Genomic DNA, 56,866 nt, shown 5'->3' with positions numbered 1-56,866 from the left:
GCCGAAGCCGTCGTCGCCGGTCGCGCAGAACAGGTCTTGGTCGCGCAGCGCCAGTCCAAGCCGGTCGCACAGCGTATCCATCAGCGCGGCGTATTGGGTGCGGCCCAGCTGGTCGCCCAGCTGCTTGGCGCTGTCCAGACGCAGGGTCAGGGCGGCAGCCGTCGCGCCGTCATCGGCCCCAAGCCCCTGATCGGCCAGTTGAGAGACGAGTTCTTCACGCGGGCGAAGCTGGGCGTGGCCCGAGGCCTCCAGCCGGGCGCCCAGTTGCAGGACGTCGCGCAAGACCAGCCAGACAAGCACGGCCTGCACGGTCAACAGCAGGCCAAGGCCCCAGAACGGCACCCCTTCCGCCATCGCCACGAGGGTCAGAACAGGGATCAGCGCCAGCTTCCAGAACCGCCGCTGCGATGCCATCAGCTTTGCCCGTCTGAGCGCTTTCTTCGCCATTCACACCACTCCGCACGTCTTTGCAGCCCGGTCTTTTGCCGGTCTGCCCAACTTTGCGGGGGGTGGTATGGGAAGGATTAACGCAGCTGCGGAATATTGTTAGAATTGTCCCGATCCGCTTTCTCGCTCGGTGCCATTTCCGGCCAAAGCTCTGCAAACGGGAACAATTTCGGATCCACAAGGTGTGACGGCCGTACGTTCATCAATGCCTTGAACATCACGTTCCGGCGGCCGGGCGAGCGCTTTTCCCACTCGTCGAGAATCGCTTTCACCTGCATCCGCTGTAGCCCGTCCTGCGAGCCACAAAGGTCACAGGGAATGACCGGATAGTTCATCGCGCGGGCGAATTTCTCGCAATCGGCCTCGGCCACCAGCGCCAGAGGGCGCAGCACGGTCAGGTCGCCATCCTCGTTCACCAGCTTCGGCGGCATCGTCGCCAGACGCCCGCCGTGGAAGAGGTTCATGAAGAACGTCTCGAGCATGTCGTCGCGGTGATGGCCCAGCACGACCGAGGTGCAGCCCTCCTCGCGCGCGATCCGGTACAGGTTCCCGCGGCGCAGGCGCGAGCACAGCGCGCAATAGGTGCGCCCCTGCGGGACCTTGTCGACGACGATGGAATAGGTGTCCTGATATTCGATCCGGTGGGGCACGCCCATCTTGGTCAGGAACTCGGGCAGCACGGTCGCGGGGAAGCCCGGCTGGCCTTGGTCGAGGTTGCAGGCCAGCAGTTCGACCGGCAAAAGGCCGCGCCATTGCAGCTCGTGCAGGATTGCCAGCAGCGTGTAGCTGTCCTTGCCGCCTGAGAGGCAGACCAGCCATTTGTCGCCCGGACGGATCATGCCGAAGGTCTCGGTCGCCTCGCGCACCTGCTGCACCAGCCGTTTGCGCAGCTTGCGGAACTCGGTCGATTTCGGCGCGCCGTGGAACAGCGCGTGGATGTCGTCGCCGGAGTTCAGATCGGCCTCGGTGTCGTCACTGTCGAGCGTGGGATCGTCGCGCATGGGCTGGGCCCTCCTGTTGCGGCTGCCATAGGGGGTTTGGCCCCGGCAGGTCAAGCAGCACTGGGGAAATCCGCTTGACGGGACCACGAAGTCCCGGCATGTAAATGATATTAACATGCAGCCAGCCGGCGCCCGCCATGACCGATCTCGCCCTCTACCTGTTGCACCTCGTGGCGGGTGTCGTCTGGACCGGGGGTACGCTGTACAACGGGCTGATCCTGTATCCCTCGCTGGCGCGGATGCCTGCGGCCGAGGCGAAGGCGGCGTTGAAGGCGGTGTCGGTCCGGGCCTCGGGGAGCGTCGGGGCGGCGGGGCTGCTGGTGCTAATCTCGGGGCCGTGGCGGGCATGGCAGAGCGGGGCGATCGGCTCTGTCAGCGACATGTTCCACGGCTACGGGTTGGTGGTGCTGATCGCCTTCCTCTTGGCCTTCTTCATCCCCGGCATCGAGGGCAGCCTGCGCGCCCGGTTGCGCAAGTTGATGGACCGGCCCGAGGATTGGGCCCGCGAAGCCCCGGCCATCGCACGCCGGATCGGGATCGTCGTCACGCTGGGTTTCGGCGCGATCCTCGTGCTGATGGCGATGTTGGGGACGGGGGTCTACTGACCGTCAGTGGTGGTCGTGGCCGCAGCGGTGTTGCGCTTCCCAGTCCGGATCGGCGCCCGGCACCGGGTCATAGCCTGAGCGGCCCCAAGGGTGGCAGACGGCCAGCCGCCGCAGCGTCAGCCAGCTGCCCCTGATCGCGCCGTGGCGGGCCAACGCCTCCATCGCATAGGCGGAGCAGGTCGGCTGGAACCGGCAGCCATGGCCGACCATCGGGCTGAAGATCAGCCGGTAGGCGCGGATCGGCAATGAGACGACCCAGGCGGCGGGGTTCATGCGGGGGGTATCGGACATGGCTGGCCTCGGCTTGTGGCGCTCAGATGGGCCCGCAGGGCGCGGCGTGCAAGGGCCTGCGTCACTCCAGCGCGTTGGCGAGCAGGGCGATGTCGCGCGGGGCGAAGACGCGGATGCCGTGGCGCTCCAGCAATTCCGTGACCACGCCACGCCCCTGACGCCGGGTTCCGTCATGGTGTCCGGCATAGATGTTGAGGCTACCGCAGGACGGGCTGCCATCGGTCAGCAGGGCAAAGCGGCAGTCCTTCTCGCGCGCCACGCTGAGGGCGATCTGCGCCCCGCGCCGGAAGAAATCGGTGACGTCCTCGCCCTCGTCGGTCAGCACCTTGCCGCTGGCATCCAGCACATCGGTCGCCTCGTGGCCCGGGGCGATCTCGGCGGGCGGGCGCGGGGTGGGCAGGCCCGCTTCGACCTCGGGGCACAGCGGCACCAGACGGTCCTCGGCCTGCCAACGCTCCAGAAGCTCGCCGGTCAGGGTCTTCGCGCGACCGTCGTAGCGGACGGGCGATCCCATGAGGCAGGCGCTGATCAGAATGCGAGACATGATCCGAGGCTAGGCCCGGCCGCTGTCATGGTAAAGATGCTTGTTGGTCGTAGACGCGGCGGATTAGCCTTGCGGCACCACAGGAGGGACCGATGCGTAGGACCATGTTGATAACCGGGGGCGTGCGGGGGATCGGCCGGGCGACCGCGCTGCTGGCGGCCGAGCGTGGCTGGGATCTGGCGCTGGGCTATCGTGGCGACGATGCCGCCGCGGCAGCGACCAAGGCCGAGGTCGAGGCGAAGGGCGCGCGCTGCGTGACTCTGCCGGGCGACATGGCCGATCCGGTGGCCGTGGCGCAGGTGTTCGACGCGGCCGAGGCGGCGCTGGGCCCCCTGACCGCCGTGGTGCTGAACGCGGGCGCGGTGGCGCCGTCCTCGACACTGGCCGAGGCCGAGGCCGAGCGCATCCGGCGCATGGTCGAGGTGAACCTCTTGGGCAAGCTCTACGGCGCGCGCGAGGCGGCGCGGCGGCTGCCGGGGCGCGAGGGGGCCTCGCTGGTGCTGGTCTCCTCGACCTCGGCCCGGCGGGGATCGGCGGGGGAATATGTCGATTACGCTGCGGCGAAGGCGGGGGTCGAGACCTTGGGGCTGGGCCTTGCGCATGAGCTCGCGCCGAAGGGCGTGCGGGTCAACACGGTTCGGCCGGGGCTGGTGGACACCGAGATCCATGCAAGCGGCGGCAAGCCCACGCGGGCCTTCGATCTTGCGCCTTTGGTCCCTTTGGGCCGACCGGGGCGGCCAGAGGAAGTCGCCGAGATGATCCTGTTCCTGTGCTCGGAGGCGGCGAGCTACATCACCGCCTCGGTGCATGAGGTGGGGGGCGGGCGTTAGGCCAGCGTGACCCCGGCCTCGCGCATCTGCGCCACGGCGGCGTCGAGCGAGCCCTCAAGGTCGATGGCCCGACAGGCCTCCATCCGCACGGTGACGGCATAGCCCAGCTTTGCCGCGTCGATGGCCGAATAGGCGACGCAGAAATCGGTAGCGAGCCCGACCAGCGTCACCGCCGTCACACCGCGCGCCTTCAGATAGCCATCAAGGCCGGTGGGCGTGCTGTGGTCGTTCTCGAAGAACGCGGAATAGCTGTCGATCGCGGCGCGGAACCCCTTGCGGATCACCAGATCGGCGGGATCGGTGCGCAGGGCGGGATGGAAGGCGGCGCCGTCTGTGCCCTGCACGCAATGGGTGGGCCAGAGCACCTGCGGGCCATAGGGCATCTCGGTCATGGAAAAGGGCGCGGCGCCGGGATGATTGGCGGCGAAGCTGGCATGGTCGGCGGGGTGCCAGTCCTGCGTCAGCACCTTCACGGCGAAATCATCCATCATCGCGTTGATCGGTGCGACGACGGCATCGCCCTCCGCCACGGCCAGCGCGCCGCCGGGGCAGAAATCATTCTGGACGTCGATGATGATAAGCGCGTGATCGGCGGGCTGCATGGCATTCTCCACGACATTCTGAACAGGCAGGACGTGGCGAATAGAAAGCTCTCTGCGGCGCGGCGTCAAGCGAGGGACCGGTCGGGCCGAGCCTTGGAATGTCCCTTGCGGCCCCGCGCATGATCCCACAAAATGGCACCAAGTTGTGAGGACATGCACAGAAGAGCCCCGCATGAGCATTGAATCCTGGGATGAAATCCGCACCGCCTGGCAGGTTGCGCGCGCTGGAACGGTCTCTGGCGCGGCCGATGCGCTGGGGGTGCACCATGCCACCGTCATCCGCCATATCGACGCGCTGGAGCACCGGCTGGGCGTGAAGCTGTTCCAGCGCCACGCCCGTGGCTATACCCCGACCGAGGCTGGCAAGGCGCTGGCGCAGGTCGGTCGTGTCACCGACGAGCAATTCGCCCAGCTGGGCACCCGTCTGACCGGCGCGGGCAGCGGGATCGAGGGCGATCTGGTCATCACCACGCTGCCGGGTCTGGTGCCGCTGCTGCGTCCGGCGCTGGGCCAGTTGGCGCGGGATTATCCGAACCTGTCGTTGCGCGTGCAGACCGAACGGCGGGTGTTCCGGCTGGAATATGGCGAGGCGCATCTTGCGGTTCGCGCCGGGTCGCGTCCGACCGAACCGGACAACGTGGTGCAGCCGCTGATGCGCTGTCCCGTAGGCCTCTATGCCAGCCGGGGCTATCTGGAGGAACACGGCACGCCCGAGACGCTGGAAGACCTCGTCCACCACCGCTTCGTCACCGAGGAGCTCGACGACAGCCGTGCCCCCTTCGCGCAATGGCTGGCCGGTTTGAAGCCGGTGCCGCGCGTGGTCTTCCGCTCGAACGAGGCCGCCGCGCGGCGCTGGGCGATTGCCGACGGGCTGGGCATGGGCTTCCATTATGGCGAGGATGACGCGACCGATCTGGTGCGCGTGATGCCGTCGCGGCCGGAATGGGAATTCACCGTCTGGCTGGTGACGCATGTGGATCTGCACCGCACCGCCAAGGTGCAGGCCGCCGTACAGGTCATCAAGGAAAGCTTCCGCGAATGACGGACAACGCCGCCGACCGCCCGGCACGGGGCCTGCCCCTGCGCGGACGCCAACAGGCCCTGCGCGGGCATGCCGCGATGCTGGGGTTCTCGGCGGCGGTGTCGGGCTCGTTTAGCCTTGGCGCGCTGGTCGCCAATGACATCGGCCCGGTGCCGCTGACCACCGCGCGGTTCCTGCTGGCGGCGATCCTGCTGGCGCTCCTCGTTACGTTGATGCCCGCTGCCGGACGGGGCGGGCGCCGGGGCTACAGCCGCGCCGATGGGGCCGCGTCCTGGCGATACGTCGTGCTGGCGGTGCTGTACGGCGGCTATTTCGTGCTGATGTTCGAGGGGTTGAAGACCGCAAACCCGGTGGCCGCCGGCGCGGTCTTTACCCTGACGCCGCTGATGACGGCGCTGGTCGCCTGGCCGCTTCTGGGCCAGCATCCGCGCGGTTCGGTGATGGCGGTGCTGGGGCTGGGCGCCTTGGGGGCAGTCTGGGTGATCTTTCGCGGCGATATTTCGGCCCTGTTGGGGTTCGAACTGGGGCGGGGCGAGGCGATCTATTTCCTCGGCTGCGTCCTGCATGTGTTCTACACCCCCTCGCTGCGGCTGTTGAACCGCGGCGAGAGCGCGCTGGTCACGGCGTCGCTGGTGACGCTGACCGGTTTCGTGCTGTTCCTCGCCTGGGGCTGGGCCGAGATCGTGGCAACGGATTGGGCCGCCCTGCCGCCGCTGGTCTGGGTCGTGATGGTTTATCTTGCAGTCTTCGCGACGGCCTTCGCGGCCTCGGCGATGCAGTTCGCGGCGCAGCGCCTGCCGGCCTCGAAGGTGATGGCTTATACCTATGCCACGCCGGCCTGGATCATCCTGTGGGAGCTGGCGCTGGGCCATGGCGTGGCACTGGTCGCGGTGCTGCCCGGCATCGCGGTGATCGCCCTCGCGCTGGCCCTGCTGCTGCGGGCGGATTAACCCTCGCGCACTGTTCACGCGCATATTTCTTGATTTTGTGACCTTGGCGTCGCAGCATTCCCGCGTTTCGATCACGTCATTTTCCGGCTTTCGCGGGGATTTCCCTCCGTCCGGCCGGGCAAGTCACATCAAGGGAGGCCGCCATGTCCCGCTCTCGCGGACCGAGGTTCCACACCCATTGGCTACGCGCTTTGGCGCTGGCCCTGCTGCCGCTCGGCGCTTTCAGCGTGCCCGCCGCCGCGCAAGTCTGTCCCAACGTGAATGCCAATGGCCAGCAAACGCTGAGCTATTCGGCACAGGCCCTGCGCACGGCGCAGCGCCATAACACCGATGCGGGCGGGAATGCGCAGCTGGTCAATTGCGCCGGTGTGCCGGGGCATGGCTATGTCACCCGCCGTCCGGACTTCACGCTGACGCTGACGCAGAACGCGCCGGGCAATGCGCTGAACCTGCAGGTGGACGGGCAATGCGACACCGTGCTGCTGGTGCGGGGCCCGAACGGGCAGTTCCATTTCAACGATGACACCAACGGCTTCGATCCGCAGGTGGTTATCGGCAATGCTCCGACCGGCGATTACCGGATCTGGGTGGGCACCTTCGGCTCGACCAATTGCGGCTCGACGCTGATCGCACAGACCACGGGCGGGCCGCAGCTGACACCGCAGCCGCCGATCTCGCCGCAGCCACCACTTCAGCCGACGACGCCGCCGATCGTGCCGCCGGTGCTGGCCTTGTGCCCGAATGCCAATGCGAACGGCACCATGCTGACCTATTCCGCCGCGCAATTGCGGCAGGGCCAGACGCGCGCCGTTACCGCCGGGGGCGGTGTGGCGCTGACCAATTGCCAGAATGTGCCGGGGCATGGTCATGTCGCGCGCAATCCCGATTTCACGCTGAACCTGACGGCCACCGGGCCCGCCACCGCGCTGACCTTCGGCGTGGACGGTCAATGCGACGCCGTGCTGCTGGTGCGCGGACCGGACGGGCAATGGCGCTTCAATGATGACACCAACGGTCTGGACCCCGAGGTCCGCGTCAACGGGGCCTCGGCCGGCGAGTATGACATCTGGGTCGGAACCTTCGGCTCGAACACCTGTGCGGCGAGCCTGCGGGTGCAAAGCTCGGGCGGGTTGCAGATCCCGCCGATCAGCCCACAGCCGCCCATCGTGCCGCAGCCGCCGATCGTGGCCCTGTGCCCCAATTCCAACGCCAATGGTCAGGCCCTGACCTATTCGACGCAGCAACTGCTGCAGGGCCGCAACCATCCTGTCACCGCCGGAGGGCCGCTGGACCTCGGGGCATGCCAGAGCGTGCCGGGGCATGGCCATATCGTGCGCAACCCGGATTTCACACTCAACCTGACGCATAACAACCCGGGCGCGACGCTGCGACTGGCGGTGGACGGGCAGTGCGACACGGTCCTGCTGGCGCGCGGGCCGAATGGGCAATGGCACTACAACGATGACAGCAACGGCCTCGATCCGGCACTGAGCGTCGCCAATGCCCCGACCGGCGAGTATGACATCTGGGTCGGGACCTTCGGCTCCAACACCTGCGCGGCGACGCTGCAGGCGCGGACGCTGCTGGCCACGGCCCCGCAGCCGCCGCAACCGCCTGTCACCGCGCTTTGCCCTGATCCCAATCGGACGGGGACGGTGCTGAACTACACCGGCCAGCAGCTCTGGTCGCCGCAGCGCAACAGCGTGACGGCGGGCGGGACGGTCGATCTGGGCGCCTGCAACACCGTGCCCGGCCTCGGCTGGATCATCGAGCGGCCCGATTTCTCGGTCAACCTGACGCGAAACATCCCCAATTACGATCTGGAATTCCGGGTCGAGGGGCAATGTGACACCGTCCTTCTGGTGCATGGCCCGGACGGCCGCTGGCATTTCAACGACGATTCCAACGGCACTGATCCGCGTCTGCGCATCGGGCAGGCGGGGACCGGGCGCTACGGCGTCTGGGTCGGGACCTACAGCCCCGGCACCTGTCAGGCCACGCTGGTGACCGAGACCTTCAGCGGTCAGGTCGCGCCCCAGCCGCCGCAACCGCCCCAACCCCCGCAGCCGCCTCTGCCGGCCGCCTGCCCGGATCCCGCGCAGAACGGCCAGCCCAGCAGCTTTACCGCGGCGGGTCTGCTGGCGGGGCAAAGCACCTCGGTCACGGCGGGCGGTCCGCTGGATCTTGGCGCCTGTGGCAGCGTGCCGGGGCATGGCCACATCATCCAGCGGCCCGATTTCACCATGACGCTGCTGGACAACCCGCTGGGCTATGGCATGGATATTGCCGTGGACGGCACCTGCGATCCGGTGCTGCTGGTCTACGGGCCCAATGGGCAATGGTCCTATAACGACGACCGCGACGGGCTGAACTCGCGCCTGAGTTTCGCCAATGCGCAGCCGGGCGCCTATGACATCTGGGTCGGGACCTTCGGCTCGAACACCTGCGCGGCGACGTTGTCGGCCACGACCTACAGCTCGGCGCCGCCGCAGCCGCCGGTCCCGCCGCAACCGCCTGTGCCGGAACCCCCGGCGCCGGTGATCCCTGAGAAGGCAGGCACCTGCCCGCTGGGCGATGTCGGCGGTCTGGCTCTGAGCTATACGGGGCAGGCCCTCTGGCAGGCCCAGAGCCACCCGGTCATCGCCGGGGGCAACGTGGCGCTGGACGAATGCGGCGATCCTGAGATCCCCGGTTACGGGCAGATCGTCGCCCAGCCGGACTTCACGCTGACCCTGACGGAGAACCCGCAGGATTACGCGCTGGACCTCCGGGTCGAGGCGCAATGTGACCCTGTCCTGCTGGTGCAGGCGCCCAATGGCGAGTGGCGCTTCAACGACGACAGCACCGAGGGCCTGAACTCGCGCCTGCGGATCGAGAACGCGGATCGCGGGGCCTATGACGTCTGGATCGGCACCTATGGCGAGGACAATTGCAACGCCGAGGTGATCTTCGAGACCTTCCCCTCGATCTCGCCGCGCCAGCAGCCGCAGATGCCGGACGGTGTGCTGCCTGATCCGGGCAACATGACCGCCTATCGCGGGCAGAACGGCCAGAGCTTCCGCTTCCAGGTGACGGGCGCGGCGACGGGCTCGGTCTGGGGATCGGATGTCTATACCGACGATTCCTCGGTCGCGCGGGCGGCGGTGCATGCCGGCCTCGTCCAGCCCGGCCAGACCGGCGTGGTGACGGTGCAGGTGATGCCCGGCCAGCAGCATTACGCCGGCACCGAGCGCAACGGCGTCGTCAGCCGCACCTATGGCCAATGGAGCGGCAGCTTCTCCTTTGTCCGGAGCAGCGGCAAGTAATCGACCCGGAGGGGGCTGGCCTTGGTCCGGCCCCCTCCGCCCTTTGATCCCTGACCTCGTCCCCGCGCCGGGAGGCCGCGCCACCGGGGACGATCACGACCTGACCGGCGCCTGTCTCACCTTCCGGAAAACAGTGAGGTTTCCATGACGTTCCCCTCCCTTTCCCGTCTCTTCTCCCCCTCCGGTGCTTTGGCGTCGCTGGCGCTTGGCGTGGCGGTCCTCGGTTCCGGTTCGGCTCAGGCGCAGGCCTGCCCGGACTGGAGCCTCCAAGGCACGCCCATCGCCTTTACCTCCGAGCAACTGTGGGTGCCGCAGGGCGTCAACGTGATCGCCGGCGGCAATGTCGACCTGTCGGCCTGCCCGATGCCGGGGCATGGCTATGTCATCACGCAGCCGGATTTCGACCTGTCCTTCACCGGCAATGAATCGGCGAACCGCGATCTGGAACTGCGCGTGCAGGCCAGCTGCGACACGGTGCTGTTGGTCAACGATGCCTCGGGGACCTGGCATTTCTCGGATGACGATACCGACCTCAACCCGCGGATCCGCATCACCGGCGCGCCGTCGGGGGCCTATGACGTCTGGGTCGGCACCTTCGGCCAGCAGACCTGTCAGGCGCAGCTGATCCTCGAGACCTTCGGCACCCCGCCGGGCGGCAGCGCGCCCGCACAACAGACCGCCCCGGCCACGACGGGCGGCGGCGCGATGCCGGCCCCGGCCAACCTGACCAGCTACCGCGATCGTGTGGGCCAGACCTTCACCTTCACCGTGACCGGCACCGACCGAGGGTCGGTCTGGGGCACCGGGGTCTATACCGATGACAGCGCCGTCGCCGCCGCCGCCGTGCATGCAGGCGCGATCGGTTCGGGGCAGACCGGCGACGTGCAGGTCACGATCCTTCCGGGCCAGCAAAGCTATGCCGGGTCCGCCGCGAACGGTGTGACCTCGTCGAATTATGGCACCTGGTCGGGCAGCTATCAGTTCATCCTGCCCCAAGCCGCTGCCGCCGAGGCCGCCCCGGCCAACCTGACCGGCTACCGGGACCGCGTGGGCCAGACCGTGACCTTCTCGGTCACCGGGTCGGATCGCGGGTCGGTCTGGGGTTCGGGCATCTATACCGACGACAGCGCGCTGGCCGTGGCCGCCGTGCATGCCGGTCTGGTCGGCGTGGGGGAAACCACCGAGGTGCAGGTGCAGATCCTGCCGGGTCAGCAGAGCTACAGCGGGTCGAATGCCAATGGCATCAACACCTCGAACTACGGCGTCTGGTCGGGCAGCTTCAGCTTCGTGATGCCCCACGCTGCCGCCGCTCCGGCAGCTCCGGCCCCGGCTCCGGCAGCGCCTGCTGCACCTTCAGCCGGCAAGTAAGGCCCCCTCAGACAGCGAAAGGCCCGGCATCGCGCCGGGCCTTTTTGTTGTGCAGGACGCGGGTGTCAGACCGGGCGGCCCAGCCGGGTCAGCGCTTGGGTGAAGGGCGCGAGCACCTGTTCATAGGCTTTCCAGCCCCCCAACGAGTTGGCCGAGATCGGCGCCCGCACCTGCGCGGCCGAGGCCGTGGTCACCGTGCGTTCGGTCCGCTCCGGCGTCAGCATGGCTGCGTCCCAGTCCAGCCCCAGATGCGCCGCCAATTCACGGGTGACCGCCTCGGGCTGGGTCACCAATTGCGCATAGTCGCAGGTCAGGATCGCGCCCGGGAATTGCGCCTGCCAATGGTCCATCAGGTCCATGTGCTGAACGTAATAGCTGGCAATATCCTCCAGATCGAAGGTCCAGTTCAGGCTGGGATCCGGGAAATGCGTGCGCCAGATCGACAGCGCGATTTCACGCGGGTCGCGCAGGGTGCGGATGATCTTGGCGTTCGGGAACAGCGTCAGGATCAGGCCGACCCAATCGGCATTGGCGGGCATCTTGTCGGTGATACGCCCAGCCGTCGGGGCAAGGACCGAGAGGCGGGCCAGATGGTCGGTCGCCGCACGTTGCACGAAGGACGCGTCCAGCTTGCGCGGGCTGGCCAGCAGGGATTGGCCCAACTGCAGGATATCCGGGCGCTCGCCCGCGCCATGGACCGCCGGGTGGCTGGCGAGGATCTGTTCGATCAGCGTCGTGCCCGAGCGCGGCATGCCAAGGATGAACACCGGCTGGTCGCTGTCCGCGCCCGAGGCCGCCAGCGCCGAGACCGTTGCTGCCGGGAACAGCGCCTTGATCCGGGCGACTTCCTTGCGGCGCTGGGCGTGGCTGTAGGGCTGCGCAAGGCTGCGCGCGGCGGCATTGGCGCGCGTCAGATGCGTGGCAGCGGCGCCGGCATCGCCGAGGTCGGCGCAGGCCTTGGCCATGGCGAAGTGCAAGGATGCGGTCAGCGCCGGGGCGCCCTTTTGCGGCAGGGCCTCGATCTGCGCGGCAAGGCGGGGGATCATCGCGTCGTCGGCTGTCAAGCGGGTCACATCGGCCAGCCCTTCCCAGGCGCTGCCCAATGCGGGATTGGCGTCGATGGTGGCGGCATAGGCGTCGCGGGCCGCGTCCAGCTTGCCCTGCGTGGCGAGGATCTCGGCGGTCAGGCGCAGCGCCTCGGCTTCGTCCTTCAGCGGGGCCAGAACGGCCAGCGCCTCGTCCAGTCGGTCGAGGTGGCGCAGGGCGGTGGCCTTGGTCATCAGCGCGGGCGCGTGGCCGGGCTCCAGCGCCAAGGCGGTGTCGATCTCTGCCAGCGCGCCGGTCCAGTCCTGTTGCGTGATCAGAAGGGCCGCGAGGTTGCGGCGCATCGAGGCATTGCCCGGCGTGTTGACCAGCGCGGCACGGATCGGCGCCTCGGCCTCGCCCAGCCGGTCGGCCGAGATCAGCGCCGAGACGAGGTTCTCGGTCGCCTCGGCATAGTCCGGCGCCATGTCGAAGGCCTTGCGGAAGGCGCGGATCGCCTCGTCCGGCTTGCCCGATTGCGCCAGCGCCACGCCCAGCACGTTATGCAGAAGCGGCACGCGCGGTTCCTTGCGGATCAGCGCGCGCGACATCACCGCGGCGGCGGCCAGCTGACCCTTCTGCATCAGCTCCTGCAGGTCGCGCATCTCGGCTTGGCTGGGCATCGGGTTCTCCTATTGCGATCGGCGAATGTGTTGCCCTCGCAAAGCGCGCAGGTCAATGGAAATCCCGGCTGGGGAAGAGCAGACGGGCCTGATCGCGCGGATGCACGCGCCCCGCGCCCCCGGTCTTCGAGCGCAGCGGGCTCTTTTCCGACAGATCGCGCCCGACCACCGGGCGGCGGACCTCGTCGCCGCGGCCTTCGGTCGGGTCGATGGCCTCGGTGCCCAATTCGCCCAAGAGGTTCAGCGCCGGCGAGTAATCCTCGACCGTCTCGGCGATCAGGTGGATGACGTTGTTCTCGCGCTGCAGCCGCCCGGTGATCTTCAACAGCCGCCCGCCGATGACGATGCGCCGGAAGCGTTCGTAGACCTTGGGCCAGACCACGACATTGCACACGCCGGTCTCGTCCTCGAGCGTGATGAAGATGACGCCCGAGGCCGTGCCGGGCCGCTGCCGGGTGATCACCAGCCCGCAGACCGCGACGTTGAGGGGCGAGCGGCCCAGTTCCGAGGCCGCCGTGAGGCCGGGGACTTGCGGGCGCACGATCTCCATCGGATGGGCGCGCAGGCTGAGGCGGAGCGAGAGGTAATCGTCGATCACCTGCTCGCCCAAGGTCATCTGTGGCAGGTCAGCGAGGGGTTCGGCGATGCCCTCACCCTCCTCGCCAAACAGCGGCAAGGGTTTGGGCGCGCGGATCGCCTTCACCGCCCAGAGCGCGTCGCGCCGGTTGATCCGCATGCCCGCAAAGGCATCGGCGCCCGCCAGCTTCTCCAAGGCCGCCGGGGGCACGCCCGCCCGCCGCCACAGGCTTTCGACATCGGGATAGCCATTGGCCCGGCAGGCGACGATCCATTGCGCATCCTCCTCGCGCAGGCCCTTCACCTGCCGGAAGCCCAACCGCAGGGCCAACCGCCCGTCGGGCCGCATCTCCAAGGTGTTGTCCCAATCGGAATGGTTGACGCTCACGGGCCGGATTTCGTGGCCGTGGTCACGCAGGTCGCGGACGATCTGGGCGGGGGCGTAGAAGCCCATCGGCTGCGAGTTCAGCAGCGCGCAGGCGAAGGCCGCCGGGTGGTGCCGTTTCAGCCAGGCCGAGGCATAAACCAGCAGCGCGAAGGAGGCCGCGTGGCTTTCCGGGAAGCCGTATTCGCCGAAGCCCTCGATCTGGGCGAAGCATTGCTCGGCGAAGGGCAGGTCATAGCCGCGCTCCAGCATGCCGTTGATGAAGCGGTCCTTGAAAGTGCCGATCGTACCCATCCGCTTGAAGGTCGCCAGAGACCGGCGCAGGCGGTCGGCTTCCTCGGGCGTGAAGCCCGCCGCGACGACGGCGATCTGCATCGCCTGTTCTTGGAACAACGGCACGCCAAGCGTCCGTTCCAACACCGGGCGCAGGTCGGTCGAGGGCAGGTTCACAGGCTCCTTCCCCTGACGGCGGTTGATGTAGGGATGGACCATGCCGCCCTGAATCGGCCCCGGCCGGATGATCGCGACCTCGATCACCAGATCGTAGAATTCGCGCGGCCGCATGCGGGGCAGGAAGGCCATCTGCGCCCGGCTTTCCACCTGAAACACGCCGATCGCATCCGCCTTGCACAGCATGTCATAGGTCTGCGGATCCTCGCGCGGCAGGTTCTCCAGATCCCAATGCTGGCGGTTGTGCAGCCCGATCAGGTCGAAGGCCTTGCGGATGCAGGTCAGCATCCCGAGGCTGAGCACATCCACCTTCAGGATGCCGAGCGCGTCGATATCGTCCTTGTCCCATTCGATCACCGTGCGCCCGTCCATCGCCGCGTTCTCGATGGGACAAAGCTCATCCAGCCGCCCCTTGGTGATGACGAAACCACCGACATGCTGGGACAGGTGACGCGGGAAGCCGATGATCTCGGCGATCAGCTCCAGCGTCTGCGCGAGCCGGCGGTCATCCGGGTTGAGGCCCAGCTCCAGCAGCGCCTCCCGCCCCGGCGCACGCGAGGACCAGCCCCAGCTGCCCGAGGCGATGGCCGCCAGCAGATCCTCGGACAGGCCCATGATCTTGCCCACCTCGCGGATCGCCGCGCGGGATCGGAAATGGATCACCGTCGCCGTCAGCCCGGCGCGGTGGCGGCCATAGGTCTCGTAGATATGCTGGATCACCTCCTCGCGGCGCTCATGCTCGAAGTCGACGTCGATGTCCGGGGGGTCGCCGCGGGCCTCGGACATGAAGCGCTCGAAGACCATGGAGATCGTGTCGGGCGCGACCTCGGTGATGCCAAGCGCGTAGCAGATCACCGAATTGGCGGCGGATCCGCGCCCCTGACACAGGATGCCCTTCGAACGCGCGAAATCGACGATGTCGTTCACGGTGAGGAAATAGGCGGCGAAGCCCAGCTTGCCGATGATGCGCAGCTCCTTCTCCACCTTGCCCAGCGTGTCCTGCGGCACCCCGCGCGGGAAGCGGCGGCGCAGCCCTTCCGAGGTCAGGCGCTCCAGCCGCTTCTGCGGCGGCTCGCCGTTGGTCACCTCGTCGGGATATTCGTAGCTGAGTTCATCGAGCGAGAAGGCGCAGCGCCCGGCGATCTCCAGCGTGCGCCTTATCGCCGCCGGATGGGCGCGGAACATGCGGGCCATGTCGGCGGGCGCCTTCAGCCGCCGCTCGGCATTGGGCAGGGCGCGGCGGCCGATACGGTCGATGGTGCATTTCTCGCGGAGGCAGGTCAGCACATCCGCCAGCCGCCGCCGCCGCGCATGGTGCATGAGCACATCCCCCAGCGCGACCATCGGCACGCCCGAGCGTTGCGCCAACCGCGCCCGCCCCGCCAGCCGCGCCTGATCGCGCCCGTCATAGCGCGGGGCGGCGCCGAGGAAGACATGGCCGGGGAAGCGCCGCATCATCTCGCGCAGGGCGTCTTCGGGCTGGTCTCCCTCGGGCGGCAGCGCGATGAGGATCAACCCCTCGCCGCCCGCCTGCAGATCGCTGAGATGCAGCGCGCAGCGCCCCTTCTCGGCCCGCCTCTTGCCGGTTGACAACATCCGCGACAGCCGCGCATAGGCGGCGCGGTCGGTGGGCAGGGCCAGCCATTCGACCGCCGTGTCGGTGAAGGCAAGCCGCGCGCCGACGATCAGCTTCGGCAGCCGCGGCGGGACGGGCAAGCCCGGCCCGGCCTCGTCCTGACGGCTGGACGGGTCGTGCACGATCTGCCCCCGGATCGCCACCGTGCCCCCCTCGGCCAGCGCCCGCTTGATCTCGCGCAGGGCCGAATGCGCGCGCACCACGCCGGCCAGCGAGTTGCGGTCGGTGATCGCCACCGCCGCGAGCCCCAGTTCCGCCGCCCGCGCCACCAGTTCCTCGGGATGCGAGGCCCCGGTTAGGAAGGTGAAATTCGAGGCCACGCAGAGCTCCGCATAGCCCTCATCCGGCGTCAGATCCCCCCGCCGCGCCTCCTGCTCCTCACCTTGTTCCAAATACTCCGGGGGGCCGCTATCGGGTGCGCCATCGGTCCAAGCCCCGATGGCGGCGGGGCAAGCGCCCCCCTCCGCCCCCTCCACCGGCACGCCCTCGGGGCTCATGCGAATTCCCCCTGCACGGCCCAGCCCGGCTCCTGCGGCGTGTGGAAGGCCCAGAGGCGCGGCCCTTCGCCCGTCTCCAGCCGCCAGTAATCCCGCACCCCGCTGCGCCAGAGCGGATCGTCGAGCCACCATTCCGGCGTCAGCCGCTCGGGCCCCGTCGCCCGCACCAGGCTGAAGGACCGCCGCCGCCAGCGGAAGCGCTGGGGCGGGACCGGGGCGGCAGGACCGCGCAGGGGCTCGGGCGGGAACAGGATCAGCGGGCGTTCGGGGCCCAGAGGCCAGGGGCCGGGCGCGTCGGTGAAGGCCGCGGCGGCGGTGAGGAAGGCGCGTTCGGGGATATGGCTGTCGGCGGGCAGGAAGCGGATCAGCGCCTCCAGCCCGACCCGGTTGCCGAGCCGCGTCATCAGATCGGCGAAGTCATCCGCGCCGCTGGCCTTGCCGCCCTGCAATTGCGCCGGCGGCAGGGGCTCGACCAGCGGCGCCGAGAGCCGCAGCCGGTCGAAGCCGAAGCCTGCATCCAGCGCCTCGACAGCGCGTTCGAACAGCGCGGCCATGGCGGCGGGGTCGCGCATCGGCCGGGCGAGGGTGATCTCGGCCTCGGCCCGCGTGCCATCGGTGCGCTGCAGGTCCAGATGCAGATGGCGCGCGCCGGCCTCTTCCTCGGTCAGCCGCTTGCACAGCCGCTCCAGCAGCCGCACCAGCCCGGCCATCACGTCCGAGGTCAGCCCGATGGGTTCCGGCAGCGAGAGGCGCACGGCATGCGGCGGCACTTCGGGCGGGGCGGCGACGGGTTCGCGCAGCGCGCCCGTCGCCTGATCGAGCCGCAGCATCAGCGCCGGGCCGAAGCGGCGGGTCAGCGTGGCACGAGGGGCGCGCGACAGGTCGCCCACGCGCGACAGGCCCAGCCGGGCGAGGCTGGCCACCGTCTCGGCATCAAGCCGCAACGCCGCCATCGGCAGGGGGGCGAGGGCTGCGCGGGCATCCTCGGCCAGCACCAACGGCGCCGGGCCGAAACGCGCCAGCGCCCGCGCCGCGCCGGGGGTGGGGGCCACGGCGAGGCGGGCCTCGAAGCCCATCGCCTCCAGTCGCTGCGCCATGTCCTCGGCCAAGGCCGCCTCGCCGCCCATCAGATGGGCCGAGCCGGTCAGGTCCAGAACCAGCCCGTCGGGTGCCTCGACGAAGCTGTCGACCGCGACCCAGGGCGCATAGCGCAGGGCCCAGCGGCGCAGGCCCCCCAGCGCGTGGGCCAGCAGTGCCGGGGCGTAGGGCAGGGTTGTCAGATCGGGCACCAGCGCGCGGGCCTCGGACAGGGCCTGTCCGCGGCGTAGTCCCAGCGCCGAGGCGCGGGCCGAGAGGCAGGCCAAGACCTCGCCCCGCCCCTGCCGCGCGATCAGCGCGAGGGGGTCAGGCAGGTCGCTCTGCCGCCGGCGGGCCAGATCGCTGGCCAGTCGGGGCAGGAACAGGGAGAGGATGCGCGTGTCCATGCGCGGGCTCGTGCTGCTGATTCCAGTTGTTCACTTTATGTTCTCATTTAGCGCGCAGCATGAACCGAGTCGAGTCGGACCAGAAGGTCCAAGCTCGGAGACCGGGCAGAAGGCCGGTTGCCGATGGGGAGGTCCCGCCGCCGGGGCCTCCCCTTAGACAGGAGGGATCGGGTGTCTGAGCAGGTAGTTTTGCTCAGGCGGCGTCGCGGCGGGCGACCTCGGTCATCGAGGGGCGGGCGGCCACGGCCTCGACCCATTGGCGCAGCACCGGGCTGTTCTCCAGCAGCGTGGGTAGCCACAGGAACGGCCCGCTGATCAAGAGATCGGCGGCACTGAAACGGTCACCCAGCAGCCAGGGGCCTTGCGACAGGGTCTCTTCCAGCCGGGCGATCATCGTCGCGAAATCGCGAATCGCGGCGGTGAAGAAAGGATGGTCGAGGCCCGACATCTTCAGCAGCACCACCGGCTCGACGACGGAATGGTAGTAGAAGAGCCAAGACAGGTAATCGCCGCGCCCGGCCTCGCCCTCGCGCGGGCCGAGACCCGCCTCGGGGAAGAGGTCGGTGAGATAGAGCATGATCGCGCCCCGCTCGCGCAGCGATTCGGCGCCATGGGTCAGGAAGGGGACCTTGCCCTCGGGATGCGGGTTGACCGGGTCCGGCCCGCCGGTGCCATCGGCGCGGGTCACGCTGACGGTGCGGATGTCGATATCCTTGCCCGGCGTCAGGCCCAGCTCGGCGATCAGCGCGACGACGCAGGACGAGCGGGTGTTGGGCGAATGGAACAGGGTGGGGATCGTGCTGGCCATGAAAGCCTCCTTCAGGGTTTGACCCCCTTCGTATAGGCTGGCCCTGCTGACAGATTACGGCAGGAGGGGTCATGGCCCGGATGGATCGGCTGATGCGGCTGATGGATGCGCTGCGGCGGCTGCCGGCGCCGGTGACGGCGCTGCGGCTGGCCGAGGAAACCGGTGTGAGCCCGCGCCAGCTCTATCGTGACATTGCCACCCTGCGCGCGGGCGGGGCGCTGATCGATGGCGCGGCGGGGCTGGGCTACACGCTGACCGAGGACCCGGCGCTGCCGCCGCAGAGCTTCTCGCGGCTGGAGATCGAGGCCTTGATGCTGGCGATGGGGGCGCTGAAGCAGGTGGGCGACAGCACCCTGACCCGCGCCGGCGCCGAGGCCATGGCCCGCATCGTCGCCACCCTGCCCGATGCGCAGGCGCGCGCGGCGATGCACCATGTGATGAATGTCTGGCGCCCGCCTGTCGCCCGGCCCGAGGTAGTGATCGACCTCGATCTTCTGCGCCAATGCTGCTGGGAGGAAGTCTCGCTGCACATCACCTATCGCGACATGGCCGAGCGTGAGAGCCAGCGCGAGATCTGGCCGCTGGCGCTGTCCTATGGTGAGCAGACGCTGATGCTGCTGGCGCATTGCTGCCTGCGCGCGGATTACCGCTATTTCCACGTCTCGCGCATCACGGCGATGACGCGCGGCGACAGCTTCCGCCCCCGCCGCGTGCCCCTTCTGCGCGCCTATTCGGCGGCGCGCCCCCAAGGGCCGGTCAGCGCCGGGCCGCGTTCATGAAGTCCATCTTGCCCAAGGCGACGCCTTTCTGGCGCAGCAGGTCATAGGCCGTGGTCAGGTGGAAGAAGAACTGCGGCTTGGAATAGGTCTCCAGAAACTGCGCGCCATTCATGGGGATCGGCCCCTGACGCGTCTGGATGGTGATCTCGCGCGTCTCGGCCCCATCGAATTCCGCCGCGGCAAAGCCCTGCAGGTAGTCCCGCGCCGCGGCCACCCGCGCGCGCAGCTCGGGCAGGCTGGTCTCGGTGTCGGGGAAGGCGCGGATCTCGCGTCCGGACAGCCGGTCGGCGGCGCGGGTGGCGAAATCGGTGGTCAGCTGGATCTGCTTGGCAAAGGGGAACATGTCCTCGGCCAGACGGCAGTCCAGAAGGCTGGCGGCGTCATGGCCGGCTTCGGCACAGAAGGCCTCGGCCTTCTCCAGAAGCAGGTCGGCGGTGCCGAGGAAATGCAGGTAGACGGGAATGGACTGGGCGTACACGCGGGGCTCCTCCTATGCGGTCACGCGGCAGAGATCACCCGCCGCGCGACCAAATCAAGGGGGCTCAGGCGGCGATCAGCCCGCGGCCCTTCAACAACGCCTCGACGCCCGGCATGGCGCCGCGGAACTTGAGGTACAGATCCTCGGCCTCCTCGGAGCCGCCGGTGGAGAGGATGAACTGCTCCAGCTTCTTCGCCGTTTCGGGGTCGAAGGCGCTGCCCGCTTCCTCGAAGGCGGCGAAGGCGTCCGCGTCCATCACCTCGGACCACATGTAGCTGTAATAGCCCGAGGAATAGCCGTCGCCCGCGAAGACATGGGCGAAATGCGGGGTCGCGTGGCGCATCCGGATCGCATGCGGCAGGCCGATGCCCTCCAGCACCTCGGCCTGTTTCTGCATCGGATCGGCGGGCGGCGCGCCGTCGTGGAATTCGAGGTCCACAATCGCCGAGGCAAGGAATTCCACCGTGGCAAAGCCCTGATCCCAGGTCGCCGCGCCCTTCAGCTTCTCGCGCAATTCCAACGGCATCGGCTCGCCGGTCTGCCAATGCTTGGCATGGGTTTCGATCACTTCCGGCACTTCCAGCCAGTGTTCGTACAGCTGGCTCGGCAGTTCCACGAAGTCCCGCGCGACCGAGGTGCCCGAGATGAATTTGTACTCCACATCGGTCAGCATCCCGTGCAGGGCATGGCCGAATTCGTGGAACAGGGTGCGCGCGTCGTCCCAGGACAGCAGCGCCGGATCGCCCTTGGCGAAGTTGCAGACATTGACGACCACCGGGCGGACCTCGCCACCCAGCGTCGTCTGGTCGCGGAAGGTCGACATCCAGGCACCCGAGCGTTTCGAGGCCCGCGCGAAATAATCGCCGATGAAGACGGCCATGTGGCGGCCGTTGCGGGTCACGTCCCAGGCGCGGGCGTCGGGGTGGTAGAGCGGCACGTCGAGCGGGGTAAATTCCAGCCCGAACAGGCGGTTGGCCACATCGAAGGCGGCCTCGATCATCGCCTCCAGCGACAGATAGGGCTTCAGCGCCGCCTCGTCGAAATCATGCAGCGCCTTGCGCCGCTTCTCGGCATAGAAGCGCCAGTCCCAGGGCTCCAGCGGACCCGTGAAGCCGTCGGCATGGAGCAGGGCCTCCATCGCCGCCGCGTCTTCCTCGGCCTTCTCCTTGGCCGGCTCCCAGACGCGCATCAGGAGGTCGCGCACCGCTTCCGGTTTGCGCGCCATCTCGGGCTCCAGCTTGAAGCGCGCGAAATTCTCGTAGCCCAGCAGGGTCGCGCGTTCATGGCGCAGCGCCAGCGTCTCGGCCGCGATGCCGCGGTTGTCGGTCTCGCCGCCATTCTCGCCGCGCTTGCCCCAGGCCTCATAGGCCTTCTCGCGCAGGTCGCGGCGGGTGGAATATTGCAGGAAGGGCACGATGAGCGAACGGTTCAGGGTCACGACATGCCCCTCGAGCCCGCGCTCCTTCGCCGCCGCGGCGGCACTGGCGACGACGAAATCGGGCAGACCGGCGAGGTCATCAAGCACCATGTACCACGCGGATTCGTCCGCCAGCAGGTTCTGCGTGAACTGCGTCCCGAGGCTCGCAAGGCGCGATTTCACCTCGGCCATGCGTTTCGAGCCCGCCTCATCCAGCGCGGCGCCGGCGCGGACGAACATGCGGTGATAGAGCATGAGCACGCGCTCCTGCTCGGCCGTCAGGCCCAGCTGCTCCTTGCGGTCCCACAGATCGGAGATCCGGCCCCAGAGCGCGGCATTCGAGGTGATCTCCGAGGAATAGGCCGACAGCTTCGGTGCAAGGTCGCGCTGCAGCGCCTGCCGGGCCGGGTTGCTGTCCGAGCCCGCGAGGTTGAAGAACACGCCCGCCACCTTGTCGAGCGTCGCATCCGCCTGCTCCATCGCTTCGATCGTGTTGGCGAAGGACGGTGCCTCGGGGTTCGCGGCGATGGCGGCGATATTCGCGCGCCCTTCGGCCAAGGCGGCCTCGAAGGCTGGGGCGAAATCCTCGTCACGGATCGCGTCGAAGGGCGGCAGGTTGAACGGGCCGGTCCAGTCGGAAAGCAGCGGGTTGGTCATCGGGAAGGGGCCTTCTGCGGCAAATCTGTCCCGGCTAACATGGGCCGGATCGCCGCCGGGTTCAAACCCCCTTCACAAGGCGTCGATCACCTCGGCGGCATCCATGACCCGGGCAAAGTCCCCGTCGAGCAGCGCCATGGTCGCGTCGAACAGGGGGCGGGCAGGCATCGAGGGCAGGTCGAAGCCGATCACCGCATCGCGCACGACAAGGCAGTCGAAGCCCAGATCCTTCGCCGCGCGAGTGGTTGAGTTCACGCAGAACCCCGCCACCGCCCCGGTGATCACCAGCCGGGTGATCCCTTCCGCGCGCAGATGCGTCTCCAGATCGGTCGAGGCAAAGGCCGAAGACGTGGTCTTCACGAAGATCGCCTCGCCCGGCGCGGCTTCGGCGCAGGCCATGGCCGGGAAGCCGGGGCTCGTCGGATGAAACGCTTCGCTCTCCGTCCGGTGGCGCACATGCAGGACTGGCAGCGCCCGCTCCCGACACACCGCCACCAACCCCGCCAAAACCTCACCCGCACCCGGATTGACGCAATCCCGCCCGGCATCCAGCCGGTGCTGCATCTCCGCCTGCATATCGATGATCAAAAGCGCGGTCCTGTTCATCTTCGTTCCTCAAATATCCTGCAGGGGATTTTCAAGGGGACGCAAAGTCCCCTTGAAGCGGGGTGCGGGGCGGCAGCCCCGCTATCCCCAACGGGAGACAAAGGACCGTCAGGTCCGAAGGCGACGGGCGGGAGCCCCGCCCGACACAGGGCTCACACCCCGAGGCACCAGCGCATCACCGCCTTCTGCGCGTGCAGGCGGTTCTCGGCCTCATCCCAGATCACCGATTGCGCGCCGTCCATCACCGCCGAGGTCACTTCCTCCTCGCGATGCGCGGGCAGGCAATGCATGAACAGCGCGTCGGGCTTCGCCGCTTCCATCAGGCGCTCGTTCACCTGATAGGGGCGCAGCTGGTTGTGGCGGCGCTCCTTGGTGGACTGGCTGTCATGCATCGACACCCAAGTGTCGGTGACCACCAGATCCGCTCCCTCGACGGCCTTCATCGCGTCGCGCTCGATGGTCACCGCGCGACCCTTCTCGCGCGCGTAGCGGACCCATTCATTCTCGGGATCCAGCGTCTGCGGGCCGGTGAAGGTGAAGTCGAAGCCGAACTGCCCGGCCGCGTGCAGCAGCGAGGCGCAGACATTGTTGCCGTCGCCCGCCCAGACCACCTTCTTGCCGGCGATCGGACCGCGATGTTCCTCGTAGGTGAGGATATCGGCCATGATCTGGCAGGGATGAGTGCGGTTCGTCAGGCCGTTGATCACCGGCACCGAGGCATATTCCGCCATCTCCTGGATCACCGTTTCCTCGAAGGTCCGCAGCATGATCAGGTCGACATAGCGCGACAGCACGCGGGCGGTGTCGGCAATCGTCTCGCCATGGCCGAGCTGCATCTCGCTGCCCGACAGGACCATCGTCTGCCCGCCCATCTGGCGCGCGCCGACGTCGAAGGAGACGCGGGTCCGGGTCGAGGGCTTCTCGAAGATCAGCGCGACCATGCGGCCTTTCAGGGGCTGCTCGTCATCAGGCTCGCCCTTGAAGCGGCCCTTGCGCGCAGTCTTCATGGCGGCGGCGTTATCGATGATTGCCCGCAGATCGGCGGCGTCGGTGGTGTGGATATCGAGGAAATGGTTCATCTGACTGGTCTTTCTGGGGGGCGGAGGAGGGGGCGCTGCCCCCTCGGCCTTTGGCCTCACCCCCGGAGTATTTGTCACAAGGTGAGGATCACTTGGCCTCAAAGGCGGTGGCGGTGGCGGCGGCGTCGAGGCGATTGACGGCCTCGGCAATGTCTTCGTCGGGGATGTTCAGCGCGGGCAGCAGGCGCAGCACGTTGTCCGCGGCCGGCACGACCAGCACGCCCGCGTCGCGCCCGGCGACGGCGAGATCACCGGCCGGCGCCTTGCATTTGATCCCCAGCATCAGCCCCGAGCCGCGCACGGCCTCGAAGCTGTCGGGATGCGCGGCGACGAGGCCTTCGAGCTTCTGGCGCAAGAGCCCCGCCTTGCGGCTGACCTCGGCGAGGAAGGCGGGATCCGAGATGATCTGCATGACCTTGAGGCCCACGGCACAGGCGAGCGGGTTGCCGCCATAGGTCGAGCCATGGGTGCCTGCGACCATGCCCGAGGCCGCGTTTTCCGTGGCCAGCACGGCGCCCAACGGGAAGCCACCGCCGATGCCTTTGGCGACCATCATGATGTCCGGCGTGACGCCCGCCCATTCATGCGCGAAGAGCTTGCCGGTCCGGCCGACGCCGCATTGCACCTCGTCGAAAATCAAGAGCGCGCCGACCCGGTCGCAGGCCGCGCGCAGTTCTTTCAGTTGCTCCTCGGGCATCGGGCGGATGCCGCCCTCGCCCTGCACGGGCTCGACGATGACGGCGCAGATGCTCTCGTCCATCGCGGCCTCGAACGCCGCCATGTCGCCCCAGGGCAGTTGCTTGAAGCCCGGCATCAGCGGACCGAAGCCCTTGACCATCTTCTCGGACCCGGCGGCAGCGATCGCGGCGGTCGAACGGCCGTGGAAGGCGCCCTCGAAGGTCAGGAAGGTCTCGCGCGGGGCGCCCTTCTCGTAATGGTATTTCCGCGCCATCTTGATCGCCAGCTCGGCGGTCTCGGTGCCCGAATTGGTGAAGAACACCGTGTCCGCGAAAGTGGTCTCGACGAGGATGTCGGCCAGCGCCTGCTGCTGAGGGATCTTGTAGAGGTTCGACACATGCCAGAGGTTCTGCGCCTGCTCGGTCAGCGTCGCCACCAGCTCGGGCGCGGCATGGCCCAGCGCATTCACGGCGATGCCCGCGCCCATGTCGAGGAATCGGCGCCCGTCCGCCTCGATCAGCCACGAGCCTTCGCCCTTCACGAAGGAGAGCGGGGAGCGGTTATAGGTGGGCAGAACGGTCGAGATCATGGGAAAAGCCCTTTGAAAGCGAAGGCCCATTGGTGCCAACGGCGCGATGCCGAGTCAATGCGGGCCAAGACAGAAGAGGGGGAGGGGATGCTGCCAAGACTTGTCCTCCGGGCAGCCGGGATCGATCACGCGTTAAGGCGTCGGCGTCGCAGCTGAGCAAGGGTGCGTTGGTCGATCATGGCGCCAGCGATAGCGCGGGGCAGGGCTCTTGTCGAGCCTTCAGTTGCGCCGCAGCGCCATGCGGGCGAGTTTCAGCGCCAGCAAAAGCCAAGGTGTGCCGTGCAGTGCAAGGTCGAACAGGTCGATCGGCCGGGTCAGCGTGCCCGACGCCAGCATCGTCAGCTTCTCCCAGACATGCGGCTGGGGCGCGAAGGGCGCAAGGCCCAGTGTCAGCGCCGCGATCAGCAACAGGCCAAGCGGCAGGCGGTCGATCAGGGACATGGCACCTCCGGGAACGATCGCGCCAGCCTGCGACGCCACGGGGGATCCCTGCAAGGGGCCGGGCCTGCGACAGGTTGCAGCGGCCAAACGCCCGCCCGGCCCTTGCCTGCTTGATCACGTTCCCGCCGACGGCCCCCCTTGGCGGCGGTGCGGGGGCAGACTGCCCTTGCCGGACCGGGACGCATTCTTTAACCCTCATATATCCCTCGCGGTCATGTTCAGGACGTCATGTTTTCAGCCCCTCTCCCTGCCGCATCGCGGTCCGCCCCTGCCGGGCCGCGTGGCATGGTGACATGGAGGGCGCTGGTGATGGCCTTGGTCCTGCCCCTGTCCGCCTGCTTTGAGACTGCACCGCTGACCGAGGCGGCGCAACGCGTCCTGCTTCCCGCCGCCGGTCCGACCGAGGTGCAGGTCCTGCGCGACGATGTCTCGGTGGCCGGGCCCGCGGGCTATTGCGTCGATGTCGAGGCCACGCGCGAGAGCGACCTCGAAGCCTTCGTTCTGCTGGTGCGCTGCCGCATGACCATGCGGCCCGCGCCGGTCCTCAGCGCCACGGTCACGGCGCTGGAGACGGACGGCAGCCCCGACACTTTCCGCCGCCTCACCGGTTTCCTCGGCACCGCGCCGGGGCGCGCGCAGCTCAGCCGGTCGGGCGATCCCGGCGATGTCGAGGTGCTGGAATCGACCTATGCCGAGGGGGCGATCTGGCTGTTGATCCGCGACAGCGGCAACCCGCGCGCCTTTGACGAGACCTATTGGCGGGCGATCCTGCCGGTGGCGGGACGGATCGTCACGCTCTCGGTCCTCGCCGCGGCCGATCATCCGTTCGAGCGCGAGAGCGGCCTGTCCATTCTGCGCGGTTTCGTCATGCGCATGCGGGCGGCGAACGCGGCGGGCTGAGGCGTTACGCCAACCAGACCAGCGCGACGATCGACAGGGCCAGCAGCGCCATGCCGGCGATCTCCCAGCGGCCCGGCTTCTCGCGGAACACCAAAGCCGAGGCGAGGATCGAGAAGATCAGCTCGACCTGCCCGAGGCTACGCACATAGGCCGCGTTCTGCAGGGCGAAGGCGGTGAACCAGCCCAAGCTGCCCAGCACGCCCGTCACCCCCACCGGCGCGGTCGCCTGCCATTTGCGCGCGACCCGCGTGACCTCGCCCGGCTCGCGCAGCCGGAGCCAGAGGCCCATGGCGAGGGCCTGGAACAGGGTGACCATGGCCAGCGCTGCCGTGGCACGCAGCAGCGGGTCCGGGTGGGCGATTTCCAGCGTCGCGCCGCGGTAGCCGATGGCCGAGACGCCGAACAGCGCGCCCGCGGCGATGCCCAGAAGCGTCGCGCGGTTCAGGATTTTGCCTTGCCGCCAGCCCTGCGGCGGGCGGGACAGCAGCAGCACGCCCAAGGTTCCGGTCAGGATTGCCGCCAGACCGGGGGCCGAGACGGCCTCGCCCAAGACCAACGCCGAGAAGACGGCGACCTGCACGGTCTCGGTCTTGGTGAAGGCGATGCCGACGGCGAAGCTGCGCTCAGAGAACAGCGCGACGGTGCAGAAGGTCGCGACGATCTGCGCGAGGCCACCCGCCACGGCGAAGGCCCAGAACCGAACCGAGAGGGCGGGGAAGGGCGCGTCATGCCAGAGGAGCAGCGCGGCGAGGCCTATGGAGGCCAAGGGCGCCGCAAAGAGGAAGCGCGAGAAGGTCGCGCCGCCCGTCGACAGCCCCAGCCCCTTCAGCCGCTTTTGCAGCATGAAGCGCAGGGTCTGCACGGCGGCGGCGGCGAGGGTGACGAGGACCCAGAGTTCCATCGGGTTGATCCGGCAAGTGTTCGCGCCTTGCTACGCCCGCCCCCGCAGCGGTGCAAGCCTCAGGGCCGGGCGACCACCGCCGCACCATCCGCAAGGGTCGAGGCCGGGTACAGAACCACAGTGTCGCCGGCCTGAAGGCCGCCCAGAAGCTCGACCTGCCCCCCGGCGCGGCGGCCGGTCTCGACGGGGGTGATCACGGCGCGGCCCTCGGTCACGCGGAACACGGCCCAGCCCGCGCCCTGCCGGAACAGCGCGGCCTCGGGCGCCAGCAGGCGGTCGGCACCTTCCCATGTCACCACCCGGACGAAGACGCGGTAACGGTCGCCGAGACCTTCGCGCCCCTCGGGCGGGGTGAGGAAATCGAGCCGCAGGCGCACGCGTTGCTCCTCGATCCCCAGCGCCGAGATGCGGGTAAAGGCGGCGGGGTCGATGCGACGCACCACGGCCTCAAGCACGCCCTCGCCGCCCCAGCGTTCGACCTGCGCGCGGGCACCCTCGGCCACCTGCACGGCATCGGCGGAGAGGAGGTCGATCTCGATCTCCAGATCCTGCAGATCGCCCAAGGACAGCAGCGGCGCGCCGGCCTGCACCAGCCGCGCGGAGGGGTCTTCGACCGAGAGCACGGTGCCCGAGATGGGCGCGGTCAGCCGCACGGCATTGGTCACGCCCTCAGCCCCGTCGGGCGCGATCAGCTGCGCCTGCGCGCGGCCCAAGGTCGCCTCTTGCAGCGAACGTTCCGAGCGCGCGCCGGCCAAGGCCTGCGAGGCTTCGGTGAAGGCGCTCTCGGCATCCTCCAGACTGCGTTGCGAGATTGTTCCGGCGGCGGCCAAGGCACGGGCGCGGGTCAGTTCGCTTTGTGCATGGGTGAGCGTGGTCAGGGCGCGGCGCAGGTTCGTGTCGGCCAGCGCCAAGGCGGCTTCGGCCTCGCGCACGGCGGCCTCGGCCTGCGCGCGGGACCGGGCGTCCATCAGCGCAGGCTCGGCCGGACGAATGACCGCGATCGTGGTCTCGCCGCGCGTCACGCTGTCGCCGACCGCGACGGGCGCGCGCTCGACGATGCCGGTGATGGGCGCGGTGACGGCATAGGGCTCGCGCACGCGGGTCACGCCCTCGGCCGCGACCGAGACCTGCAGATCCCCGCGCGCGATCACCGCCATGTCCACCGCCGTGGGCTGCGGCCAGAGCGCCCAGACCAGCGCCCCCGCCAGCCCCAATCCCACCGCGCCGATGCCGATCCTTCGGGTCCAGCCCATGCCCAACTCCTATTCCCGTGCCTTCAGCGCCGTCGCCAGCTCGACCCGGTCGAGCCGCCGGCGCACCAACAGAACCGCCCCCAGCGAGGCCGCGAAAACCGCCAGCGCCGCCAGCGCATAGGTGCGGCGCGTGATGGTGAAGGGGATTGCCACGAGGTCCGTCGCCATCGCCTGCACCAGCCCCGCCGCCAGCCCGTAGCCCGCGAGCCACCCCATCGGGATGGCGATCAGCGTCAGCAGCATGATCTCGCCGACCAGCACATAGCCCACCTCCCAGCGCGAGAAGCCGAGGACGCGCAGGCTTGCCAACTCGTGGCTGCGCTCGCTGACCTGAATGCGGGCGGCGTTGTAGACCACGCCCAAGGCCGTCATCAGCCCGACGAGGGTCTGGATCGTCAGCATCACCGACATGTTCTCGCGCAGGGTCGCGTCGAATTGCGCGCGGGTCTCGGACCAGTCGGTGAGGCCGGCGATGGCCGGGGTCTCCTTGATCGCGGCATCCAGATCGGCGCGCCGGGCGGGATCGGCCAAGAGGTGGATGCGGTTGACCTGCGGCACGATCCGCATCGCGGCGAACAGGGCCTCGGCGCGCAGATGCGCCTCCTGTCCCATGCCCTGCGCGATCACCGCGGCGACGGGCAGCTCCAGCACCTCCCGCGGCGGGGCCAGCATCTCGATCCGCAGAAGGTCGCCGATCCGGGCGCCTAGGGCCTCGGCCAGCCGTTCGGGCAGCACGAGCCCTTCCGAGGGCAGCGCGACCGCATCGCCATTGTCGTCAAGGAGCCGCGAGAGCGTCTCGCCCTCGACATGCGCGGTCACGGCGCTGAGGCGCGACCGGTGGCCCAGCACCAGCCGGACGGGCAGGGAATAGGCGCCCTCGGCCTGCCGCACGCCGGGCAGGCTGAGCGCATCCTGCACCGCGCTTTCGGGTTGCGAGGACGCAAGGACCAGCGTGACCGTCTGGCGATTGCCGCGCGTGAACAGCGTGTCGGCCATCAGGTCCACGGCGTCGAACATGAAATAGCTCGCAACCAGCAGCGCGACCGAGGCCGTGACGCCGAACAGCGTGATCGCCGCCCGCCCCGGCCAGCGCAGGATCGAGCGCAGGATCATCATCGTCGTCTGGCGCAGGTGGAAGGCGCCGACGGCCCAGTCCAGCCACCCGCGTGAGAAGGCGGGCGGGGCGGGCGGCGACATGGCCTCGGCCGGAGGCAGCAGGACCGAGGCGCGCACCGCTCCCGCGCCGCCGATGAGCGCCGTCGCCATGCCCAGCGCCGCCGCCAGCACCATCACCCCGGTCGCCGGGTCGCGCAGATAGACCGGGAAGCGGAAATAGTCGCGGTAGCTGGCGATCATCCCGCTGCCCATCCATTGCCCCAAGGCCACGCCCAGCCCGGCGCCGATCAGCCCGATGAGCATCGCGAGTTTCAGGTAATGCGCGGCGATGGTCTGCGTCGAATAGCCTATGGCCTTCAGAAGGCCGATCTGCGTGCGCTCCAGCTTGATCAGCCGCCCCAGCACCATGTTCACGAGGAACATCGCGACCAGCAGGAAGACCGGCGGCAGGAAGCGTGCCAGCACGCCCAGCTGCTGCATCTCGCCATCGAGGAAGGCATGCGATTGCTGCCGGTCGCGGCCATAGGCCCCGGTGCCGCCATAGGGATCGAGGAGGTCGTCCAAGGCCTCGATCACCGCGCGCTCATCGGCCTCGCGGGTCAGGCGCAGGGCGATCTCGTTGATGGCGCCGCCCATGTCCATCGCCGCCTCGGCCGCGGGTTCGGGCAGCCAGAGCACGCCATAGCGCCGGTCGTCGGGCATCATCGCGCCGGGGGCGATGGTGTAGACGAATTCGGGCGAGAGGACCCAGCCGGTGACCGTCAATTCCTGCAGCCGCCCGTTCAGAAGCGCGCGGAAACGGCTCCCGGGCAGCAGGCCATTCGCCTCGCCGAAGGGCTCGTTCACCGCCACCTCGCCTGTGCGTTCCGGCATCCGGCCGCGCCGCAGCAGGGGCAGGTTCAGCTGCGCCCCGCCCTCGGGCAGCGAGACCACCCGCCCGGTCGCCGGCTGGGTCAGCCCCTCGATGTCGAGCACCGCCTGAAAGCCGATCCGCCCCTCGGCCAGCGCGACGCCCTCGATCCGCGCGGCCTCGGCCACCACGCTGCGCGGCGCGCGGGTCATCGCGGCGAAGACATCGGCAAAGCGGTAGCGGTCGTAATAGGCGGCCTGCGTGCCGGACAGGGTGGCCTGCGTCATCTGCATGCCGACCAGCATCATGATCCCGCAGGCCAGCACCGCCGCGATGGCAAAGGCCTGCGCCCAGAGCCTGCGCAGATCGCGCATGAGCTTGCGGTTCAGGGCCCTCACCACGTCACCTCATGCGGTGCGAGGCGGGTGGCGTTGCGCTCATCAGCCTTGATCTGCCCGTCGCCCATCCGCACAACGCGATGCGCGATCTGCCTTATCGCGGCGTTGTGGGTCACCATCACCGTCGCCGTCCCCAGATCCGCGTTCACCGCGGTCAGGGCCTCCAACACCTGCACCCCGGTCGCGCTGTCCAGGGCCCCCGTGGGTTCGTCACAGAGCAGCACATCCGGCCGCTTGGCGATGGCGCGGGCGATGGCGACGCGCTGCTGCTCGCCGCCCGAGAGTTCGGCCGGGAAATGGTCCATCCGCGCCGAGAGGCCGACCCGCTCCAGCGCCTCCTCGGGGCGCATCGGGTGGCGGGCGATCTCGGTCACCAGCGCGACATTCTCGCGCGCGGTCAGGCTGGGGACGAGGTTGTAGAACTGGAAGACGAAGCCGACATGATCGCGCCGAAAGGCGGTCAGCGCCCGGTCCGAGACCCGGGTGAGTTCCGTGTCGCGAAAGAACACCCGCCCCGCCGTCGGTTGATCCAGACCGCCGAGGATGTTCAAGAGCGTCGACTTGCCCGAGCCCGAGGCCCCCAGCAGCACGACCAGCTCCCCCTCGGTCAGCGAGAGGTCCACGCCGCGCAGCGCCTGCACCTCGACCGCGCCGGTGCGGTAGAGCCGTGTGATGCCTTCGGTGCGGAAAACGGGCCGGTCCATGCAACCCAGACTGGCACAAAGACGCAAGGCCCGTGTTGATTTATCTCAAGCGCCGAGTAAGCGATCCGCGATCATGTCGCCGATCGGCAGGGCCGAGGTCGCGGCGGGCGAGGGCGCGTTGCAGACATGCAGCATCCGGTCGGTATCGAGGAACAGGAAGTCGTGCAGCATGGTGCCGTCCGCGCCCACCGCCTGCGCGCGAATGCCGGGCTCCATCGGCAGCATGTCGCTAAGTTCCAGTTCCGGGCAATAGCGCTGGCAGGCGGCCAGATAGCGGCGCTTGAACAGCGAATTGCCGATCTCGTCGAGGCCGGGGCGGATGTTCTTCGCCAAGGCGCCCCAGAAGCCGGGAAAGCTGGCCATGTCGACCATGTCGCGCAGGTTCATCGAGAGTTTCGGATAACCCTCGCGCGCGAGGCCCAGCATGGCATTCGGACCCACGGTCATCGAGCCGTCGATCATCGGCGTCAGATGCACGCCAAGGAACGGCAGACCGGGCTCCGGCACCGGGTAGATCATCGCATGGGCGACGCGGGATTTCTCGGGCCGCAGCCGCCAGTATTCGCCCCGGAACGGCACGATCCGGTGCCGGATCGGCAGCCCCGCCATGCGCGCCACCCGGTCGGATTGCAGCCCGGCGCAGGCCACCAGCTTGCGCGCTTGGATTGACCCGCCGGGCAGGTCCAGCTCCACCGCCTCGCCCCCTTCGCGGATGGCCGTGGGCTGGGCATTGTAGCGGATCTCGGCGCCCTTGCCCTCGATCTCGGCGGCCAAGGCGCGCAGGACGGCCTTGTAATCGACGATGGCGGCTTCGGGCACCAAGATCCCCTTCAGCCCCGCAATCGTCGGTTCGCGCTCGGCGATTTCGGCCTGCGAGACCAGCGAAGCCTTGATCCCGTTCTCGCCCGCGCGCTCGTACAGCGCATCGAGCCGCGAGATTTCCTCCTCCCGTGTCGCGACGATCAGCTTGCCGCGATCCTCATAGGGAATGCCATGTTCCGCGCAGAATTCCTTCGTCTGCGCGGCGCCTTCCCGGCACAGGCGCGCCTTCAGACTGCCCGGCGCGTAGTAGATGCCCGAATGGATCACGCCGGAATTATGCCCGGTCTGGTGCCGCCCGAGACCCGGCTCCTTCTCCAGCAGGACAAGGCTCGCGCCGGGTTGCCGCGCCAGCAGCGCCCGCGCTGTGGCGAGGCCGACGATACCGCCGCCGAGAATGCAGAAATCGTAGATCATGCGCGGATCATGCCTCCGCCCGAGAAGGCGCGCAACCGGCCCTCTCACCTTGTCTCAAATACTCACCTTGTGACGCCCGCCCCTCAGCGCCAACGGCTGGAGAAGACGCGCCCCACCGACCCCAGCCCCTTCCGCGCCCGGGTCAGGTTGCCGCGCCAGCCCTCACCCTCGGCGGCGCGACGGCGCAGGCGGTTGCGGCGGGTCATGCGGGCCTCGGGCAGCACCGCGTCAATGGCGCCGCGCAGGGTGTCGAGGTTCCAGTCGGGGGCCTCGGCGCGGATGGGCAGGACCTCCGCGACGCCCATCGCCTGCGCGATGGAGGCGGTGGCGGCGTCGAGGCGCGCGCGGTCCTCGGACGTCAGCGTGTTCTCGGGGCGCGGCCAGCCTGGCAGCAGCAGGTCCGCGGCATTGGCGACATGAATCACCGGCGGCTGGCGGCTGGCCGGGTCGCGCGCCATGGCCGTGGCGAATTCGTCGCGCAGGGCAATATCGGCGGCGCGGCCGGGGCGGTTCGCGCGGTGCACCCAAATCACCAGATCGGCGGTGACCATCTGCGCGGCGACGGCGCGAGCCATGCGTTCGCTGCCATCGATGCCCGGCGTGTCGACAAGCCTCACGCCCTCTTCCATCGCATGCGCGACGGCGGTGTCGGTCGTCGGCGCGGCGTCGGTTTCGGCGGCGTCTTCCTCCAGCAAAGCGTTGAGCAGGGTCGATTTCCCGGCCGCGGTCTGACCGACGATGACGATCTGCACCGCGCCTTCGGGTCGCGCCTCGGGCACCGTGATCCGCGCGGCATGGCGCGAGATATCGGCGTCGGTGACTTTCAGCCGCCCGGAATAGAGGTCGATCGCGGCCTGCGCGGCCTCTTCCAGCAGGATCGCCTGCGCGTCGCGGCGGAATTTCTCGGTCAGCCGGTCCTGCAGGCCGGTCGCCATGACCCGCTCGGCCTCACGCAGGAGACCCACCGCGGGGTTCAGCACCAGCCGCACCCCGCGCCACGCCAGAAACCCGGTCTCCCAGGCGGTCAGGGCCGCGTCCTGCTTGCGCCAGAGCCAGTGCATCGTGCGTACGGACAGCCGGTCGGAATAGGGCACGTTCTCCAGCAGGAAGGCGCGGTAGCGAAGGGCGACCTGATCGACCAGCATCAGCGCCTCGGGCAGGGTGAAATCCAGGGCCGAGCGTTGGCCGTTCGACAGGTCCGCCGCGACTTCCTCGACCACGCTGAGCGCTTCCTCGGGCAGCTTCGCCCAGGGGAGCTGTTCGCGCAGGCGGCGGTCGATGCGGCTGCGGGCGCGGCTGAAGGCGGCCTTCTCGGCGTCGGACCATTCGGGCGAGGGTTTGGGACCCTCCAGCTCACGCGGCTCGCGCTCGCCCAGCGATCTTGTGCGCCATCGGGCTATGGCAACGGCGCCCCGAAAGCCCGCATAGAACAGCGCCGAGCCGAGGGCGAACCAGAGCAGGTAGCCGTGCTCGTGCAGATACATGAAACCGAGGATCGAGGAGATCGTCAGCGGCAGCGCCAGCACGGCGGCGAGGCCGAGCCGGTCCCAACGCAGAAGCGTGTGCCGCAGCCGTTCAACCAGCGTCATGCCGCGCGCCCCTCAGCGCCTTGTCATAGAGCGCGCGCAGGCTGGCGCTGTCGGGCTCGGCGCCCTTCGAGACCCCGTAGAACCACGCCGAGGCTGCCCGGCCCAAGGCATAAGTTGTGGCGAAACTGGTCGTCGCCGCGGCGGCTGCGCCGATGGTCTGGCCGGCAACCGGCACCAGCTTGACGCCCTGCCGGACCAGCAGCCCCGCGCCCATCCGCAACAGCGACCCCACCCCGAGGGCCGAGGCCAGAAGGCCCAGCCGCGAGGGCGTCAGCTCCACCCCGTGTTTCTTCGCCAGCGCCTTCAGCATCGCACTTTGCGTGGCCGGCACGGTCGCCAGCCCGGCCAGCGGCACCACATCCGTCGCCCCCGCCATCGCTGCATAGCGCAGGACGGTGCCGCGCAGGGTCTGGAACATCCGGGCCTCATCGGCGCGGCGCAGGGCGGCTGCGGCACGGGGCAGGAAGCTGTCGAGGGCATCAAGCAGCGCCTCGACGCCGGTCATCAGGCCCTCGGACGGCAAAGACAGCGTGACGGAGGGGAATTCGCGCCCGATGAGTTCGGTGACATGCGCCTTCGCGCGGATCTGCGCGCCGGGGTCGGCCACCAGATCGGCGCCGGTATGCACCAGAAGGACGGGCAGCTTCGTCTTGCGCAGGATCTCTGCCACCGGGCTCTGCACGGGGTCATCCAGACGCATCACCGCAAGGATCGCCTGCGCCGAGCCTTGGGCGGCGGCGATGTCGGCGCTGGCGTCGTGCCCGGCCTCGCCCAGCCCCCGCGTGTCGAGGAAGCGGATCGCCGGGGCGTCAGAGGGGAAGTCATGCACCGTCGAGTGCAGGGTGCCCGGGGCGAAGCCGTTGCCGATCTCGCCCGCGCCGGTGAGGGCGCGGACCAGCGAGGTCTTGCCCGCGCCGGTCTTGCCCAAAAGCCAGATCACCGGCACGGCGGGTTCGAGGTGTCGTTGCGTCTCAGCCAAGGGGTGCCTCTCGCGTCGCTTTCATCCTTTCAGATGGGGGCCTTCGGCCCCGCTTGCAACGCTCAGCGGTTTACCACCACGTCGATCAGCTCGCTCGGGCCGCGGCCACGGTCATCGTCCGAGACCATCAGCAGGCGGATGCGCCCGCCCCAGTCACGAAACACCGCAAGCCCCTCAAGGTTCCCGAACTGGCCCACTTCCGAGCGCATGACCCATTGGCCTTCGGAGATGCCCTGCCCGTTGACCGAGAAGCGGCGGACCTGACTGCGATAGCCGCGGGCGGAATATTCACGCTCGAGGACATAGAGCCGGCCATCGGGACCGAAATCCGCACCCACCGGCAGGAATTGCCCGTCCGAGGGCAGGCGGAAGGCGCCGTCCCAGCCGGCCCCATTGCGCCAGACGTAGGAGGGGAAGCCGTAGGTCGCGCGGGCGGCGCGTTCCGGGATCGAATAGACCCGACCATCCGGGGCGACGGCGACGGATTCAAGGCCACGGCCCGCGCGCAGGCGGCTGAAGTCGCGATGCACGCCCAGATCCTGTGCCGGGCCCCCGGCGCGGGCGTAACGCAGCACGCGGTTGTGTTCCTCGAAGGCGACATAGATCGCGCCGTCCCGGCCGATCGACACGCCCTCGGCGTCGCGCATCCCGGCACCCAGCGGCTGGCCGTTCTCATCGAGCAGGGGCACGAACTGGCGCAGCTCCATCCCGTCGATCGACTGGCCGTAGCCACGTTGCAGGCGACCCCGCACCAGATAGCCGTGGTCCGAGACCATGATGATGTTGACCCCGTCGCGGGTGGCAATCCCCGAGAAGTCGTTCACGCCGCCCGACATGCGGGGCAGGGTGTAGCGCGCGACGACCTGCGTGGCCGGGATTGAGGTCGGCGGGTGCTGGACGACACCGGCGTAATAGGTGGCGGGTTGGGCCTGAGCCAGCGCCGCGGGCAGCAGGGCGGCAAGCGTCAGGACAGCGGAACGAAGAAGGCGGGCAGCAATCATCTTTGAACAACTTCCGAGCATTGGCGGGGCAGATCCGCCATGGTGAATTCCCGGGGATGGCGACGGCGCGGGGCAGGATCTTCCGGCGGCTCCTCCTCGGTACGCGCTGGCGGGGTCAGGTAATCTGTCACCCACCATTGCAGAGTTGCATCGCAGCCATTGCCGCCATTCGACAGCTCGGCCACGGTCGGGGATTGCGTTTCGCAATCGGGGGATCCGGCGGGGCAGCGAAGCCGGACGTGGAAATGGTAGTTGTGGCCCTGAATCGGGCGGATGCGCTGCAGCCACGGCGTGTCGGCGGGCGTGGCGGTGCGGCACATCTCGATCTTGACGGCGGCCGCGACGAAGATCCGGTCAACACGCGGGTCCGAGGCCGCGGCACGCAGAACCTGCGCGTGTTGGGGCGTCCAATGGTTGGTCACGCCGCGCTGATCCGCCGTGCGCACGCTGACCGAGGACAGGTTCTCACGTTCAGTCCGCGACAGGTCCAGACGGCCCGGCGGCAGCATCCAGATATCGGCATCGAGGCCCATCTGGTGGCTGGCATGGCCCGAGGTCATCGGCCCCCCGCGCGGCTGGCTGATGTCTCCGACATAGAGCCCGTTCCAGCCGATGGCCACGGCCTGCCGGCTCAGGTCCTGCAAGAAGGTGATCATCTCGGGATGACCCCAGTTGCGGTTTCGCGACAGGCGCATCGCCTGCCATGTCGGCCCTGTCTCGGGCAGCTGGACAAAGCCGTCACCGCAGCCGCGTGCATAAGAGCCATAGGTCTCGGCCGGGGCGTTGGTCCCTGTTGAAGCCGCGCCGAACAGCTGGTTTGCCAACCGGCTGGCGACCGCGGGATCGACGGCTGCGGTGGTGCCGCAGGCCGCAAGGAACAACGCACCGATCACGAGACCCAGTTTCTTCATGCCGCGCGCCCCTCCGCTTGCGATCCTTCGGGATGAACGAAGGCCAGCAGCAGCAGGCCCAGAATGAACAGCACCACGACCGGCAGGATGCCGATCTGCTGGCTGTCCGACAGGTCGGTGACGATGCCGATCGACAGCGGTGCAAGGAAGGCCGTGGCCTTGCCCGACAGCGCATAGAGGCCGAAGCCTTCGGTCATCTTCTCGGCGCCGCCCTGCCGCACCATCATCGTGCGCGAGGCCGATTGCATCGCGCCGCCCGCCGCGCCGACAATGGCGCCAAGGATGTAGAACAGGATATCAGGCAGGCCTGAATCCGCCGCGACCGGCATGCCGAACACCGAATTACGCGAGACAAAGACGATGGCCAAAGCCGTCAGGGCCAAAGCCACGACATTGAACACGATCACCGGCTTCGGGCCGAACTTGCTGTCCGCCTTGCCGCCGAGGAACGCGAACAGCGCGCCGGTGAAAGCCGCGAGGATGCCGAAGATGCCGACCTGCACCACGCTCCAGCCCAACACGCCGGCGGCATAGATGCCCCCGAAGGTGTAAACGCCATTGAGCGCGTCGCGGTAGAACATCGAGGATCCAAGGAAGGCGAAAAGGCTGCGGTTCTTGGGCAAACCCGCGAGGGTCGCTTTCAGTTCCGGCCAAGCCTCGGAAATCGCAGTGCCAATGCTGACCGCGCCGGGTTTGCGCGGCTCCCGTACCCAGACGAAGAACGGGATCATGAAGACCACATACCAGATCGCCGTCAGCGGCCCGACCGACCGGGTCCCCTCCCGCGTAGCGGCGTCGAGGCCGAGGATCGGGTCGATACCGATCAGCGTCTTCCCGTTCGAGCCCTCGGCCAGCAGCGTCAGCATCAGGATCAATGCGATCAGCCCGCCGACATAGCCCCAGGCCCAGCCCGAGCCCGAGACCTTGCCCAGTTCCTCGCGCGGGGCGAGGTCGGGGAGCATGGCATTGGTGAAGATGGTGGCGAATTCCATGCCGATGAGGCCGATGCAGAACATCGCCATCACGTACCAGATGTTGAAATCCGCAGGCGCCGAGTACCAGACCCCCCAGGCGCCGATCACGTACAGCGCCGAGAAGAACCAGATGAAGCCCATCCGCTTGCCCGAGCGGTCCGCCACCGCGCCCAGAAGGGGGGCGAGGATGGCCAACAGGATGCCGGCGAAGCCGATGCCGTAGCCCCAGATCGCCTGCGCGCGCGAGCCATCGCCCACCACGCCGACCACATAGGGGCCGAAGATGAAGGTGATCAGCAGCGTGTTATAGGGCTGGCTGGCCCAATCGAACCACCACCAGCCCCAGATACGTTTCTTGGCCGCCGCGGTGGCTTTTGCCAATGCGACAGGGTCGGCCACCGGCGTGGCCGCGGAATCAGTCATGGTTTGCCCCCCCAGGCTATGGGTCGATCAAAGACCCATGGCACAGATTCGGGCAAGCTGCGAATCCACAACGATTTTCACCTGTTGCGGATTCGCCCTCACGTTCCGGTACGGCTCAGCGTTTCTTCAGCGCATCCAGCAACGCGGCACCGAAGGCCCCGGTCTCGTCCTTCTTCGCCGGTCCCGCCGAGGCCGAGCGCGGCGGCGGGGCCCCGCGGCCACCTTTCTGCGGGCCGCTCTTCTGGTCGCGCAGGCCCTGTTGCGGGCGCGTGTCTGCGTTGTCCTTGCGCATGGTCAGGCCGATGCGCTTGCGGGCCACATCCACCTCGACCACCCGGACCGAGACCACGTCGCCCGCCTTCACCACCTCATGCGGATCCTTGACGAAGCGGTCGGCCAGCTGGCTCACATGCACGAGACCGTCCTGATGCACGCCGATGTCGACGAAGGCCCCGAAGGCCGCAACGTTGGTCACCGTGCCTTCCAGCCGCATCCCCGGCTTCAGGTCGCGGATCTCGTTCACGCCTTCGGCGAAGGTGGCGGTCTTGAACTCGGGACGCGGGTCGCGGCCGGGTTTCTCTAGTTCCGACAGGATGTCCTTCACCGTCGGCAGGCCGAAGGTCTCATCGGTGAAATCACGCGGCTCCAGCCGTTTCAGCGCGGTCGGATCTTTCATCAGCGCCGACACGTCCTTGCCCGCCGCCTTCACGATCTTCCGCGCGAGGTCATAGGCTTCCGGGTGCACCGCCGAGGCATCGAGCGGCTCGTCGCCGCCCTGGATGCGCAGGAAGCCCGCGGCCTGCTCGAACGCCTTCGGCCCCAGCCGCGCGACCTTCAACAGATCCCGGCGCTTGGCGAAGGGGCCGTTCGCATCCCGATGCGCCACCACGGATTCCGCCAGCCCCGCGCTGAGGCCCGAGACCCGGGCCAGCAGCGGCGCCGAGGCGGTGTTCAGCTCCACGCCCACCGCGTTCACCGCGTCTTCGACCACGCCGTCCAGCGCCTTGCCCAGTGCCGATTGGTTCACGTCATGCTGGTACTGGCCGACGCCGATGGCCTTGGGTTCGATCTTCACCAGTTCCGCCAGCGGGTCCTGCAGGCGCCGCGCGATCGACACCGCGCCCCTCAGCGACACGTCCAGCTCCGGGAATTCCCGCGCCGCCAGTTCGGAGGCCGAATAGACCGAGGCCCCGGCTTCCGACACTACCACCTTCACCGGGCGCGGCGAGGGCAGCTTCGACAGCAACTCCGCCACCAGCGCATCCGTCTCGCGGCTGGCGGTGCCGTTGCCAATGGCAATCAGCGCGACGCCATGCTTGCGCACCAGAGCGCCTAGCACGGCCAGCGAGCCCTGCACATCCATGCGCGGCTGGAACGGATAGACGGTCGAGGTCTCGACCACCTTGCCGGTCGCATCCACCACCGCGACCTTCACCCCGGTGCGGATACCGGGATCGAGGCCCATCGTCGCCTTCGACCCGGCGGGCGCGGCCAGCAGCAAGTCCTTGAGGTTGCGGGCGAAGACGCGGATCGCCTCGGCCTCGGCCTTCTCGCGCAGATCGGTCATCAGGTCGATGGTCAGGCTGAGTTTCAGCTTGATGCGCCAGACCCAGCCCGCGACGGTCCCGAGCCACAGATCCGCCTTGCCCGCACGCCCCACGTTGAGCGCGGTCTTCACCATGCGCTCGGCGGTGGATTCGCCCGGTGCGGCCTCGGGCTCGACGGCCAGATCCAGCGCAAGGAACCCCTCATTGCGGCCCCGGAACATCGCCAGCGCGCGGTGCGACGGCGTGCTGCCCAGCGCCTCGGAATGCTCGAAATAATCCGAGAACTTCGCGCCCTCGGATTCCTTGCCCGCGATCACCTGCGAGGTCAGCCGTGCGACGGCCAGCATATGCGCCCGCAGCTGTGCCTTCAGCGCGGCATCCTCGGTCAGGCGCTCTGCGATGATCTCGCGCGCGCCTTCCAGCGCGGCTTTCACATCCGCGACGGCCTCGGAGAGATAGCCCGCCGCCAAGGCCTCGGGATCGCCCGCGCGGTCGGCGAGGATCGCATCGGCCAGAGGCTCCAGCCCGTTCTCCCGCGCGATCATCGCCTTGGTGCGGCGCTTGGGCTTGTAGGGCAGATACAGGTCTTCCAGCACCGACTTCGTCTCGGCCGCGTTGATCGCCTTGGCCAGATCGTCGGTCAGCTTGCCCTGCTGCGCGATGGTGTCGAGGATCGTCGCCCGCCGCGCCTCCATCTCGCGCAGGTAGGACAGACGCTCGGAGAGGGTGCGCAACTGCGAATCATCGAGGCCCCCGGTCGCCTCCTTGCGGTAGCGCGCGACGAAGGGAACGGTCGCGCCCTCATCCAGCAGGGACACGGCGGCGGCCACCTGTTCGGGGCGCGCACCGATCTCGGCGGCGATCTGACGGGGAATGCGCAGCTCGGCGGGAAGGGTCACGGGAAGGCCTCTCTTCGGTTCGGGGCCGCGACCCTATCCCCGAGGCCAGCCGGGGGAAAGACCCTAGGGCCGGGCTTCGGCGCGGTTGCGCGGAGACTTGTAATCCTCGGCCACGACGGTCAGCACGCGGGTCTCCAGAACCTGTGCGCCGCCATCGCCCTGCGTGACATAGCGCAGCTCCCAGGCGCCGGTGGCAACGGGCGCGCGCAGGGCGGCGGGCCCCTCCACGGGCACCAAGGCCTCGCCGCCAGAGATGTCATCGGGGCCAGAGCCGGGGAGGGCGATCCGGATCCGGTCCGCCGGATCGCGCGGCGCATTGGCCGAGATCGCGACTGACAGTTCCGCCCCGACCGGCGCCACCATATCCAGCAATCCCAGCCCCGGCGGGACCTCCGCGACGGGCGGCGTGGGCGGGGTGCGTTCGGCCGTGTCGCTTGGCTGGGCCGAGGCCTGCGGGACGACGATGCGATGCGCCCCCTCCGAGGCGGCTTCCGGGGCGTCCTGGTTCTGGGCAAAGGCTGCGCCCGCAAGGCCAAGCGCCAGGACCCCGGTCAGGGCAAGGATCGGACGGAGAGAAGAAGATCGGATCACGAAAGGCGCCTCACGCTGGGGTTGTGCCCAGTCTAGCGGCCTGCCTGCGCTTGGCCAAGAGGGCGCGGTCCAAGCCTTCCCGCCCTCCATGCCACGGTGTAGAAGACGGCATGATCACCCGCACCCATACCAAGGGCGACGCGCCCTCGACCGCCGTCTACTCCCCCTGCGAAGCTTTCCGCTACACGCTGACCCGGACGTGGGATCCGGCTGGCCGCAAGGTGCTGTTCGTGATGCTCAACCCCTCCACCGCGACAGAGGTGCAGAACGACCCCACCGTCGAACGCTGCGAACGTCGCGCGCGTGCGCTCGGCTATGGCTCGTTCCGGGTCTGCAACATCTTCGCCTATCGGGCGACGGACCCGAAGGTCATGCGCGCCCAAACCGATCCCGTCGGCCCCGCCAACGACGCCGCCATCCTCGCCGGTGCCGATTGGGCGGATACCGTGGTCTGCGCCTGGGGCACCCACGGCGCCCACAAGGGCCGCGGCGCCGAGGTCGAGTCGCTGCTGCGAGCGACGGGCAAGCCGCTCTACCACCTTGGGATCAGCAAGGAAGGCCACCCCAAACACCCGCTCTACATTGCCTATGCTCACCAACCGGAAGCGTGGTGATCCGGAAAAGAGCGTATTTTCGGCAGAATGAAAGCCTGTTTGCATTTCCTCTGCCCAATGCCGCGTGAGTATTTGCAACAAGGTGAGAGAGGGCGCCGCGCCTCTGCCCATCTTCGTTCCGAAAATATCCCGGGGGTGAGCCCGCAGGGCGAGGGGGCAGAGCCCCCTGTGCCGAGCGAAGCGAGGCCCGGTCGCCCGAGACCTGCGTGGCGGAGCCATGCCGGGTGAGGGCGAAACCCCTCCCGACTTAGAAGAACTGCTCGCGGATCAGGCGCTCTTCCAGCCCGTGACCGGGGTCGAACAACAGCCGATGGCGCACCTTGCGGTCGGATTGCACCTCGACCGAGACGACATCACGCACCGATTGCCCGTCGCCCTCGGCCATCACCGGGCGTTTGGCCGCGTCCAGGACATCGAAACGCACCGAGGCACGTTTGGGCAACAGCGCGCCGCGCCAGCGGCGGGGGCGGAAGGCGGCGATCGGGGTCAGGGCCAGCACATCCGCGCCGATCGGCAGGATTGGGCCATGCGCCGAGTAGTTATAGGCGGTGGAACCGGCAGGCGTCGCGACCAGCGCGCCGTCGCAGACCAGCTCTTCCATCCGCACCCGTCCGTCGATGGAGATCCGCAGCCGCGCCGCCTGAGGCCCGGCGCGCAGGAGCGAGACCTCGTTGATCGCCAACGCCTCGTGCACCCGGCCCTGCGTATCCGTGGCCCTCATCGCCAGCGGGTTCAGCACATTCTCCTGTGCCGCTGCCAGCCGGGCGGGCAGGTCCACGGTGTCATAAGTGTTCATCAGGAAGCCGACGGTGCCGCGATTCATGCCGTAGACCGGCACGTCGCGGTGCTGCGTCGCGTGCAGCGTCTCCAGCATGAAGCCGTCGCCGCCGAGTGCCACGATCACCCCCGCCTGCGCCAAGGGCGCGTCGCCATAAAGCGCGACCAGCTCCTCGCGCGCCAGCTGCGCGGCCTCGGTCTGGCTGGCAAGGAAGACGATGGGCCCTCGCCGTTCGGGTTGTGCCCCCGCAACTTCTTCCGGCACGTCGCTCTCCGTTTCAGCCCTGCGCCACAGGTTTCGCAAATGCGCGCCGGGCTCGCAATCGGAAAGGCCATTTCGCATAAGGCCGCCAATGCGGCGTTTTCATCCCTATCCCGCCGCGCGCCCCTGCGATAAAGAGCGCGCAACCCGCCTAGACCCGCCACCGACCCATGCCGGAGACGCCCATGACTGCCCCTGAAGGTTTCTTCACCGAAGAGCTCGCCACCCGTGATCCCGAGATCGCCCGCGCCATTGGCCTCGAACTGGGTCGCCAGCGCGACGAGATCGAGCTGATCGCCTCGGAAAACATCGTCTCGAAGGCGGTGATGGAGGCTCAGGGCTCGGTGATGACCAACAAATACGCCGAGGGTTATCCGGGCAAGCGCTACTATGGCGGCTGCCAATACGTCGACATCGCCGAGGAACTGGCGATCGAGCGCGCGAAGCAGCTCTTCGGCTGCAACTTCGCCAACGTTCAGCCGAACTCGGGCAGCCAGATGAACCAGGCCGTGTTCCTGGCGCTGCTGCAGCCGGGCGACACCTTCATGGGCCTCGACCTGAACTCGGGTGGCCACCTGACCCACGGCTCGCCCGTGAACATGTCGGGCAAATGGTTCAACGTCGTGTCCTACGGCGTGCGCCAGCAGGACCAGATGCTGGACATGGATGAAGTCCGCGCCAAGGCGCGCGAGCACAAGCCGAAGCTGATCCTCGCCGGCGGCACCGCCTATTCGCGCACCTGGGATTGGGCTGCTTTCCGCGAGATCGCCGACGAGATCGGCGCGATCCTGCATGTCGACATGGCGCATATCGCCGGTCTCGTGGCCGGTGGTCAGCACCCCTCGCCGCTGCCGCATGCGCATGTCGTGACCACCACCACGCACAAGTCGCTTCGCGGCCCGCGCGGCGGCATGATCCTGTGCAACGACGAGGCGATCGCCAAGAAGATCAACTCGGCCGTGTTCCCCGGTCTGCAGGGCGGCCCGCTGATGCATGTCATCGCCGCCAAGGCCGTGGCCTTCGGTGAAGCGCTGCGCCCCGAGTTCCAGGACTATGCCGCGCAGATCGTGAAAAACGCGCAGGCGATGGCCGACCAGCTGATGAAGGGTGGCATTGATATCGTCTCGGGCGGTACCGACAACCACCTGATGCTGGCCGACCTGCGCCCGAAGAAGGTGACCGGCAAGGCCGCCGAGGCTGCGCTGGGCCGCGCCCATATCACCTGCAACAAGAACGGCGTGCCGTTTGACCCGGAGAAGCCCTTCGTGACCTCGGGCATCCGTCTGGGCACCCCGGCCGGCACCACGCGCGGCTTCAAGGAAGCCGAGTTCCGCGACATCGCCGACTGGATCGTCGAAGTGGTCGATGGCCTCGCCGCCAATGGCGATGAGGGCAATGCCGCCGTCGAGGCCGCCGTGCGCGACAAGGTGAAGGCGCTCTGCGACCGCTTCCCGCTCTACGCGGGCCTCTGAGGGGCCGCGCCGTGAGCGGCGCCGCCACCAGACAACTGGAGCGCGCGTTGGGCGACTTCGTCCGCGCGCGTCTGCCGGCTTCCGCCAGGGAGCCGGCTATGTTCGTTTTGAAACACCTTTGGGCCGGCCTGTTCGGCGGCGTTCTGATGGTGGCGATCGCCGTGTCGAACGCCATCTGGAACGATGCCTGGCCGGTCGCACGCTACGACGTGCTTCTGGTGCTGGCCGTGGTCGTGCAGGGCCTGTTCCTGCTTTTCCGCCTTGAATCGCGGGAAGAAGTCCTGGCGCTGGTCGGTTTCTCGATCCTCGGGCTGGGGATGGAGATCTACAACACCGCCGCCGGCAACTGGACCTATCCTGAGGAAGGCGTCTTCGCCGTCGCCCATGTGCCGCTGTTCGTGGGCGCGATGTATTCGGCCGTGGGCGTCTGCGTCTTGCGCATGATCCGCATTTTCGAGATGAGCTTCGTCCCCTTCCCGCCGAAATGGGCGGGCGTGGCGCTGGGCATCGCCATCTACATCAACTTCTTCACCCAGCATTTCCTCTACGATATCCGGATCGTGCTGTTCGTGCTGCTGATCGTGTTGTTCTGGCGCACCCGGATCGAGTTCACCCCGTTCAAGGGCCGGCGCTGGTCGATGCCGATGCTGGCCTCGTTGTTCTTCTCGGCGCTGGGCGTCTGGCTGGCCGAGAACCTCGGTACCATCACCGGCACATGGGCCTATGACGGGCAGTCGCAATACGAATGGGTCAGCCTTGCCACGCTTGGCTCCTGGGCGCTGTTCCTTTATGTCGCGCTCATGGTGGCGCTGGCGGCCCTGCCCGGGGCGACGCGCCGCAGCCATATTCCGCGCCCAACCGCCTGAGGCCCGCCATGCCCCTGTTGACCACCACCCGCTACGGCACGCCCACCGCGCTGCCGCCGCTGCTGATCGTGCACGGGCTGTTCGGCTCGGGCCGGAACTGGGGTGCGATTGCCAAGCGGATCTCGGACAGTCGCGAGGTCGTCTCGGTCGACATGCGCAACCATGCCGGCAGCTTCTGGGATGAGGACCATTCCTATCCCGCCATGGCCGCCGATCTGGCCGCGGTGATCGAAGCCGAGGGGCATCCGATGGACGTCATGGGCCATTCGATGGGCGGCAAGGCCTCAATGCTGCTGGCGCTGACCCGGCCCGAGCTGGTCAACCGCCTCGTCGTCGCCGATATCGCGCCGGTGGCTTACGGTCACAGCCAGAACCACCTGATCGCAGCGATGCGGGGCTTGGATCTGACCGATCTGACCAGCCGGATGGAGGCCGACCGCCGCCTGTCCGAAACGGTGGACGATGCCGGTGTCCGCGCGTTCCTGCTGCAATCGCTGGATCTGAAGGCCGAGCCACCGCGCTGGCGCCTCAACCTCGATGTGCTGGAGCGGTGCATGACCAACGCGACCGGCTGGGTTGATGACAGCGGCCTCACGCCCTTCGCCAAGCCCGTCCTGTTCCTGACCGGCGCCGTTTCCGACTACGTCAAGCGCGAGGATCGCGAGCATATCCGCGAACTGTTCCCCGAGGCCAAGATGGCCAAGCTGCCCGGCGCCGGCCATTGGCTGCACGCCGAGAAGCCACGCGAATTCGAGGCGGCGCTTCGGGTGTTCCTCGACTGATCTCAGAGGGTCTGCAGCTTCTTCGCCACCAGCCAGACGACGGGCAGGGCGACGATGGCCCCGATCAGCGCCGAGACGATGATCGACTGCATATCGTACATGTTGAGCGATACGGCCACCACGACGCCGATACCGGCCAAGGTCGTGCCGGCGATGGAATAAAGCAGCATCATCAATCTGAACATCTTGGGTCCCTCACGCTTTGACGTGGCGCGATCCTGCGAGGGATCGGGCGTGGCGGCCTTGATCCAGCGCAAGTTTCCGCATTTTGCATGCGTATTTTAGAATGTATGTGAGACTCAGCTTTCCGGGGTGGCCCCGCCGGAAGGGCAGCGCATACGGAAATTCATCACCCCGCTGTCGCCCTCGGCCGAGCCTTCGATCATCGCGCAGCCGGTGACGGTTTCGGCCGCGACCCGCATGGCACCCAGAATCGCCACATGTTCGGGGCGCCTTGCATAACCCATGCGGATCACCTGCACGCGGGGGCGGGCTTCGCCGGGGCGGTGATAGACGCGGTATTCGCGGTTCTCGATGGTGATCGGGGTTTCCTCGGCGCCCCAATAGGCCCGGTCGGGCGAGGCGCAGGCGGCGAGACACAGCAACAGGGGGCACAGGATACGCATGGCAACAGCCTGCGCTCGGTGTGGTTAACAAGGGATTAACTAGCCTCTCCTCAGCCGAGCCCTTGCGGCCTCCGCGCGGCTTGGCTATCAGGGTCGGCGCGGGTGATTAGCTCAGTTGGTAGAGCGTCTCGTTTACACCGAGAATGTCGGCGGTTCGAGTCCGTCATCACCCACCATTCCTCCAGATCACCGCATAAAGAAGACCCCGACGCGAGGGGCGCCGGGGCCAAGTCTCCAGTTCTGCGCTGGATTACATTGCCGGCAGCAGGACGTGGTCGATGACATGGATCACGCCGTTCGACTGGCGCACGTCGGCGATGGTCACGGCGGCGCGGTTGCCCTGACCGTCCTCGATGGTGATCACGCCGCCCTCATTGCGGGCGGTGAACTGGCAGCCGCCGACGGTGGTCACGGTATGGGCGCCACCATCGGCGCGGACCATGCCGTTGATGTCACCCCACAGCGCGCGGGTCGGCACCACGTGGCAGGTCAGCACCTGCACCAGCATGTCGCGATTCTCGGGCTTCAGCAGGTCGTCGACCGTGCCCTCGGGCAGCATGGCGAAGGCGGCATTCGTGGGGGCGAAGACGGTGAAGGGACCCTCGCCCTGCAGCGTCTCGACCAGACCGGCGGCCTGCACGGCGGCGACGAGCGTGGTGTGGTCGGCCGAGTTCACGGCGTTCTCGACGATGTTGCGGTTCTCAAACATCGGTGCGCCGCCGACGTTGGGGTTGTTGACAGCTTGCGACAGGCCGGCGGTCAGCAGGGTGACGGCGGCGGCGGTGATGGCGATCTTGTGCATGGTCTTCCTCCCGTTGATCGGACCCTCCCGAGGTCCATGGCTCAGCAACGGAGGCGCAAGGGCGCAAGTTTCAGCACGGGTGAAAAAGGTTCCGCGCGGTAGATCACGGATGCGTGAGGCGGTGGGCAAAGAAAAAGGGCCCCGGCGATTGCCGGAGCCCTCTCTAGGTGCCGTAGCGTGGCGATTACATCGCCGGCATCAGAACGTGGTCGATCACATGGATCACACCGTTCGACTGGGCCACGTCGGCCTGCGTCACGGTGGCGACCGTGCCGTTCTCGTCGCGGATCTCGATCGGGCCCGTGGTGGTGGTCTGCATCAGGCGCAGCGTGCAGCCACCCACGGTCTCGACAGGGTGCGAGCCACCGTCGGCCTGGATCATCGCTTCGATATCCGCCGAGAAGGCCGCGGTCGGGATCACGTGGCACCCCAGAACGGTCTGCAGCTGCTCAAGGTTCTCGGGCTTCAGCAGGTCATCGACCGCGCCCTCGGGCAGCATGGCGAAGGCCTCGTTGGTGGGGGCCAGCACGGTGAACGGACCTTCGCCCATCAGCGTGTCGGCGAGACCCGCGGCCTGAACGGCGGCAACCAGCGTGGTGTGGTCGGCCGAGTTCATCGCATTCTCGACGATGTTGCGGTCGGGGAACATTTCGGCGCCGCCGACCATCGGGTTTTCGGCCATGGCCATCGACGAACCCAGAGCGGTGGCGGTGGCAAGTGCAGCAACAAACATCTTCATCGGAAAACTCCTGTCATTCGTGGGCTTCATTGCCCTATGGCCCCAAGTACGAGGCGATTTCCGGCAGAGTTTCAGGCGCTTGAATTTTCTTTGGTCACAGGGGCGTGAGGCCGCGCGGGGCCGCAGGGCATGAAAAAACCGGCGCCGCGGGGGCGCCGGTTTCAAAGGTCGGGACAGGGCAGGGGCCTCAGTCGTAAGCCAGGGGACCGGCCATCAGCACCGGGCCGGTCGGCGCGCCATCCGGGGCCCCGCCCTCGGGTTCGAGGCTGACGGCCAGCGTGATCCCTTCGTCCAGCTCGGTCGGGATTTCGACCCGGTCGCCGCGCAGCAGACCCAGCGAGCGTGGGACGCCGTCGGAACCGATCGCCCAGAGTTCATAGTCGTGGCCGACCTCGGCCTCAGGGCCCGACTGCGCAACCTCGAGGATACCGGCGCGGAAGCTGGCGTCGAAGGCCAAGGCATCGCCCTGCAGGTGCGCGACCAGCGGCGGCTGGACCGCGGGCCAGAACGTCACCACCAGCGCGACCAGCGCCGCCGTCAGCGCGCCGCCGAACCACAGCCGCCAGATCGACCGGGCCGAGGGCGCGGCGGCCGGCGAGCCGGGTTCGGGCACCGGGTTGGGGAACAGGTCGGCTTCGATGCGGGGATAGGTCTCGGGGCTGACCGGACCGTCCTTGTAGGCCGCGTTCAAGATCGCCAGCCGCCCTTCCCAGGCGGCGATGCGTTCGGCGAAGGCGCCGTCTAGCTCGGCCCGGTCCTTGGCGGCTTGCCGTTCGTCGCCGGGCAACACGCCCAGCACGTATTCCGCCGCGAGCATGTCGTCGCGGTCGTCCTGTGGCCAATCGTCGGGATGTATCGTCTCGCTCATCTGTCCATGCACTCCCGCAGGCGGATCAGGCCGCGACGCAGCCAGGTTCGCATCGTGTTGAGGGGGACGCCATGGCGTTCGGACAGGTCGAGATAGGACATCCCCTCGATATAGGCCCCGCGCACGGCGGCGGCACGATCATTTTCCAGCTCGTCGAAGCAATCCATGACGCGCCGGGCCTCGCCCCGCGCGACGAGCCGGTCCTCGACCCCGGCCGCGCTGTCGGCAACGCGGTCGAGCGGGTCCTGCCCGTCGGCATCGCGGGCGACCTCCTGCCGCAGGCCCTGCCGTTCGGGCCGGGCGCGCAGGCGGTCCAGCGCATGGTTGCGCGCCACGGCAATCAGCCAGCTCAAGCCCGCCCCCCGTTCGGGGCGGTATTGCGCGGCGCGTTGCCAGACGCGGACATAGATTTCCTGCATGGCGTCATCCACCTCGGTTCTGTTGCCGAGGATACGGTGCAGGACGCCGGAAAGTTTCGGGGATGTCTCGGCATAAAGATGCCGGAAGGCGTCGCGATCATGGGTCGCAGTGGCCTGCAGCAGGCGGCCGATCGGGTCGTCGGTCACGGAGGCTCCTTCTCGCCAACAAGCCGAAGGGGTCCGGCTTTGCGATTGACGTAGCGCCCAAACGCCCCACGTCCAGCATTGAAGGCTAGACAGGCCGGGTCGCCTTGGCTAGGCATATTCTGCATAGAGAATGCCATTCCAGAATAGGGGGGAGAATGGTCGCCGAGGATCTGCAACAGGTCCGTCCCGTGGGCGCGCTGGTCCAGTCCCTGCGCATCCTGCGTCACCTCGCGGCCATTGGTCGACCCGAAGGGGTCAACGCGATTGCCCGGGCAGCCGGCGTCAATCCCTCCACCTGCTTCAACATCCTGCGCACGCTGGCAGCCGAGGGGCTGGTCAGCTTCGATGCGCAGGACAAGAGCTACCGCCCGGCGCTGGGCCTTGTCGAGCTGGCGGTCGGCGTGCTGGGTACCAATCCCGGCGACCTGATCCGCCCCGAATTGCAGCGCCTCGCGGACGATTACGGCGTGCTGATGTGCCTGTGGCATATCACCGGCGACGACCGCATCGTCCTGATCGAGCGCGCCTTCGACCCCTCCGCCACGCGCGTCGACCTGCCCTTGGGCAAGCGCCTGCCGGCCTATACCGGCGGCGTGGGGCGGGTTCTGGCCGCCCATCGCGCCCTGCCGCAACCAGAGATCCACGCCCATTTCGAGGCCCTGCGCTGGCAGGCCGCGCCCTCATTCGAGGATTACGCGGCCTCGGTCACTGACGCCGCGCAGCATGGCTACGCGATGGACCTTGGGCAGCTTTATGTCGGCGTCGACGTGGTCGGCGCCCTGATCGTCGACGCCGGCGGTGTGGCGCGCTACGGTATTTCGTCGATCTCGCTCGCGGGACAGATGGATGCCGCCGCCCGCCGCGCCATCGGCGAGGATCTTGCCCGCACCGGGCTGCGTCTCGGTGCCCAGCTTTTCGCCCTGCCTGCAACGGGCAGCGCGCCATCCCCTACGCTTAAGACCTGAGAGGAGACACCCCGATGGAAGGTCCCGTCCGCTACGAATCCCATGGCGACATCGCCGTCATCCGCATCGACAATCCGCCGGTGAACGCCACCTCGCATGCAGTGCGCGAGGGGTTGGTCGCCGCCGCCGACAAATTCGCCGCCTCGCCCGAGAAGGTCGCGGTGCTGGTGGCCGAGGGTCGCACCTTCATCGCCGGCGCCGACATCACCGAATTCGGCAAGACGCCCAAAGAGCCGCATCTGCCCGACGTCATCAACCGCATCGAAGCCAGCGAGAAGCCCGTGGTCTGCGTGATCCATGGCACGGCGCTGGGCGGCGGGTTCGAGGTCGCTTTGGGCTGCCATTACCGCGTGATGCTGCGCGGCGCGCGGATCGGCCTGCCCGAGGTCAACCTCGGCCTCATCCCCGGCGCGGGCGGCACGCAGCGCCTGCCACGCCTGATCGGCATCGTCCCGGCGGCTGAGATTTTCACCAGTGCCAATCAGGTGAAGGCCGAGGATTGCCTCGCCTTGGGCATCGTCGATGAGTTGTCGAATGCGGATCCCTTCGAGGCCGGCATGGACTTCGCCCGCAAGGTGCTGGCCGAAGGCCTGCCCGTGCGCCGCGTCAGCGAGATGTCGGTGCCGCCGACTGATGCGGACTCGCTGGCTGCGCTAAAGAAGAAGGTCGCCAAGGCCAATCCGGGCCATGTCTGCCACCTGACCGGCATCGATGTCGCGGTCGAGGGCACCAAGCTGCCCTTCACCGAGGGCATGAAGATGGAGCGCGCCGCCTTCTGGGAACTGATGCAGACCCCGCAGCGCGCGGCGATGATCCATGCCTTCTTCTCGGAGCGCAAAGTCGCCAGCCTGCCGGAACTCAAGGGCGTCGCCCCGCGCGAGTTGAACCATGTCGGCGTGATCGGCGGCGGTACGATGGGCGGCGGCATCGCGGTCTCGGCCCTGCTCAACGGCCTGACCGTCACCCTGATCGAGCGCGATGCCGAGGCCGTCGAAAAGGCCCATAACGGCATCGCCCGGACGCTGGCGGACAGTGTGAAGCGCGGCAAGCTTGGCGCGGATGCGCGCGACATGCTGCTGGCCGACCGGCTCATGGTCACCGACGATTACGCCAAGCTCTCGACCGCCGATCTGGTGATCGAGGCGGTGTTCGAATCGATGGAGGTGAAGAAGGACGTCTTCACCAAGCTCGACGCCGTCTGCAAGCCGGGCGCGGTGCTGGCCTCGAACACCTCGTATCTGGACGTGGACGAGATCGCCGCCATGACCTCGCGCCCGCAGGACGTGATCGGACTGCATTTCTTCTCGCCTGCGCATGTGATGCGGCTTCTGGAAATCGTCGTCGCTGCCAAGACTGCGCCCGAGGTCGTCGCCACCGGCTTCGCGCTGGCCAAGAAGCTGAAGAAGGTCCCGGTCCGCGCCGGGGTCTGCGACGGCTTCATCGGCAACCGCATCCTGAAGACCTATCGCACCGCCGCCGACATCATGGTGCTGGAAGGCGCCTCGCCCTTCCAGATCGACAAGGCGCTGACGGATTTCGGCTTCGCGATGGGGCCCTATGCCGTGGCCGACCTTGCCGGCATCGACATCGGCTACCTGACCCGCAAACGCCTCGCGCCCTCGCGCAAGCCGGGCGAGCGTTGGGGCGAATGGGGCGATGCGCTCTATGAACTCGGGCGTCTGGGCCGCAAGTCGGGCCGGGGGCACTACATCTACGATGAGGCCTCGCCCAAGGGTCGTCCCGACCCCGAGGTCGAGGAGATCATCGCCAAGGAGCGCGCCCGCAAGGGCATCACCCCGCGCGATTTCACCGATCAGGAGATCGTCGAGCGCTACATGGCCTCGATGGTCAACGAGGGCGCGAAGGTCGTGGGCGAGGGCATCGCGCTGCGTCCGCTCGATGTCGATGTGACCAAGCTGTTCGGCTACGGCTTCCCGCGTTTCCGGGGTGGCCCGATGCATTACGCCGACACGCTGGGCCTGCCCGCCGTGCTGGCCACGATCGAGGAGGCCCACAAGGCCGGGGACGAGATCTTCGCGCCCGCGCCGCTGCTTCAGCAACTGGTGGCCGAGGGCAAGACCTTCGCCAGCCTGAACTGACGATCCCGGGCCGGCGGCCACGTCGCCGGCCCTTTGCCATTGCCCGGGGAGGGGACCATGGACCTGAACTACACCGAGGAGGAAGTGGCCTTCCGCGACGCGGTACGCAGCTTCCTGAAGACGCAACTGCCCGAGGAAATCGCCCGCAAGGGGGCCGAGGCCCGGCCGCTGACCAAGGCCGATTACGACCTGTGGCATTCCCGCCTGAACGAGGCCGGTTATCTCGCCGGCTCGTGGCCGAAAAAATTCGGCGGGGCGGAATGGTCGGCAGTGCAGAAGCACATCTTCGAGGAGGAAAGCGCGCTCGCCCATGCGCCGCGCATCGTCCCCTTCGGCGTGGCGATGCTGGCCCCTGTGCTGCAGGCCTTCGGCTCGAAGGAGCAGCAGGACTATTACCTGCCCCGCATCTTGTCGGGCGAGGATTGGTGGTGTCAGGGCTATTCCGAACCGGGCGCCGGCTCGGATCTGGCCTCGCTCAAGACCCGCGCCGTGCGCGAGGGCGATCATTACATCGTCAACGGCCAGAAGACCTGGACCACGCTCGGCCAATACGCCAACAAGATCTTCTGCCTCGTGCGGACCGGTACCGAGGGCAAGCCGCAAGAAGGGATCAGCTTCCTCCTGATCGACATGGACACGCCGGGGATCGAGGTCCGGCCGATCATCCTGATCGACGGCGTGCATGAGGTGAACGAGGTCTGGTTCACCGATGTGAAGGTCCCGGTCGAAAATCTCGTCGGCAAGGAGAACGAGGGCTGGACCTATGCCAAGTACCTCCTGACCCATGAGCGCACCGGCATCGCCGGCGTCGGTTTCGCCACCGCCGGCCTGCAATCCCTCAAACGCATCGCCAAGACCGAGATGCAGAACGGCCGCCCGCTGGCCGAGGACCCGTTCTTCGCCGCCCGCCTTGCCCGGATCGAGATCGACCTGATGGCCATGGCGACCTTCAACCTGCGCACCGTCGCGGGGGCGGATGCCGGCAAGGCGCCGGGGGCGGAAAGCTCGATGCTGAAGGTCCGCGGCTCGATCCTGCGCCAGCAGATCAACGACCTCGCCCGCCGCGCGATCGGGCCTTGGGCGCAGCCCTTCGTCTCGGAACAGCTGGAGGGCAACCTCTATCATCCGGGGCCGGATCATGCGGCGCGGGCCACGAACACCTATCTGAACAACCGCAAGATCTCGATCTATGGCGGTTCGAACGAGGTGCAGCGCGGCATCATCACCAAAGCCATTCTGGGACTGTAAGGGGCGGGCTGGAACATGGATTTCAATCACACCGAAGAACGCCGGATGCTGGCGGATTCGCTGCGCCGCTCGCTGGAACGTGGCGCGGATTGGGCGGCTTTGGCGGAGCTCGGCGTCCTCGGCGCGCTGTTCACCGAGGATGAGGGCGGCTTCGGCGGCCAGGGCTTCGACATCGCCGTGGTGTTCGAGGAACTGGGCCGCGCCGGCGCCTCGGCCCCGGTGCTGGAGGCGGGCCTTGCGGGCGGGCTTCTGGCCGATGCGGGCCGCGCCGATCTGGTCGAACAGGTCATCGCGGGCACGCTGAAGGTGACACTTGCGCATTCGGAACCGGGCCTGCGCTATGACCTCGGGCCGATCACCACCTCCGCCGCCTCGGGCACGGTCACTGGCCGCAAGTCCTTCGTCACCAACGCCGATGGTGCGGATCGGCTGGTGGTCTCGGCGCTGGAAGACGGCGCGGTCGCCCTGTTCCTCGTCGATCCCAAATCCGAGGGCGTGTCACTACATACGACGCCGGCGCTGATGGGCGGCACGATCAGCGAAGTGACGCTCGACCGCGCCCCGGCCGAACGTCTGGGATTGGCTGAGACGCTGGAAACCCGACTCGCCGCCGCCACCCTCGCCGTCTGCGCCGATGCGCTGGGGGCGATGGAGACCGCGAAGGCGATGACGCTGGATTACCTGCGCACCCGCAAGCAATTCGGCGTGCCGATCGGCAAGTTCCAGGCGCTGCAGCACCGCATGGCCGATGTGGCGATCGAGATCGAGATGGCGCGCTCGGCGGTCATCAACCTCGCCGGCCATCTCAGCGATGCGGCCCCCACGCGGGACCGCCATGTCAGCGCGACGAAGAACCTTACAGCGCGTGCCGCGCATCTGGTGGCCGAGGAGGCGATCCAGATGCACGGCGGCATCGCCATGACCGAGGAATACGCGCTCTCCGACATCTCGCGTCGCCTCTTCGCGGTCGATCACCGCTTCGGCGATGAGGATTGGCACCTCGCCCGCTTCATCCGGCTCTCGGCATGAGCGACGGCTCTCAAGAACGCCCCCAAGAACGCCCGTGGCACGACGCCACGGGCACCGCAAAGCTCCTCGGCCTGACCCTCGCGCTTACCCCCGGTGAAGGCGCCGCCGTCAGCATGCGGGTCACGCCTGACCACGCCAACCGCCACGGCAACCTGCACGGCGGATTGATCTCCACCGTTCTCGACACCGCGATGGGGGCCACCGCCAGCTACATCCGCGGCGACGAAGGCAAGGTCCCCTTCTCGACCATCTCGATGAACGTGAACTTCCTCGCGCCGATGCCGATGGGCGGCACGATCACCGCCACGGGTCGCGTGATGGGCGGTGGCTACAAGACCGTCTTCATCGAAGGCGTGGCCCGCTCGGACGACGGCACAATCGTCGCCCAAGCCACCGGCACCTTCAAACGCGCGCCCATCTGAACCAAGCGCCAACGCCCCTCTCATCTTTGCTCCAGAAATATCCTCGGGGGTGAGGCCGCAGGCCGAGGGGGCAGACAGCCCCCTCCTTCGTGCCGAGCGAAGCGAGGCACCCGGTCGCCCGAAACCTGCGTGGCGCAGCCATGCCGGACGAGGGCGAAACACCTTGCCGCGCCCCCTCGCGCGGGCCATCTTCCCCGCAACACGCAAGGGAGGCCCACATGGCAAAGACCGTCATCATCGAGAAAACCGGCGGACCCGAGGTCCTGACCATCTCCGACCGCCCGGTGGGCGAGCCCGGCCCAGGCGAGATCCGCATCCGCCACAAGGCCGTGGGCCTCAATTTCATCGATTGCTACCAGCGCTCGGGCCTCTACCCGATGCAGCTGCCCTCGGGTCTGGGTCGTGAGGCCGCGGGGATCGTCGAGGCCGTGGGCGAGGGGGTCACCCACTTGAAGGTCGGCGACCGCGCCGCCTATGCCGCCGCCGTCACCGGGGCCTATTGCGAAGCATGGGTGATGCCGGCCGCGCAGGTCTGCCCGCTGCCCGACGGCATCTCGTTCGAGGAAGGTGCGGCGATGATGCTCAAGGGCATGACCGTCGAATACCTCTTCCACCGCACCACGCCCCTGAAGAAAGGTGACACCGTCCTGTTCCACGCGGCCGCCGGCGGCGTGGGCCTCATTGCCTGCCAATGGGCCAAGAGCGAGGGCATCAACCTCATCGCGACCGCCGGCTCGGATGCGAAATGCCAGCTGGCGCTGGACCATGGCGCAGATCACGCGATCAACTACAACACCGAGGATTTCCCGGCCCGCGTCATGGAGCTGACCGGCGGCAAGGGCGTCGATGTGGTGATGGATTCGGTTGGCGCCTCGACCTGGGAAGGCTCGCTGGCCTCACTGAAACCGCTGGGCATGATGGTCTCCTTCGGCAGCGCCTCGGGCCCGGTGCCGGCTTTCACGCTGGCCTCGCTGGCGACAAAATCGTTGAAGGTGACGCGGCCCACGCTGTTCACCCATATCACCCAGCATGAGGATTGCCAGGCGATGGCGAAGCATCTGTTCGACAAGGTGCTCTCGGGCGCGGTGACGATCCGGATCGATCAGCGCTTCCCGCTGGACGAGGTCCGCGCGGCGCATGAGGCGCTGGAGGCGCGCAAGACCACGGGTTCGACGATCCTCACCGTGTAAGAAAGAAGCGAGGGGG

General features: G+C 68.2%; 52 protein-coding genes and 1 tRNA gene (1 of these 53 cut by a window edge). 19 read left to right on the top strand and 34 right to left on the bottom strand.

Annotated elements, in window-relative coordinates:
* Together BCY78_RS00265 and ttcA are read right to left on the bottom strand one after the other, a co-directional pair.
* Positions 1-447, bottom strand: the 5' end (the start) of a protein-coding gene (locus tag BCY78_RS00265; protein ID WP_068296183.1) for a bifunctional diguanylate cyclase/phosphodiesterase. It extends 1,113 nt beyond the left edge of the window; only the first 447 of its 1,560 coding nucleotides appear in the window; the start codon lies at positions 445-447; its stop codon lies off the left edge, out of view.
* Positions 448-524: 77 nt separating this feature from the next.
* The gene (gene ttcA, locus BCY78_RS00260; RefSeq protein ID WP_068296179.1) at positions 525-1,448 is read right to left on the bottom strand and encodes a tRNA 2-thiocytidine(32) synthetase TtcA; all 924 of its coding nucleotides are present in this window, start codon (positions 1,446-1,448) and stop codon (positions 525-527) included.
* Between the two features lie 137 nt (positions 1,449-1,585).
* Here ttcA and BCY78_RS00255 point away from each other — a divergent pair, with 137 nt between their 5' ends.
* Positions 1,586-2,053, top strand: a complete 468-nt coding sequence (locus BCY78_RS00255; RefSeq protein ID WP_068296177.1) for a hypothetical protein — start codon at positions 1,586-1,588, stop codon at positions 2,051-2,053.
* Positions 2,054-2,056: 3 nt separating this feature from the next.
* Here BCY78_RS00255 and yidD read toward each other — a convergent pair whose 3' ends face one another.
* Positions 2,057-2,326, bottom strand: coding sequence for a membrane protein insertion efficiency factor YidD (gene yidD, locus BCY78_RS00250; RefSeq protein WP_068297577.1), 270 nt, complete (start codon positions 2,324-2,326; stop codon positions 2,057-2,059).
* A 79-nt stretch (positions 2,327-2,405) separates the two neighbouring features.
* Positions 2,406-2,888 carry a DUF523 domain-containing protein gene (locus tag BCY78_RS00245; RefSeq protein WP_083194732.1) on the bottom strand — a complete coding sequence of 161 codons (483 nt, stop codon included), beginning with the start codon at positions 2,886-2,888 and terminating at the stop codon, positions 2,406-2,408.
* Positions 2,889-2,980: 92 nt separating this feature from the next.
* Here BCY78_RS00245 and BCY78_RS00240 point away from each other — a divergent pair, with 92 nt between their 5' ends.
* Positions 2,981-3,718 carry an SDR family oxidoreductase gene (locus BCY78_RS00240; RefSeq protein WP_068296171.1) on the top strand — a complete coding sequence of 246 codons (738 nt, stop codon included), beginning with the start codon at positions 2,981-2,983 and terminating at the stop codon, positions 3,716-3,718.
* Here the strand turns inward: BCY78_RS00240 and pncA are convergent.
* Positions 3,715-4,320 (bottom strand): bifunctional nicotinamidase/pyrazinamidase, encoded by a 606-nt coding sequence (pncA, locus tag BCY78_RS00235; protein ID WP_068296168.1) that lies wholly within the window; start codon positions 4,318-4,320, stop codon positions 3,715-3,717. The genes BCY78_RS00240 and pncA overlap by 4 nt on opposite strands.
* 172 nt (positions 4,321-4,492) lie before the next feature.
* On the opposite strand from pncA, the gene BCY78_RS00230 reads away from it, so the two are divergent.
* The 4 genes from BCY78_RS00230 (at position 4,493) to BCY78_RS00215 (ending at position 10,985) form a co-directional block, all read left to right on the top strand.
* A complete protein-coding gene (locus BCY78_RS00230) occupies positions 4,493-5,362 on the top strand; it encodes a LysR family transcriptional regulator (protein WP_369808681.1) in 870 nt (289 codons plus the stop codon).
* Complete coding sequence (locus tag BCY78_RS00225; protein ID WP_068296166.1) at positions 5,359-6,312, top strand: DMT family transporter; 954 nt, start codon at positions 5,359-5,361, stop codon at positions 6,310-6,312. The genes BCY78_RS00230 and BCY78_RS00225 overlap by 4 nt, the downstream gene beginning before the upstream one ends.
* 143 nt (positions 6,313-6,455) lie before the next feature.
* On the top strand, positions 6,456-9,617 hold the full coding sequence (locus BCY78_RS00220) for an LCCL domain-containing protein (RefSeq protein WP_139103046.1): 3,162 nt from the start codon (positions 6,456-6,458) through the stop codon (positions 9,615-9,617).
* Positions 9,618-9,761: 144 nt separating this feature from the next.
* The gene (locus BCY78_RS00215) at positions 9,762-10,985 is read left to right on the top strand and encodes an LCCL domain-containing protein (protein ID WP_068296162.1); all 1,224 of its coding nucleotides are present in this window, start codon (positions 9,762-9,764) and stop codon (positions 10,983-10,985) included.
* Positions 10,986-11,050: 65 nt separating this feature from the next.
* Here BCY78_RS00215 and BCY78_RS00210 read toward each other — a convergent pair whose 3' ends face one another.
* The 4 genes from BCY78_RS00210 to BCY78_RS00195 form a co-directional block, all read right to left on the bottom strand.
* A complete protein-coding gene (locus tag BCY78_RS00210) occupies positions 11,051-12,691 on the bottom strand; it encodes a sulfotransferase (RefSeq protein ID WP_068296159.1) in 1,641 nt (546 codons plus the stop codon).
* A gap of 52 nt (positions 12,692-12,743) precedes the next feature.
* A complete protein-coding gene (locus BCY78_RS00205) occupies positions 12,744-16,235 on the bottom strand; it encodes an error-prone DNA polymerase (protein ID WP_083194731.1) in 3,492 nt (1,163 codons plus the stop codon).
* Positions 16,232-17,719 (bottom strand): DNA polymerase Y family protein, encoded by a 1,488-nt coding sequence (locus tag BCY78_RS00200; RefSeq protein WP_068296157.1) that lies wholly within the window; start codon positions 17,717-17,719, stop codon positions 16,232-16,234. Before BCY78_RS00200 ends, BCY78_RS00205 begins: the two co-directional genes overlap by 4 nt.
* A 193-nt stretch (positions 17,720-17,912) precedes the next feature.
* On the bottom strand, positions 17,913-18,527 hold the full coding sequence (locus BCY78_RS00195) for a glutathione S-transferase family protein (RefSeq protein WP_233499317.1): 615 nt from the start codon (positions 18,525-18,527) through the stop codon (positions 17,913-17,915).
* Positions 18,528-18,598: 71 nt separating this feature from the next.
* Between BCY78_RS00195 and BCY78_RS00190 the strand changes: the two genes are divergently transcribed.
* Entirely contained in the window at positions 18,599-19,306 is a 708-nt protein-coding gene (locus tag BCY78_RS00190) for a YafY family protein (protein WP_068296154.1), read from the top strand.
* Here BCY78_RS00190 and BCY78_RS00185 read toward each other — a convergent pair.
* From BCY78_RS00185 to BCY78_RS00160, 6 genes are all read right to left on the bottom strand, one after another.
* On the bottom strand, positions 19,284-19,784 hold the full coding sequence (locus BCY78_RS00185) for a DUF1993 family protein (RefSeq protein ID WP_068296153.1): 501 nt from the start codon (positions 19,782-19,784) through the stop codon (positions 19,284-19,286). The genes BCY78_RS00190 and BCY78_RS00185 overlap by 23 nt on opposite strands.
* 64 nt (positions 19,785-19,848) lie before the next feature.
* Positions 19,849-21,858 (bottom strand): M3 family metallopeptidase, encoded by a 2,010-nt coding sequence (locus tag BCY78_RS00180; RefSeq protein ID WP_068296151.1) that lies wholly within the window; start codon positions 21,856-21,858, stop codon positions 19,849-19,851.
* A gap of 72 nt (positions 21,859-21,930) precedes the next feature.
* Positions 21,931-22,464: an isochorismatase family protein gene (locus tag BCY78_RS00175; protein WP_068296149.1), complete on the bottom strand. Its 534-nt coding sequence runs from the start codon at positions 22,462-22,464 to the stop codon at positions 21,931-21,933.
* Positions 22,465-22,616: 152 nt separating this feature from the next.
* Complete coding sequence (gene argF / locus BCY78_RS00170; protein ID WP_068296146.1) at positions 22,617-23,543, bottom strand: ornithine carbamoyltransferase; 927 nt, start codon at positions 23,541-23,543, stop codon at positions 22,617-22,619.
* 88 nt (positions 23,544-23,631) lie between these two features.
* Positions 23,632-24,810: an aspartate aminotransferase family protein gene (locus BCY78_RS00165; protein ID WP_068296143.1), complete on the bottom strand. Its 1,179-nt coding sequence runs from the start codon at positions 24,808-24,810 to the stop codon at positions 23,632-23,634.
* Positions 24,811-25,029: 219 nt separating this feature from the next.
* The gene (locus BCY78_RS00160) at positions 25,030-25,251 is read right to left on the bottom strand and encodes an RND transporter (RefSeq protein WP_068296140.1); all 222 of its coding nucleotides are present in this window, start codon (positions 25,249-25,251) and stop codon (positions 25,030-25,032) included.
* Positions 25,252-25,536: 285 nt separating this feature from the next.
* On the opposite strand from BCY78_RS00160, the gene BCY78_RS00155 reads away from it, so the two are divergent.
* Entirely contained in the window at positions 25,537-26,151 is a 615-nt protein-coding gene (locus BCY78_RS00155; RefSeq protein WP_139103045.1) for a hypothetical protein, read from the top strand.
* Between the two features lie 4 nt (positions 26,152-26,155).
* Here the strand turns inward: BCY78_RS00155 and BCY78_RS00150 are convergent, their stop codons facing one another.
* The 12 genes from BCY78_RS00150 to BCY78_RS00095 form a co-directional block, all read right to left on the bottom strand.
* Entirely contained in the window at positions 26,156-27,052 is an 897-nt protein-coding gene (locus BCY78_RS00150; protein WP_068296134.1) for a DMT family transporter, read from the bottom strand.
* 59 nt (positions 27,053-27,111) lie between these two features.
* On the bottom strand, positions 27,112-28,305 hold the full coding sequence (locus tag BCY78_RS00145; RefSeq protein WP_068296131.1) for an efflux RND transporter periplasmic adaptor subunit: 1,194 nt from the start codon (positions 28,303-28,305) through the stop codon (positions 27,112-27,114).
* Positions 28,306-28,314: 9 nt separating this feature from the next.
* Positions 28,315-30,669 carry an ABC transporter permease gene (locus BCY78_RS00140; protein WP_233499316.1) on the bottom strand — a complete coding sequence of 785 codons (2,355 nt, stop codon included), beginning with the start codon at positions 30,667-30,669 and terminating at the stop codon, positions 28,315-28,317.
* On the bottom strand, positions 30,666-31,373 hold the full coding sequence (locus tag BCY78_RS00135; protein ID WP_068296129.1) for an ABC transporter ATP-binding protein: 708 nt from the start codon (positions 31,371-31,373) through the stop codon (positions 30,666-30,668). Before BCY78_RS00135 ends, BCY78_RS00140 begins: the two co-directional genes overlap by 4 nt.
* 45 nt (positions 31,374-31,418) lie before the next feature.
* The gene (gene lhgO, locus BCY78_RS00130; protein ID WP_068296126.1) at positions 31,419-32,609 is read right to left on the bottom strand and encodes an L-2-hydroxyglutarate oxidase; all 1,191 of its coding nucleotides are present in this window, start codon (positions 32,607-32,609) and stop codon (positions 31,419-31,421) included.
* Between the two features lie 83 nt (positions 32,610-32,692).
* Complete coding sequence (locus BCY78_RS00125) at positions 32,693-34,198, bottom strand: GTPase family protein (RefSeq protein ID WP_068296123.1); 1,506 nt, start codon at positions 34,196-34,198, stop codon at positions 32,693-32,695.
* Entirely contained in the window at positions 34,185-35,177 is a 993-nt protein-coding gene (locus BCY78_RS00120; RefSeq protein ID WP_068296121.1) for a GTPase domain-containing protein, read from the bottom strand. Before BCY78_RS00120 ends, BCY78_RS00125 begins: the two co-directional genes overlap by 14 nt.
* A gap of 62 nt (positions 35,178-35,239) precedes the next feature.
* The gene (locus BCY78_RS00115; protein ID WP_068296119.1) at positions 35,240-36,178 is read right to left on the bottom strand and encodes an esterase-like activity of phytase family protein; all 939 of its coding nucleotides are present in this window, start codon (positions 36,176-36,178) and stop codon (positions 35,240-35,242) included.
* The gene (mepA, locus tag BCY78_RS00110) at positions 36,175-37,089 is read right to left on the bottom strand and encodes a penicillin-insensitive murein endopeptidase (RefSeq protein WP_068296115.1); all 915 of its coding nucleotides are present in this window, start codon (positions 37,087-37,089) and stop codon (positions 36,175-36,177) included. Before mepA ends, BCY78_RS00115 begins: the two co-directional genes overlap by 4 nt.
* Complete coding sequence (locus tag BCY78_RS00105) at positions 37,086-38,486, bottom strand: MFS transporter (protein WP_068296114.1); 1,401 nt, start codon at positions 38,484-38,486, stop codon at positions 37,086-37,088. Before BCY78_RS00105 ends, mepA begins: the two co-directional genes overlap by 4 nt.
* Before the next feature lie 115 nt (positions 38,487-38,601).
* Positions 38,602-40,932 carry a Tex family protein gene (locus tag BCY78_RS00100; protein WP_068296113.1) on the bottom strand — a complete coding sequence of 777 codons (2,331 nt, stop codon included), beginning with the start codon at positions 40,930-40,932 and terminating at the stop codon, positions 38,602-38,604.
* A 63-nt stretch (positions 40,933-40,995) separates the two neighbouring features.
* Positions 40,996-41,523: a hypothetical protein gene (locus BCY78_RS00095; protein ID WP_068296112.1), complete on the bottom strand. Its 528-nt coding sequence runs from the start codon at positions 41,521-41,523 to the stop codon at positions 40,996-40,998.
* Between the two features lie 110 nt (positions 41,524-41,633).
* On the opposite strand from BCY78_RS00095, the gene BCY78_RS00090 reads away from it, so the two are divergent.
* Positions 41,634-42,137, top strand: coding sequence for a DUF1643 domain-containing protein (locus BCY78_RS00090; RefSeq protein WP_068296109.1), 504 nt, complete (start codon positions 41,634-41,636; stop codon positions 42,135-42,137).
* Positions 42,138-42,384: 247 nt separating this feature from the next.
* Here BCY78_RS00090 and BCY78_RS00085 read toward each other — a convergent pair whose 3' ends face one another.
* A complete protein-coding gene (locus BCY78_RS00085) occupies positions 42,385-43,179 on the bottom strand; it encodes an NAD kinase (RefSeq protein WP_068296107.1) in 795 nt (264 codons plus the stop codon).
* 182 nt (positions 43,180-43,361) lie between these two features.
* On the opposite strand from BCY78_RS00085, the gene glyA reads away from it, so the two are divergent.
* The 3 genes from glyA (at position 43,362) to BCY78_RS00070 (ending at position 46,296) form a co-directional block, all read left to right on the top strand.
* Complete coding sequence (gene glyA, locus BCY78_RS00080) at positions 43,362-44,648, top strand: serine hydroxymethyltransferase (RefSeq protein WP_068296105.1); 1,287 nt, start codon at positions 43,362-43,364, stop codon at positions 44,646-44,648.
* A 98-nt stretch (positions 44,649-44,746) separates the two neighbouring features.
* Positions 44,747-45,514: a DUF817 family protein gene (locus tag BCY78_RS00075; RefSeq protein WP_068296104.1), complete on the top strand. Its 768-nt coding sequence runs from the start codon at positions 44,747-44,749 to the stop codon at positions 45,512-45,514.
* Between the two features lie 8 nt (positions 45,515-45,522).
* Positions 45,523-46,296 carry an alpha/beta fold hydrolase gene (locus BCY78_RS00070; RefSeq protein WP_068296099.1) on the top strand — a complete coding sequence of 258 codons (774 nt, stop codon included), beginning with the start codon at positions 45,523-45,525 and terminating at the stop codon, positions 46,294-46,296.
* Positions 46,297-46,298: 2 nt separating this feature from the next.
* Here the strand turns inward: BCY78_RS00070 and BCY78_RS00065 are convergent, their stop codons facing one another.
* Both BCY78_RS00065 and BCY78_RS00060 read right to left on the bottom strand, forming a co-directional pair.
* A complete protein-coding gene (locus tag BCY78_RS00065) occupies positions 46,299-46,553 on the bottom strand; it encodes a hypothetical protein (protein WP_233499315.1) in 255 nt (84 codons plus the stop codon).
* 42 nt (positions 46,554-46,595) lie between these two features.
* A complete protein-coding gene (locus tag BCY78_RS00060) occupies positions 46,596-46,922 on the bottom strand; it encodes a hypothetical protein (RefSeq protein ID WP_068296096.1) in 327 nt (108 codons plus the stop codon).
* 100 nt (positions 46,923-47,022) lie between these two features.
* On the opposite strand from BCY78_RS00060, the gene BCY78_RS00055 reads away from it, so the two are divergent.
* Positions 47,023-47,098 (top strand) — tRNA-Val (locus BCY78_RS00055).
* 74 nt (positions 47,099-47,172) lie between these two features.
* Here the strand turns inward: BCY78_RS00055 and BCY78_RS00050 are convergent.
* The 4 genes from BCY78_RS00050 to BCY78_RS00035 form a co-directional block, all read right to left on the bottom strand.
* Positions 47,173-47,724: a fasciclin domain-containing protein gene (locus tag BCY78_RS00050; protein WP_068296093.1), complete on the bottom strand. Its 552-nt coding sequence runs from the start codon at positions 47,722-47,724 to the stop codon at positions 47,173-47,175.
* Between the two features lie 184 nt (positions 47,725-47,908).
* Positions 47,909-48,463, bottom strand: a complete 555-nt coding sequence (locus BCY78_RS00045; protein ID WP_068296090.1) for a fasciclin domain-containing protein — start codon at positions 48,461-48,463, stop codon at positions 47,909-47,911.
* 187 nt (positions 48,464-48,650) lie between these two features.
* Positions 48,651-49,331, bottom strand: coding sequence for an anti-sigma factor domain-containing protein (locus BCY78_RS00040; RefSeq protein WP_068296087.1), 681 nt, complete (start codon positions 49,329-49,331; stop codon positions 48,651-48,653).
* Positions 49,328-49,897: a sigma-70 family RNA polymerase sigma factor gene (locus BCY78_RS00035; protein WP_068296086.1), complete on the bottom strand. Its 570-nt coding sequence runs from the start codon at positions 49,895-49,897 to the stop codon at positions 49,328-49,330. Before BCY78_RS00035 ends, BCY78_RS00040 begins: the two co-directional genes overlap by 4 nt.
* Positions 49,898-50,052: 155 nt before the next feature.
* Between BCY78_RS00035 and BCY78_RS00030 the strand changes: the two genes are divergently transcribed.
* The 6 genes from BCY78_RS00030 to BCY78_RS00005 all read left to right on the top strand — a co-directional run bounded on the left by BCY78_RS00030 (position 50,053) and on the right by BCY78_RS00005 (position 56,850).
* Positions 50,053-50,862, top strand: a complete 810-nt coding sequence (locus BCY78_RS00030) for an IclR family transcriptional regulator (protein ID WP_068296083.1) — start codon at positions 50,053-50,055, stop codon at positions 50,860-50,862.
* A gap of 14 nt (positions 50,863-50,876) precedes the next feature.
* Entirely contained in the window at positions 50,877-52,961 is a 2,085-nt protein-coding gene (locus tag BCY78_RS00025; RefSeq protein ID WP_068296080.1) for a 3-hydroxyacyl-CoA dehydrogenase NAD-binding domain-containing protein, read from the top strand.
* A 57-nt stretch (positions 52,962-53,018) separates the two neighbouring features.
* Positions 53,019-54,209, top strand: a complete 1,191-nt coding sequence (locus BCY78_RS00020; protein ID WP_068296077.1) for an acyl-CoA dehydrogenase family protein — start codon at positions 53,019-53,021, stop codon at positions 54,207-54,209.
* A gap of 15 nt (positions 54,210-54,224) precedes the next feature.
* Positions 54,225-55,238 carry an acyl-CoA dehydrogenase family protein gene (locus BCY78_RS00015; protein WP_068296074.1) on the top strand — a complete coding sequence of 338 codons (1,014 nt, stop codon included), beginning with the start codon at positions 54,225-54,227 and terminating at the stop codon, positions 55,236-55,238.
* Positions 55,235-55,660, top strand: a complete 426-nt coding sequence (locus tag BCY78_RS00010) for a PaaI family thioesterase (protein ID WP_068296071.1) — start codon at positions 55,235-55,237, stop codon at positions 55,658-55,660. The genes BCY78_RS00015 and BCY78_RS00010 overlap by 4 nt, the downstream gene beginning before the upstream one ends.
* Positions 55,661-55,878: 218 nt before the next feature.
* Positions 55,879-56,850 carry a quinone oxidoreductase gene (locus BCY78_RS00005; RefSeq protein ID WP_068296069.1) on the top strand — a complete coding sequence of 324 codons (972 nt, stop codon included), beginning with the start codon at positions 55,879-55,881 and terminating at the stop codon, positions 56,848-56,850.
* Positions 56,851-56,866: the final 16 nt, after the last annotated feature.

Origin of the sequence: Pararhodobacter sp. CCB-MM2 (genome assembly GCF_001691415.1) — a bacterium.
In the GTDB taxonomy this organism is placed as follows: Bacteria; Pseudomonadota; Alphaproteobacteria; order Rhodobacterales; family Rhodobacteraceae; genus Pararhodobacter.
This window is presented reverse-complemented; position numbering and strand designations above follow the sequence as displayed.

Coding starts and splice junctions, on each gene's coding strand:
- BCY78_RS00125 (WP_068296123.1), bottom strand. CDS start 34,198: ATGACGCTGGTTGAACGGCTGCGGCACACGCTTCTGCGTTGGGACCGG.
- BCY78_RS00010 (WP_068296071.1), top strand. CDS start 55,235: ATGAGCGACGGCTCTCAAGAACGCCCCCAAGAACGCCCGTGGCACGAC.
- yidD (WP_068297577.1), bottom strand. CDS start 2,326: ATGAACCCCGCCGCCTGGGTCGTCTCATTGCCGATCCGCGCCTACCGG.
- BCY78_RS00070 (WP_068296099.1), top strand. CDS start 45,523: ATGCCCCTGTTGACCACCACCCGCTACGGCACGCCCACCGCGCTGCCG.
- BCY78_RS00060 (WP_068296096.1), bottom strand. CDS start 46,922: ATGCGTATCCTGTGCCCCCTGTTGCTGTGTCTCGCCGCCTGCGCCTCG.
- BCY78_RS00175 (WP_068296149.1), bottom strand. CDS start 22,464: ATGAACAGGACCGCGCTTTTGATCATCGATATGCAGGCGGAGATGCAG.
- BCY78_RS00205 (WP_083194731.1), bottom strand. CDS start 16,235: ATGAGCCCCGAGGGCGTGCCGGTGGAGGGGGCGGAGGGGGGCGCTTGC.
- BCY78_RS00200 (WP_068296157.1), bottom strand. CDS start 17,719: ATGGACACGCGCATCCTCTCCCTGTTCCTGCCCCGACTGGCCAGCGAT.
- BCY78_RS00155 (WP_139103045.1), top strand. CDS start 25,537: ATGGTGACATGGAGGGCGCTGGTGATGGCCTTGGTCCTGCCCCTGTCC.
- BCY78_RS00165 (WP_068296143.1), bottom strand. CDS start 24,810: ATGATCTCGACCGTTCTGCCCACCTATAACCGCTCCCCGCTCTCCTTC.
- mepA (WP_068296115.1), bottom strand. CDS start 37,089: ATGAAGAAACTGGGTCTCGTGATCGGTGCGTTGTTCCTTGCGGCCTGC.
- BCY78_RS00145 (WP_068296131.1), bottom strand. CDS start 28,305: ATGGGCTGGACCCGAAGGATCGGCATCGGCGCGGTGGGATTGGGGCTG.
- BCY78_RS00040 (WP_068296087.1), bottom strand. CDS start 49,331: ATGAGCGAGACGATACATCCCGACGATTGGCCACAGGACGACCGCGAC.
- BCY78_RS00230 (WP_369808681.1), top strand. CDS start 4,493: ATGAGCATTGAATCCTGGGATGAAATCCGCACCGCCTGGCAGGTTGCG.
- BCY78_RS00020 (WP_068296077.1), top strand. CDS start 53,019: ATGGACCTGAACTACACCGAGGAGGAAGTGGCCTTCCGCGACGCGGTA.
- BCY78_RS00075 (WP_068296104.1), top strand. CDS start 44,747: ATGTTCGTTTTGAAACACCTTTGGGCCGGCCTGTTCGGCGGCGTTCTG.
- BCY78_RS00030 (WP_068296083.1), top strand. CDS start 50,053: ATGGTCGCCGAGGATCTGCAACAGGTCCGTCCCGTGGGCGCGCTGGTC.
- BCY78_RS00115 (WP_068296119.1), bottom strand. CDS start 36,178: ATGATTGCTGCCCGCCTTCTTCGTTCCGCTGTCCTGACGCTTGCCGCC.
- BCY78_RS00210 (WP_068296159.1), bottom strand. CDS start 12,691: ATGCCCAGCCAAGCCGAGATGCGCGACCTGCAGGAGCTGATGCAGAAG.
- BCY78_RS00005 (WP_068296069.1), top strand. CDS start 55,879: ATGGCAAAGACCGTCATCATCGAGAAAACCGGCGGACCCGAGGTCCTG.
- BCY78_RS00180 (WP_068296151.1), bottom strand. CDS start 21,858: ATGACCAACCCGCTGCTTTCCGACTGGACCGGCCCGTTCAACCTGCCG.
- lhgO (WP_068296126.1), bottom strand. CDS start 32,609: ATGATCTACGATTTCTGCATTCTCGGCGGCGGTATCGTCGGCCTCGCC.
- BCY78_RS00240 (WP_068296171.1), top strand. CDS start 2,981: ATGCGTAGGACCATGTTGATAACCGGGGGCGTGCGGGGGATCGGCCGG.
- ttcA (WP_068296179.1), bottom strand. CDS start 1,448: ATGCGCGACGATCCCACGCTCGACAGTGACGACACCGAGGCCGATCTG.
- BCY78_RS00150 (WP_068296134.1), bottom strand. CDS start 27,052: ATGGAACTCTGGGTCCTCGTCACCCTCGCCGCCGCCGCCGTGCAGACC.
- argF (WP_068296146.1), bottom strand. CDS start 23,543: ATGAACCATTTCCTCGATATCCACACCACCGACGCCGCCGATCTGCGG.
- BCY78_RS00195 (WP_233499317.1), bottom strand. CDS start 18,527: ATGGCCAGCACGATCCCCACCCTGTTCCATTCGCCCAACACCCGCTCG.
- BCY78_RS00135 (WP_068296129.1), bottom strand. CDS start 31,373: ATGGACCGGCCCGTTTTCCGCACCGAAGGCATCACACGGCTCTACCGC.
- BCY78_RS00255 (WP_068296177.1), top strand. CDS start 1,586: ATGACCGATCTCGCCCTCTACCTGTTGCACCTCGTGGCGGGTGTCGTC.
- BCY78_RS00160 (WP_068296140.1), bottom strand. CDS start 25,251: ATGTCCCTGATCGACCGCCTGCCGCTTGGCCTGTTGCTGATCGCGGCG.
- BCY78_RS00045 (WP_068296090.1), bottom strand. CDS start 48,463: ATGAAGATGTTTGTTGCTGCACTTGCCACCGCCACCGCTCTGGGTTCG.
- BCY78_RS00025 (WP_068296080.1), top strand. CDS start 50,877: ATGGAAGGTCCCGTCCGCTACGAATCCCATGGCGACATCGCCGTCATC.
- pncA (WP_068296168.1), bottom strand. CDS start 4,320: ATGCAGCCCGCCGATCACGCGCTTATCATCATCGACGTCCAGAATGAT.
- BCY78_RS00015 (WP_068296074.1), top strand. CDS start 54,225: ATGGATTTCAATCACACCGAAGAACGCCGGATGCTGGCGGATTCGCTG.
- glyA (WP_068296105.1), top strand. CDS start 43,362: ATGACTGCCCCTGAAGGTTTCTTCACCGAAGAGCTCGCCACCCGTGAT.
- BCY78_RS00245 (WP_083194732.1), bottom strand. CDS start 2,888: ATGTCTCGCATTCTGATCAGCGCCTGCCTCATGGGATCGCCCGTCCGC.
- BCY78_RS00105 (WP_068296114.1), bottom strand. CDS start 38,486: ATGACTGATTCCGCGGCCACGCCGGTGGCCGACCCTGTCGCATTGGCA.
- BCY78_RS00050 (WP_068296093.1), bottom strand. CDS start 47,724: ATGCACAAGATCGCCATCACCGCCGCCGCCGTCACCCTGCTGACCGCC.
- BCY78_RS00090 (WP_068296109.1), top strand. CDS start 41,634: ATGATCACCCGCACCCATACCAAGGGCGACGCGCCCTCGACCGCCGTC.
- BCY78_RS00225 (WP_068296166.1), top strand. CDS start 5,359: ATGACGGACAACGCCGCCGACCGCCCGGCACGGGGCCTGCCCCTGCGC.
- BCY78_RS00215 (WP_068296162.1), top strand. CDS start 9,762: ATGACGTTCCCCTCCCTTTCCCGTCTCTTCTCCCCCTCCGGTGCTTTG.
- BCY78_RS00190 (WP_068296154.1), top strand. CDS start 18,599: ATGGCCCGGATGGATCGGCTGATGCGGCTGATGGATGCGCTGCGGCGG.
- BCY78_RS00220 (WP_139103046.1), top strand. CDS start 6,456: ATGTCCCGCTCTCGCGGACCGAGGTTCCACACCCATTGGCTACGCGCT.